General features: G+C 39.9%; 41 protein-coding genes. 8 read left to right on the top strand and 33 right to left on the bottom strand.

What is annotated here, in order from left to right; all coding sequences use genetic code 11:
• The first annotated feature begins 7 nt into the window (after positions 1-7).
• Positions 8-1,897, top strand: a complete 1,890-nt coding sequence (gene asnB, locus ACFWE9_RS11540) for an asparagine synthase (glutamine-hydrolyzing) (RefSeq protein ID WP_377356868.1) — start codon at positions 8-10, stop codon at positions 1,895-1,897.
• Positions 1,898-1,994: 97 nt separating this feature from the next.
• Here the strand turns inward: asnB and ACFWE9_RS11545 are convergent, their stop codons facing one another.
• From ACFWE9_RS11545 to ACFWE9_RS11560, 4 genes are all read right to left on the bottom strand, one after another.
• Positions 1,995-2,603: an SAM-dependent methyltransferase gene (locus ACFWE9_RS11545; RefSeq protein WP_230157909.1), complete on the bottom strand. Its 609-nt coding sequence runs from the start codon at positions 2,601-2,603 to the stop codon at positions 1,995-1,997.
• A 111-nt stretch (positions 2,604-2,714) separates the two neighbouring features.
• On the bottom strand, positions 2,715-3,524 hold the full coding sequence (locus ACFWE9_RS11550) for an SDR family NAD(P)-dependent oxidoreductase (protein WP_377356843.1): 810 nt from the start codon (positions 3,522-3,524) through the stop codon (positions 2,715-2,717).
• Between the two features lie 186 nt (positions 3,525-3,710).
• A complete protein-coding gene (locus ACFWE9_RS11555; protein WP_230157914.1) occupies positions 3,711-4,076 on the bottom strand; it encodes a PqqD family protein in 366 nt (121 codons plus the stop codon).
• Positions 4,066-5,958, bottom strand: a complete 1,893-nt coding sequence (locus ACFWE9_RS11560) for an OPT family oligopeptide transporter (RefSeq protein WP_230157917.1) — start codon at positions 5,956-5,958, stop codon at positions 4,066-4,068. Before ACFWE9_RS11560 ends, ACFWE9_RS11555 begins: the two co-directional genes overlap by 11 nt.
• Before the next feature lie 575 nt (positions 5,959-6,533).
• On the opposite strand from ACFWE9_RS11560, the gene ACFWE9_RS11565 reads away from it, so the two are divergent.
• Positions 6,534-6,683 carry a hypothetical protein gene (locus tag ACFWE9_RS11565; RefSeq protein WP_290370573.1) on the top strand — a complete coding sequence of 50 codons (150 nt, stop codon included), beginning with the start codon at positions 6,534-6,536 and terminating at the stop codon, positions 6,681-6,683.
• A 251-nt stretch (positions 6,684-6,934) separates the two neighbouring features.
• A complete protein-coding gene (locus ACFWE9_RS11570; RefSeq protein ID WP_230157919.1) occupies positions 6,935-7,183 on the top strand; it encodes a hypothetical protein in 249 nt (82 codons plus the stop codon).
• 112 nt (positions 7,184-7,295) lie between these two features.
• On the opposite strand, the gene ACFWE9_RS11575 is transcribed toward ACFWE9_RS11570, so the two are convergent.
• Positions 7,296-7,523 carry a hypothetical protein gene (locus ACFWE9_RS11575; protein WP_230157920.1) on the bottom strand — a complete coding sequence of 76 codons (228 nt, stop codon included), beginning with the start codon at positions 7,521-7,523 and terminating at the stop codon, positions 7,296-7,298.
• Between the two features lie 338 nt (positions 7,524-7,861).
• Here ACFWE9_RS11575 and ACFWE9_RS11580 point away from each other — a divergent pair, with 338 nt between their 5' ends.
• On the top strand, positions 7,862-8,197 hold the full coding sequence (locus tag ACFWE9_RS11580; RefSeq protein ID WP_377356847.1) for a hypothetical protein: 336 nt from the start codon (positions 7,862-7,864) through the stop codon (positions 8,195-8,197).
• Between the two features lie 6 nt (positions 8,198-8,203).
• On the top strand, positions 8,204-8,686 hold the full coding sequence (locus ACFWE9_RS11585) for a hypothetical protein (protein WP_230157924.1): 483 nt from the start codon (positions 8,204-8,206) through the stop codon (positions 8,684-8,686).
• Between the two features lie 984 nt (positions 8,687-9,670).
• On the opposite strand, the gene ACFWE9_RS11590 is transcribed toward ACFWE9_RS11585, so the two are convergent.
• The 7 genes from ACFWE9_RS11590 to miaB form a co-directional block, all read right to left on the bottom strand.
• A complete protein-coding gene (locus ACFWE9_RS11590; protein ID WP_230157926.1) occupies positions 9,671-10,354 on the bottom strand; it encodes an LbetaH domain-containing protein in 684 nt (227 codons plus the stop codon).
• Positions 10,355-10,945: 591 nt separating this feature from the next.
• The gene (locus ACFWE9_RS11595; RefSeq protein WP_230157928.1) at positions 10,946-11,326 is read right to left on the bottom strand and encodes a hypothetical protein; all 381 of its coding nucleotides are present in this window, start codon (positions 11,324-11,326) and stop codon (positions 10,946-10,948) included.
• Between the two features lie 438 nt (positions 11,327-11,764).
• The gene (gene mutL, locus ACFWE9_RS11600) at positions 11,765-13,705 is read right to left on the bottom strand and encodes a DNA mismatch repair endonuclease MutL (RefSeq protein WP_230157930.1); all 1,941 of its coding nucleotides are present in this window, start codon (positions 13,703-13,705) and stop codon (positions 11,765-11,767) included.
• A 23-nt stretch (positions 13,706-13,728) separates the two neighbouring features.
• Entirely contained in the window at positions 13,729-16,356 is a 2,628-nt protein-coding gene (mutS, locus tag ACFWE9_RS11605; RefSeq protein ID WP_377356850.1) for a DNA mismatch repair protein MutS, read from the bottom strand.
• Positions 16,357-16,621: 265 nt separating this feature from the next.
• Entirely contained in the window at positions 16,622-17,161 is a 540-nt protein-coding gene (locus tag ACFWE9_RS11610) for an outer spore coat protein CotE (RefSeq protein ID WP_230157935.1), read from the bottom strand.
• Positions 17,162-17,372: 211 nt separating this feature from the next.
• Positions 17,373-17,801 (bottom strand): YlbF/YmcA family competence regulator, encoded by a 429-nt coding sequence (locus ACFWE9_RS11615; RefSeq protein WP_230157937.1) that lies wholly within the window; start codon positions 17,799-17,801, stop codon positions 17,373-17,375.
• A 1-nt stretch (position 17,802) separates the two neighbouring features.
• Complete coding sequence (gene miaB / locus ACFWE9_RS11620; protein WP_230157938.1) at positions 17,803-19,347, bottom strand: tRNA (N6-isopentenyl adenosine(37)-C2)-methylthiotransferase MiaB; 1,545 nt, start codon at positions 19,345-19,347, stop codon at positions 17,803-17,805.
• Positions 19,348-19,652: 305 nt separating this feature from the next.
• Between miaB and ACFWE9_RS11625 the strand changes: the two genes are divergently transcribed.
• Positions 19,653-20,054: a hypothetical protein gene (locus tag ACFWE9_RS11625; protein ID WP_377356853.1), complete on the top strand. Its 402-nt coding sequence runs from the start codon at positions 19,653-19,655 to the stop codon at positions 20,052-20,054.
• Positions 19,948-20,358, top strand: a complete 411-nt coding sequence (locus tag ACFWE9_RS11630; RefSeq protein WP_377356855.1) for a hypothetical protein — start codon at positions 19,948-19,950, stop codon at positions 20,356-20,358. The genes ACFWE9_RS11625 and ACFWE9_RS11630 overlap by 107 nt, the downstream gene beginning before the upstream one ends.
• Here the strand turns inward: ACFWE9_RS11630 and tdh are convergent.
• Positions 20,314-21,354: an L-threonine 3-dehydrogenase gene (gene tdh / locus ACFWE9_RS11635; protein ID WP_230158255.1), complete on the bottom strand. Its 1,041-nt coding sequence runs from the start codon at positions 21,352-21,354 to the stop codon at positions 20,314-20,316. The two genes, ACFWE9_RS11630 and tdh, sit on opposite strands and share 45 nt — an antisense overlap.
• A gap of 330 nt (positions 21,355-21,684) precedes the next feature.
• Between tdh and ACFWE9_RS11640 the strand changes: the two genes are divergently transcribed.
• Positions 21,685-21,867 carry a hypothetical protein gene (locus ACFWE9_RS11640; RefSeq protein ID WP_377356857.1) on the top strand — a complete coding sequence of 61 codons (183 nt, stop codon included), beginning with the start codon at positions 21,685-21,687 and terminating at the stop codon, positions 21,865-21,867.
• A 76-nt stretch (positions 21,868-21,943) separates the two neighbouring features.
• On the opposite strand, the gene ACFWE9_RS11645 is transcribed toward ACFWE9_RS11640, so the two are convergent.
• The 20 genes from ACFWE9_RS11645 to ACFWE9_RS11740 form a co-directional block, all read right to left on the bottom strand.
• Positions 21,944-22,810, bottom strand: a complete 867-nt coding sequence (locus ACFWE9_RS11645; RefSeq protein WP_230157945.1) for a 2-oxoacid:ferredoxin oxidoreductase subunit beta — start codon at positions 22,808-22,810, stop codon at positions 21,944-21,946.
• Positions 22,797-24,554 carry a 2-oxoacid:acceptor oxidoreductase subunit alpha gene (locus tag ACFWE9_RS11650; RefSeq protein ID WP_230157947.1) on the bottom strand — a complete coding sequence of 586 codons (1,758 nt, stop codon included), beginning with the start codon at positions 24,552-24,554 and terminating at the stop codon, positions 22,797-22,799. The genes ACFWE9_RS11645 and ACFWE9_RS11650 overlap by 14 nt, the downstream gene beginning before the upstream one ends.
• Positions 24,555-24,771: 217 nt before the next feature.
• On the bottom strand, positions 24,772-25,707 hold the full coding sequence (locus ACFWE9_RS11655; RefSeq protein WP_377356860.1) for a dipeptidase: 936 nt from the start codon (positions 25,705-25,707) through the stop codon (positions 24,772-24,774).
• A 138-nt stretch (positions 25,708-25,845) separates the two neighbouring features.
• Positions 25,846-26,106, bottom strand: coding sequence for a stage V sporulation protein SpoVS (gene spoVS, locus ACFWE9_RS11660; RefSeq protein ID WP_029281188.1), 261 nt, complete (start codon positions 26,104-26,106; stop codon positions 25,846-25,848).
• A 179-nt stretch (positions 26,107-26,285) separates the two neighbouring features.
• Positions 26,286-27,083 carry a TIGR00282 family metallophosphoesterase gene (locus tag ACFWE9_RS11665; protein ID WP_230157949.1) on the bottom strand — a complete coding sequence of 266 codons (798 nt, stop codon included), beginning with the start codon at positions 27,081-27,083 and terminating at the stop codon, positions 26,286-26,288.
• A gap of 155 nt (positions 27,084-27,238) precedes the next feature.
• Positions 27,239-28,798, bottom strand: a complete 1,560-nt coding sequence (gene rny, locus ACFWE9_RS11670; protein ID WP_230157950.1) for a ribonuclease Y — start codon at positions 28,796-28,798, stop codon at positions 27,239-27,241.
• Positions 28,799-29,165: 367 nt separating this feature from the next.
• Entirely contained in the window at positions 29,166-30,209 is a 1,044-nt protein-coding gene (gene recA, locus ACFWE9_RS11675; protein WP_290370574.1) for a recombinase RecA, read from the bottom strand.
• A 345-nt stretch (positions 30,210-30,554) separates the two neighbouring features.
• Entirely contained in the window at positions 30,555-31,787 is a 1,233-nt protein-coding gene (locus ACFWE9_RS11680; protein WP_377356870.1) for a competence/damage-inducible protein A, read from the bottom strand.
• Positions 31,788-31,809: 22 nt separating this feature from the next.
• On the bottom strand, positions 31,810-32,394 hold the full coding sequence (gene pgsA, locus ACFWE9_RS11685) for a CDP-diacylglycerol--glycerol-3-phosphate 3-phosphatidyltransferase (protein ID WP_230157952.1): 585 nt from the start codon (positions 32,392-32,394) through the stop codon (positions 31,810-31,812).
• A 176-nt stretch (positions 32,395-32,570) separates the two neighbouring features.
• Positions 32,571-33,470, bottom strand: a complete 900-nt coding sequence (locus ACFWE9_RS11690; RefSeq protein ID WP_230157953.1) for a helix-turn-helix domain-containing protein — start codon at positions 33,468-33,470, stop codon at positions 32,571-32,573.
• Between the two features lie 18 nt (positions 33,471-33,488).
• A complete protein-coding gene (locus tag ACFWE9_RS11695; protein WP_230157954.1) occupies positions 33,489-34,280 on the bottom strand; it encodes a DUF3388 domain-containing protein in 792 nt (263 codons plus the stop codon).
• 238 nt (positions 34,281-34,518) lie between these two features.
• Positions 34,519-34,776, bottom strand: coding sequence for a DUF3243 domain-containing protein (locus ACFWE9_RS11700; RefSeq protein WP_230157955.1), 258 nt, complete (start codon positions 34,774-34,776; stop codon positions 34,519-34,521).
• A gap of 79 nt (positions 34,777-34,855) precedes the next feature.
• A complete protein-coding gene (ymfI, locus tag ACFWE9_RS11705; RefSeq protein ID WP_230157957.1) occupies positions 34,856-35,581 on the bottom strand; it encodes an elongation factor P 5-aminopentanone reductase in 726 nt (241 codons plus the stop codon).
• 21 nt (positions 35,582-35,602) lie between these two features.
• Positions 35,603-36,889, bottom strand: a complete 1,287-nt coding sequence (gene yfmH, locus ACFWE9_RS11710) for an EF-P 5-aminopentanol modification-associated protein YfmH (RefSeq protein ID WP_230157958.1) — start codon at positions 36,887-36,889, stop codon at positions 35,603-35,605.
• Entirely contained in the window at positions 36,889-38,169 is a 1,281-nt protein-coding gene (yfmF, locus tag ACFWE9_RS11715) for an EF-P 5-aminopentanol modification-associated protein YfmF (protein ID WP_230157959.1), read from the bottom strand. Before yfmF ends, yfmH begins: the two co-directional genes overlap by 1 nt.
• Before the next feature lie 221 nt (positions 38,170-38,390).
• The gene (locus ACFWE9_RS11720; protein WP_230157960.1) at positions 38,391-39,350 is read right to left on the bottom strand and encodes an ABC transporter permease; all 960 of its coding nucleotides are present in this window, start codon (positions 39,348-39,350) and stop codon (positions 38,391-38,393) included.
• Positions 39,351-40,394, bottom strand: coding sequence for an ABC transporter permease (locus ACFWE9_RS11725; RefSeq protein ID WP_230157961.1), 1,044 nt, complete (start codon positions 40,392-40,394; stop codon positions 39,351-39,353).
• On the bottom strand, positions 40,387-41,922 hold the full coding sequence (locus tag ACFWE9_RS11730; RefSeq protein WP_230157962.1) for an ABC transporter ATP-binding protein: 1,536 nt from the start codon (positions 41,920-41,922) through the stop codon (positions 40,387-40,389). The genes ACFWE9_RS11725 and ACFWE9_RS11730 overlap by 8 nt, the downstream gene beginning before the upstream one ends.
• Before the next feature lie 206 nt (positions 41,923-42,128).
• Complete coding sequence (locus ACFWE9_RS11735; RefSeq protein WP_230157964.1) at positions 42,129-43,220, bottom strand: BMP family lipoprotein; 1,092 nt, start codon at positions 43,218-43,220, stop codon at positions 42,129-42,131.
• Between the two features lie 148 nt (positions 43,221-43,368).
• Positions 43,369-44,094, bottom strand: a complete 726-nt coding sequence (locus ACFWE9_RS11740; RefSeq protein ID WP_230157972.1) for a GntR family transcriptional regulator — start codon at positions 44,092-44,094, stop codon at positions 43,369-43,371.
• Between the last annotated feature and the right edge of the window lie 75 nt (positions 44,095-44,169).

Below are 44,169 nucleotides of genomic sequence, written 5' to 3' on the forward strand. Positions count from 1 at the left end.
GAATTTTATGTGCGGTTTTGTTGGATGTATTCAAAAATATCCGAAAGCCATAAATTCAAAGATGAAAGACACGATCAAAAAAATGAACACCATCATTACCCATAGGGGTCCGGATGATGAAGGCTATTTTTTTGACAATTTTGTAAATTTTGGATTTAGGAGATTAAGTATAATTGATATAGATAATGGTAACCAACCTCTTTCATATGAAAACGAAAGATATTGGATCATATTTAATGGCGAAATCTATAATCATATTGAACTCAGAAAAGAGCTTATTGATAAGGGATATGAGTTCACGACTCATTCTGATACGGAAGTAATACTGGCACTCTATAGTAGCCAAAAAGAGCAAACCGTTCAAAAGCTGCGCGGCATGTTCGCTTTTGTCATTTGGGATAAAATTGAGAAAAAACTGTTTGGAGCAAGGGACCACTTTGGAATCAAGCCTTTTTTCTACTGTGAACAAGATGATGTTACTTATTTTGCTTCAGAGAAAAAGAGTATCTTGACGACAATGAATGAAGAGCTAGATGTGAATTCACTACAGCATTTTCTCAGTTTTCAATATGTTCCGGAACCCTCCACCCTGACCAAAAACATTCAAAAGCTATTACCTGGGCATTATTTCACTAAAGAACCAGGAAAGAAAATGGATATAATTAAGTTTTGGAAGCCTACCTTTCATCCTTCCAATATTGAAGATTCAAAAATCATAAAGGAAATACAGGAAACTTTAATAGACTCTGTGAACGTACATATGAGAAGTGATGTTCCGGTTGGTTCTTTTCTATCAGGAGGAATTGATTCATCATTTATCTGCTCCATCGCGAAGCAAATTAACCCTAAGATCAAAACTTTTTCTGTAGGGTTTGAAAGAGATGGATATAGTGAAATAAACGTTGCACAGGAAACCGCTGCCGCTTTAAATGTTGAAAATATAAGTTATATTATAAGCCCTGAAGAATTCTTGGCAGAACTCCCAAAGATTATATGGCATATGGATGACCCTTTAGCAGACCCCGCTGCCGTTCCACTATACTTTGTCGCACGGGAAGCTAAAAAGCACGTCAAAGTCGCCTTGTCCGGTGAAGGTGCAGATGAGTTATTCGGCGGATATAATATATATCGGGAGCCCCATTCCCTGCGCATGTTTTCCTATATACCAGCACCGGTGAACAATGTGCTGAAGGCCCTTTCCTCTGTTCTGCCAGAAGGGGTTAAAGGAAAGAGTTTCATAGAGCGGGGGGTTACATCTTTGGAAGATCGATATATCGGAAATGCAAATATTTTCGATGAGAAAGAGAAAAAAATATTACTAGTGAATTATCTAAACGGGTTGGAAAATGAAAAAGTGACCGGTCCCATCTATTCAAGTTCTTTAGGCTATGATCCGATAACCCAAATGCAAAACATTGATATTCAAACATGGTTAAAAGGTGATATTTTATTGAAAGCAGATAAAATGTCCATGGCGAATTCTTTAGAGGTGAGAGTTCCATTTCTGGACAAATGCGTATTCAATACAGCCTCAAAACTAAGTACGGATCAAAAGGTAAGAAATGGAACGACCAAATATATTCTTCGTAAAGCAGCCCGAGGGATAGTACCGGAACATGTATGGAGCAGAAAGAAGCTTGGCTTTCCCGTTCCTATACGCCATTGGTTAAAGGATGAATTATACGATTGGGCAGTAAAGTTAATCCAGGAGAGCCCCACTGATTATCTTTTTAACAAACCACAAATTATGAAATTGCTTGAAAACCATATAAATAATAAAATGGACAACAGCCGTAAGCTCTGGACCATTTTAACTTTTATGATTTGGCATCAAATTTATATAGAACAACAATATGAGCCTCAACCTCAAAAGATTTTACAATATGCTGTAAATTAGGCATCATTAAACGAGTGGCTTGTTTCCTCATTTGCACCCCGCAATCAATGAATATTGCGGGGTGCTTTTAATACTTAATTACTTGATTAGTATTCGTTTAATTCGGTAATTGATATATGACGAATTTCTCAAAAGGATTCGATTCAGTCAAGCCGGGTAACAACACTTCTTCTTTCAGCTCGAAGACTGTTTGATTTTCGAGAAAAAAAATATAATCCTGTGACCCATAATATAAAATCAGTTCGATCTGGCGCGGTTCTTTTTCAGTGGATACCAATATGTTATTGATGACCTTCATGAAGATCTGTACAGAAAACGGATTAAAGAAATAAAACCGATTGTCCTTCACATCAATATCATATTCCTCTGCCAAACAACAGTGAAATTCTATTTTGCCATTGTCAGTTTTCCTTTTCTTCCCATAGCTTTTCAGATTCTCTATCGCTTCTTTATAGAAATTTTCATTCATCTCCACTCCAACTGCAGATGATTGATATAGGTGATGGATAAAAAAATTCAATCGTCCTTTACCACATCCAAAATCGACTATGCGATCATTTCTTTTCAGTGGATATTTTTCGAATAAATACTCCAATGCATTATAGGGTGTAGGCTCGTATCGGTGATAATGCAAAGAATCATTGAATTTTTTTTGTTCACCTTCCGTTTTGATGTTCAGCATGTCATCATAATTCGTTACTTCCATTGTTATATGCACCTGCTTCATGGTTATTTCAATAAGACATTCCTAACGAAAAACCCCGAATAAGGTTGATCTTATCCAGGGTAAAGTTTTGTTTTATAAATGTCCAGACAATTAATTGGATTTTGCTTTAGTTAAATAATCATTAAAATCAGAGATGCTTGGATTGGCGATGTAATGACCGCCTTCCACTTGGATCGTCTGACCTGTAATGAATTTGGACTCATCAGAGGCAAGGAATAGAACGGTATATCCGATATCATCCGCTTCACCATGATATGGTAATGCATTAAATTTGGCAAAAATGTCGAGTACTGCCGGAGGCATATTTTTTTTCGCTGCAGGAGTTAAAATAAGGCCTGGTGCCACACCATTACAACGAATATGTTCTTTCCCATACTGTGCAGCGATATAGCGGGTCAAATTCACTACACCCGCTTTGGATGCACCATATGCAGACCGTACGGAGTCACCTGTAAATCCAGCCATGGAGGCCGTATTGATAATCGAGCCTCCTCCCGCTTTAATCATGTGGGGAATCGCAAACCTGCTTCCCAAGAGCACACTTTTTAAATTCACATCCATAAGTCTGTCCCATTCTTCCAAATCTACATTCAAAACATCCAGATCTTTATTTAAGTTAGTCAAACCTACATTATTAACGAGTACCGTAACCGTTCCATATTGTTCAATTGTAAAGTCGACTGCTGCCTGGATTGAATCTGCTTCTCCAGCATCCAAGAATACTCCAGCTGCTTCCCCACCTTGTTTTTTAATGTTTTCGGCCACTTCTTTTGCTCCTGATTCGTTAAAATCAGCAATCACTACTTTTGCGCCTTCTTTAGCCATTAGGGTGGAAATGGATAAGCCTATACCTGAAGCTCCACCTGTCACTAATGCTACTTTACCTTGTACTCTTCCCATAATAACCCACCTGTTCTACAAAATATGAATAATACTGCTTTATGAATCATGACTAACAGTATGTATAAAGATATTACATTTTTTTATACCCATAGTTCATTTATCCAAAAAGTACATGAATAGTAATTACCAATATCCAAAACAAAAAAACAAGCTGAAGCATCAAAAAGAGCTTCAGCTTGTTTTTCATTTTTCTTCTTCATCATCCCATATGATCCAATCGTGGACCTCAAGAATTTCCAAAAATTTCATCAACCTTGGTAAGGCTGGTTCTGCTTCCTCACCAAAATGTTCACTCATCGCTTCGGAAATTTGATTGACATTGCATTTGTACTCCATTTGTTTAATGGCAAATGCCCCAAACTTATCAAGCTTAATTTTACGAAAGGACGGCTGCTTGAAGAAACGGATCGTAATTCGTTCGACAAAATTGGTCCGTTGAATGATTAAAAAAGTTGCTTCCGAAGATTGTTGTTCCAAAGTGACGCGTCTTTCCAAAAGGGGAACCATAGTTAACAGGTTCCTCTTTTTTGATTGGCGTTTACGAAGCATCTTCTTTTTTCCCTTTGCTGGATACGTACCAAAGCAATCCAGCTAGAGCAAGGAACAGTAAGAATGGTAGCAAATTGCTGGCTAATTTAGCCGCAGCCGGAACTTGGACACCTGCTGCAATCAATATGGCAATAAGTACACCAATCAATGATTCACCTGCTATTAAACCAGATGCGAATAATACACCTCTATCAACACGAGCTTTAAGCGCTTCTTTCGTTTTCGCGAAGAATTCAACGAAGAAACGTATAAATCCACCAATCATGATTGGGGCACTAGTGTGAACAGGCAAGTAAATGCCGACTGCAACTACAAGTGAATTCAAACCGAAAAACTCTAATGTAATGGCAATGGCCGCACCGATAAAGATAAGGGTCCAAGGTAAATCTCCTCCAAGAACTCCTTCAGCAAGAATTTTCATTAGAGCCGCTTTAGGTGCTGGAAGTTCTGCAGATCCCATTGTATAAGCATTGTCCATTAGTATTAGGATAAAACCGATGACAGAAGCGGACGCGACGACACCAATCATCATGGCAACTTGCTGTTTCCATGGTGTTCCGCCCACGATATATCCTGTTTTTAGATCTTGAGATACATCACCTGAAACAGCAAGAGCTGTACAAATGATTGCGGCAACGGTTAAAGCCGCTACCATTCCAGTCGTTCCGGTAAAACCAGTAGCTTTATAGACAATCGCTACAATCAAAAGTGTGGCTATGGTCATTCCAGAAACAGGGGAAGAAGAACTTCCAACGATTCCAACAACCCTTGAAGCCACAGTCACGAATAAAAATCCAAAAATCGCAATCGCAATCGCACCGATGATTCCTACATCTGTTATAGGTGTGAAAGCGATGATTAAAATAACAATGATCGTTCCCAACCAAACGTATTTAGCCGGTATGTCTTTTTCAGTACGGATTGAACCTGACTTAAGTTGTCCTTTATTAGCTTTTACGCCTTTAAGAGTATCAATAACTGAACTGAAAAGGATAGGCAACGTTTTAATCAAGGTGATCAATCCGCCAGTTGCAACTGCACCGGCTCCAATATAACGTATATAATTATCCCAAATTCCCCATGCATCCAATTCACCAATCGGTACATCAGAAGGGAAAATGGCTGTTCCATTACTGCTGCCAAAGAAGCTGATCGCCGGTATAAGAACGACCCAGGCTAATAACCCTCCACCTAGCATTTGACCTGAAACACGCGGACCAATAATATACCCTACTCCCAAAAGGGAAGGAAAGGCATCAAGACCAACCACTGCGTTTTTAAAATTTGTGATTCCTGTTTCAACTTCTGTTTTGAAAAGCTTAAATCCATCACCAAGCGCTTTAACCACACCACCGATTACCAAACCGGCCCCGATTAGTTTGGCGCTTGTACCGCCTTTTTCTCCGGACTTTAGTACCTCGGCACATGCCGTACCTTCAGGGTAAGGCAATGTTTCATGTTCCCTAACAATTAATAGCTGTCGAAGGGGCACCATCATGAAGACACCTAAAAATCCCCCGGTTAAAACAATGAAAATGATCAATGCTTGACTCACTTCAATGTCCCACATGAATAATGCTGGGATGGTAAATACAGCACCGGCACCAATAGCCTCCCCTGCCGTGGTCATCGTTTGCACAATATTGTTTTCTAATATAGAATCCCTGCGAAAAATCCCTCTTAAAATAGCCATTGAAATTACCGCGGCGGGTATTGAAGCAGAGACAGTTAATCCAATAAGCAGGCCTAAGTATGCATTTGCTGCCCCGAAGACAATTGCAAGAATGATGCCTAGAATTATTGCAGTTACTGTTAATTCCGGTAAAGATTTAGATGCAGAGACGTACGGGACGAATTTACTCTCTTTCGAATTGTTCGACAATTTAGCCACTTCCTATGTTAAACTTTAAAATCACAGAAATCATTATATCACTGTAATTTCAAAACACGAAATGAGAAGACTCTGTATATTAAAAGTTTGATTATACAAAAAAATCAGATTAGCAGTTTCCGTTAAGAATGATACGTACCTGTATCTATCAACCTCCACCTAATCCACTGCATTATTATTATTAAAGGTAAGTGATCTAGAGGAAACAAAAGATTCCCACAAAATTATCAATATCCAGCACATGATTCGGACCTATAAAAATCCATTACAACTTGGATACAATTATTATACTAGGATTTATCTTATCCAGTTTTATATTCCACCGAGTTTCTTCAATAATATTAGAGCATCTCAAAACTCACACATAGCCCATTTTGGTATATAGTTAAGTTCCATTTTCATCCATTTTAAGTTTTTAGGTTTAGCCACAAGTTGTTCTCTAGTACCCTTATAAATCATTACCCTTACGTTTACCACTTAGGTCATTGTGCCATGGAAAATTCTTTTAATCCATTACCATTACCCGAATTATATGGGACTTCCTCTGCCCAAAACAGTTTGGTTGTATGGCAATCAGGTTAGGAAAGGAGGACATTCCTTATTATTTAGAAGCACATTTGACTGCAGCGGCTTTTTTATTCGCTACTCCTGTCTTCGATACAGCACCCGCTCCTTTTGTCCCTATTGCAGATGTGGCGACTGTTCCAAAGGCATAGAATATCCGGAAAAGGAAGAAACTAGAGAAAAGAAAACTAAAGAAGCGGCTGAATGAGCAGCACAACAACAAGTAAAACAGAAATCACAGGAATATAAAAAACAAACTCACTCCAATGATTTGAATGGTGATGGTTTTGTTTGTCAATATGAAGAACGAATATTGACAATGGCTAGATTCAGGCAATGATGATTGTGAAAGGGAATAAGATTACTTGATTTCAATAAATAAACTGAGAAGGTTAACAAAAGTATGTACATTACGATAAAGGTATACTTACATTCGAGGGAAACTAAATTTTTACAAACCGGAAGTTTCCCTGTCATACATTCAGACTTTAAGAAAGACCCAGATTGGACAGCTGCGGTTGCAGCTTACAAATGGATCCAGCAGATAAAAAGTAACTATGCAGCTAGTGAGGATTTTCGGATCGATCAAGTCGTATATAACGCTGATAACGATATTACGGAGTTAGTTAAAAATGTTAGACCCCCATTTTGATTCATTTTTATAAAACAATAATTAGCCCTCCATTTTTTAGAGTGGCTTTAAAATTTAGGGTAGCTTTACAATTTCATATTCACTCTTGTTCTTAGTCACTAAATCTCTTTTCTCAATAAGGGTAGTATGAATAAAATTCTTGATATGGGGCATATCCTGGATATACATATGCATCGAATCCATCGTATCCTTCGTATCCATAATACCCCCCATATCCACCATAAAAAGGTACAGAAAGCAATGCTCCCGCAGCAAGAGCCCCTAAAAAAGGAAACCCAAAACCAAATTGTCTCCTTAAATCATTTGAATGAAGATATTCATTTGTTAATAAATCATACATTTTTAGTGAGTCCTCCTCAAATCTTTATTTGATTTAGATTATGTCAAGATAAGGAGGATGTTCAGGTTCATTACCTAGGAGTATGTACATTCTGAGAACTTTTTTGCTTGTTGATACGAACGATTTTTTTCGCCATGATAATAACCCCTCTTCAATAAAGAGAAGAGCTTTTTTAATACACTACGATCACACCAATATCTCATCAAACTGAATATGCTCAAACATAAATTGCCCTTCTCGATCAGACAAGGCTTTTTATTTTTCTCCAAGGGCAGCGAAACAATATTGCATTCATCCAATTTGCATCATTATTAAGCATTAATTACGTGGTAAGTAAGATGAGATTTTTTAATTTTTATTCGAACAATTTTTTTGGATTGCATACATTATCTAAGAAAAATGCCATTAGTGTAGGGCAGACTAGCGTACAATCTTTAGTGACGATTACTCCACCGGAATTTTTGGATAAGGAACATAACTTGTTAATAAAATCATACAAAGATATTATAAATTGCTTAGAGGATTTATTATATATGATTGATAAGAATATTCTCAAAGTTTTGAGAGTAGAGGATATTGATAAGGTAATTTGCAAATTAAAAGGCATCGAACAAGCGCTGAATTTTACCACAATTAGCTTAATTAATAAAATCAAATTACAGCCAAGAAGGTGAGAAGTTATGAGAGTACCTGAAGAAGAGCATTTTTTAACTTCCTTACCTCCGCATATTGGGGATAAGATTGATTTATTTGGTTCGATGATTACTAACATAGGAAACCTCCTTACTATTCTAGGGATTGCAGCAGAAGCTCAAGAAGTAGAACAAGTTGAAGTAGAAGAGGTTTCAGCAAACTCGGATACTTCAGCATCAGGGTCGGAATCAAATTCAGGGTTTATATTATCTTTATTTGGTGCTATCTTAGGTGCACTTGGAGACTTAATTTCATCAAGTGGTACCGCCATTGCAATTGAAGAAACCATTATTTTAGATAAAAAAGCGGAACAAGAAACACAAGAACTAAATGATAAAATAAAGAAAATGGAAAATCAAATCGCCTTGTTACAGAAAGATCGGAATTCATTAATCACAGTTACAGAAGCCTTAAAGAGAGAAGTGATTTTCTTACAAAACGTTATCTATCCTAACCTTTATCAAAAATAATATAAGTTCACAACAAGTAGTTTAAATAATCAAACCTAGGCGGCAGGAGGCAAAATTAAATGGACAACAACTAAAATAATTGTTCTCAACTTGAAGAAGCAAAGAACATTTTAATCGGCAGAATACTCACATTGGGAGGCTTCTTCTCGGTTCATTTATCGCTGATGTTGTAGCCTATCAATCTAATGTTAACCCTTCAAAAGACTAAACATTCCAAAAACTCCGGAATATCGCAATTATTTATTTCATCATAAATTCTTATATAATGATGCTCCTTTTCAAAAGGAGTTTTTGCAATTACAGACTATGGTTCCTACAGTGGATACTACACCTAAATTCTCGCATTCCCCCCTTCTATACTTTAGTTAAATTCATCAAATACACACTTATACTAATTAATTGCGTTTATCAAAAAGGAATTATTATTTTCACCTCTTTAAAACAAGCGATTCCAATTTTTGATTCGAATTGCCCCTACCCATAAACCTGTGCATTTTCCGATAGGTATGTCCGGAAATCACAATCCACGTCCTCTTTAGCCATGCCCAACACTCGTGAATGTGTTTTTTTTATCGATCACTTTCATCATGGGATTACCGTAGTAAAACAACGTAATTTTTTGACCCTATACGATTTCAACTCTTTTAGGATACTACTGCGCAGGCATCCCTTCCCTTGATGAGATTAAGTGAATATCATGGTTATAATTAACAGCATATCTCCTAATCCCCCTTTATCTTATGTTCACCAGTAATAGGCAGTACGGCAAACAAATTTGCCGCAGAAACGGTTGAGGTGATTCCCACCTTTTCAATCATATTGCTTTTTACGTTTCCCATGTTTCACTTCCCCTTTTTAAAGAGGCTTTGATAAACATTAATGTAGTGAACAAATAAAAAAGAGACCACTTTATTTGGTCTCCTTAGTGCACCCTTCCGTATTTCTGTCCTCTGCGAAAAGGAATCCGTTGCATACATTCCCATTTTAATGTTGGTCATAGGCAAATCCGCAGGAGCAACGATTTTTCCCAAATAACAGGTGATACGATGCGGGGAATTCTTGATTGACTCGTTGAACTTCATGTGCAAATTCCTTACTATCCTTTGGTACTGGCGAAAGTGCATCCGCTTTTTCTTGAGAATCTATATTAGCTCCAGGTGGTACGAACCTTTTAGGTGGAATTCGAACGCCATTTGTAACCACGGCATTATAAGAAATAAATGCCCCTCTCCCTACAATTGCGGTATAAACAATGGCATTAAAACCAACAAATACTTTGTCTGCGATATAACAAGGACCATGAACAAGTGCTCCATGAGCAATGGTCACTTCATCTCCAATGAATATAGAATACCTTTTTGCTCCAGCTGAAATCTTTTTATTTAATAAACCATGTAAAATTACCCCGTCCTGGATATTTGTATTAGAACCTATATAAAAAGGGGTTCCTTCATCCGCACGTATACTTACATTAGGGGCTACATAAACATTGTTTCTAATGGTAACATCACCTATGACACTGGAAAACTGACTTACAAATGCTGTTTTATCAATTTTAGGAAAGCGTTGAACAGGATTAAATGAAGTTATAGGGTTGGGACTTATGAATGGTTCAAAACAATGAGAATGGTTATTAGAAACGGAGTTTGAGCCTTTTTTCTCTCCCAAGTAATCACCTCCTTCACAATCTATTGGCGCGTATAATCATATTATGCAAGAAGGTTGGGTGAGGAATGGGCTATCAAAAATTCAGTCCCAGTGTTCTTTGTTCATCCACTATCCTGCCCAGTATTTTCTATTAGAAAAGCGATCATTGTTATATTCGATTTATATAACGTTTAAAGAGTTTAAAAAAAGTCCACTAACTCTCTTCGTTAATTTTCTTTAGGGTTCGATTCTTAGATTTCCTGTTATGATGAGGCTTTGAAAAATCGTAAAAACCGTTCACTTGTTAATCATCCATAATATAGAAAAAAACTATAAAAGATATGGATTATTTTTGTGATCCATAAACAACTAACTCATCCGTTAGTTGTTTAGGTTAAGTAAAATCTTTTAAAAAAACAGTTAAACCACAATTATTATTCTTGGTCCTTTCCCAAACCAAAACTACCAGCAACTAGCTCAATAAGAAGGAAACATTCACTTACTTATTAACCAGCTAAATTGGCAAACAAAAATAGCGTTAACCCTTTTGGTTAACGCTCTAAAATCGGTGTACATGAACCCATTCGACTATTCCAGGCGTAAATTTCAATATCAATCCTCATTCTCTTCTTCTTCAAATAAATCGTGTTCACCAATATAAATAGGGCCGTTTGCATGATCAATTCTAATTGGCCATTCATACGGAACGGATAAACGGCTGGATATATCTCTCCAAAATTTACTCGAATCGGTTTCAAAATCTTGAAATTCTTTTAATAGTTCTTTATAAGACGCACCGTCAAATTGTATATTCATTTCCTGCAACCTCATGAAAGCCATATGTCTAATTTCTAACTCTGCTGCCTTTTCCATTTCTTCTTCTGTTGCCTCTCCGATAATGGTTCCTGGCGGGGGCAAGATAGCGTAGATATTTTCTACTTCTTCTCCCATTCCCTGTGAGGGAATCAATTTATTCCTGATCCGATTAATCATAAAGTCAACTCCTAATGGTTTTAATCTATTATATATAAGTCTACCGAGCTCCGTAAACTAAAAACCCTTCATGTTCCACTAAAGCAACTGAGAGCTTAAGTTGAAACCTTCACAAGTCGATATCTATCCTTGGAATTTAATACAACATAAAGGTTCTAGAATCATACCATTCTGGATGAATAATCCGACCTGTAATCCAATCTGCTTCATTACAAAAATGGCTAAATCAGCAACACATCAAATGACAATTGATGTCGATAATGAAACTTTCGTTAAACTAGTCATGTTACATAGAATATACAGGACTCCTCTGCAGAAAACTTTTCAAAATCTCTAGGAAAAAAGAGCATGGACCGATAAATGTGGTCATTTTGTGGTCAATTAACTGAAAAAGCAATGGAGAGCCCTATCAAATATAGGGTTCTCCATTGCTTTTAATTACATGACCCGCTTGAACATTTTCTCCATTTCATAAATGGAATAAGAGATGATGATCGGTCTTCCGTGAGGACATGTGAAGGGATCTGTTGTTCGTCTTAGTTCATCCAATAGTGCTTGTATTTCATCACTGCGCAGATGACGGTTTGCCTTTATGGAGGCTTTACAGCTCATCATGATGGCTGCTTCTTCGCGCAGTTTTTTGATATCGACCTTTTTCATCAATAATAATTGTTCTATCATTTCTTCAAGGATTTCCTGTTCAATCCCTTTAGGGAACCATTGTGGGTGTGATCGTACAATATAGGCATTATAGCCAAACTCCTCTAAATAGACGCCAACTTTTTCCAGCTCATGCTGATATTCATTTATCCGAATACATTGGTCTGTCGAAAATTCAAGCGTGATTGGAACCAGCATATCTTGTAGTTCGTTCTCGACTTGTCCGACTTTTTCTTTAAAATACTCGTATTTGATCCGTTCCTGTGCCGCATGTTGGTCGATTATATACAAGCCCTTTTCGTTTTGGGCGAAAATATACGTACCATGCATTTGCCCAATTGGGTACATCGGAGGGATTCGACTTTCCGATTCATTTCCCTCGATTTCTTCCTCTTGTTCGACCGTATAGGTTGTATACTTTTCTGCCGATTCGAAGTATGGTTTTCTTTCATCCTCTGGTAAAACCGGGATATAAGCATCTGTATTTTGATGCTGCTCTTCATTGCTGTAGATTAATTCCTTTGGTTCGAAATTAAAATCTTCGACATGATCCTCAGCATGCTTTTGTTCCTGCTTTTCCCGAATCAAGGTATCCTTCAATAGTGAAGCTTCCTTCTTGGCTTCTTCAAGGACTCGCTTCCCTCTTTCCACAACATGGTCCAAATCAAGCGTAGTTTGCTCACTTTTCACCTGTTCCGGCTTTGGTGCAGGTGTATATCCACTTGGAATGAGAGATAACTTATTAAACGCAGATTTGATTGTTTCTGATACGAGGCTGTACAATTCATGTTCCTTGCTGAGCCTAACCTCCATTTTGGATGGATGGACGTTGACATCGACAAGAATTGGATCCATTTCAATATTCAACAAAGCAATTGGAAACCGGCCAATCGGAAGAAGGGTATGGTACCCATCCAAAATCGCTTTCACTAGTGCATAGTTTTTAATGAAACGGCCGTTTATCATCGTTGATATATAATTCCTTGAAGCCCGGGTGACCTCAGGCATAACGATATAACCTGATAAAGTGAAGTCCAAAGAGCTTGCCTGAATGGGAATCATCTTTTTGGCGATATTCGTCCCATAGATTGCAGCTAGCACCTGCCTGACATCACCGTTACCATTCGTATGCAGGATACGCTTCTCATTGTGTGATAATCGTATAGAAACATCCGGGTGTGAAAGTGCGAGCCTGTTAGCGACATCTGTAATATTTCCAAGCTCGGTATGAACGGTTTTCATATATTTCAACCTTGCAGGTGTATTGTAAAATAAGTCGGTAACAAGGATATCCGTTCCTTTACGGCTGGATGAAGCCTCAAGTTCCTTCACCATCCCGCCTTCAAGAAGAATGCGCGTCCCTACGCCTTCACCTGTGCTGCTTTTCAATTCAAAACGGGAAACTGAGGCAATACTTGGCATAGCTTCCCCGCGGAAACCAAGTGTTCGAATTCGGAATAGATCGTTTTCATCTTTTATTTTACTTGTAGCATGTCGTTTAAATGCTTGCTCTATATCATCAGCCAAAATCCCATCGCCATTGTCCACGATTCGAATGGAACCAAGTCCAGCCTCCACCAATTCAATCTCAATGATGGTACTGTTTGCATCTATGGCGTTTTCCACAAGTTCCTTTACGACTGAGGCTGGGCGTTCAACAACTTCGCCAGCTGCGATTTTATTCGATAAAGCCTCGTCCAGCTGTATGATTTTTCCCATTTTTATCGCCTCGCTTTATTTACTCATTTAAGTTTCTTTTGCAATTTATAAAGGGTGTTCATCGCCTCGAGTGGCGTCATTTCAAGGATATCCAGCGATTTTATGTCATCCAGCACCTTTTTTTCCTTAGGAGAAGAATTCACTCTTCCTTTAGGTGCCTCTTCGCCAAAGAAGGACAGCTGTGCCTCATTGTCAGGTATTTCTGGAGCAGCTGCAGCAATCGGTGCTTTTATAGCATCAACTGGCTCTGCAGGTAGCGCCTTTGCTTGTCCATTTTCATTCTCTAAATGTGCTAAGATAGCTGCTGCCCGGTCAATCAACTGCGTTGGTAGATCAGCAAGTTTGGCCACATGAATTCCATAACTTTTATCTGCTGGTCCTTCTTTAATTTTATGAAGGAAAACGACGTTACCATTTTGCTCAATTGCACTGACATGAATATTTTTCAATTTGGGCAGTTCCGATGCTAATACCGTCAATTCGTGATAATGAGTGGAAAAAAGGGTCTTCGCACCAATTTCCTCATGGATATATTCAATTATGGCTTGGGCAAGTGCCATCCCATCGTATGTTGATGTTCCCCGCCCGATCTCATCAAATAAAATTAAACTGTTTTCCGTCGCATTCATGATGGCATTCCTTGCTTCAAGCATCTCAACCATGAAAGTACTTTGGCCAGAAATCAAATCATCGGCCGCGCCAATCCTAGTGAATACCTTATCAAAAATAGGCAATTCAGCTATACTTGCAGAAACGAAGCATCCAATTTGCGCTAGAATCGAGGTTAGCGCAATCTGACGCATATACGTACTTTTACCCGACATATTGGGCCCTGTGATCAAGAGTAACTCCCTGTCTCCGTCCATGAAGCAGTCATTGGGGACATACTCCTGTGATTGAAGGACTTTTTCGACTACTGGATGCCGCCCTTCCTTCAAGACGATTCTTCGATTATCAGTAAAGACAGGCTTCACATAATGGCGTTCTTCGCTAATCGTAGCAAAGCACTGCAGGACATCTAGTTCACTGACGCCCTTTGCTAAATCCTGTAAGCGTGGGATATAACTTTTAACCTCTTCACGCAGATTGAGGAACAGGTCATATTCCAAACCGATGCTTTTTTCTTCGGCTTGTAAAATCAAAGCTTCCTTTTCTTTCAATTCTGGTGTGATATAACGCTCGGCATTCGTTAACGTTTGCTTCCGTTCATAGCGCCCTTCTTCAAGCAGATGCAGATTGGCACGTGTGACTTCAATATAATAGCCAAACACACGATTATAACCGATTTTCAATGATCTGATCCCTGTCCGTTCCCGTTCTTCGCGTTCCAGCTGAGCAATCCAAGTTTTTCCGTTTCTGCTGGCATACCTGTATGTATCCAGCTCATCATGGAAACCGTCCTGAATGATATTTCCTTCCTTGACGGACAATGGTGGGTTTTCAACTAGCGCGGTTTCAAGCAAATCCGTGACTTCTTCACAAGGATCCAATTTATCGGCAAGAATTGAAATCTCCTGATTGGAAGCCATTGACTTCACGATTTCACGGATGATGGGAACCTGTTGCAACGAACGTTTCAACTGAATCAAGTCCCTGGCATTAACATTCCCAAAGGCGACCCTTCCGGCAAGCCGCTCCAAATCGTATACTTCCTTAAGGCGTTCGCGTAAGTCTTGCCGTTCGAAGTATTGATTTTTCAGGGTTTCAACAAGATTTTGCCTTCGCTCGATCTGTTTTTTACTTATGAGCGGTCTATCAATCCATTGCTTCAACATTCTTCCGCCCATGGCTGTTTTCGTTTCATCAAGCAGCCATAATAATGAGCCTTTTTTACCTTTGGAACGGATGGTTTCAGTCAACTCCAAATTGCGTTTGCTATAATAATCAATTTTCATATATTGTGACGTTTCATATGCAAGTACTGGCTGTAAATGATCCAGACTGCGCTTTTGTGTGCGGTATAGATAATTCAATAAACGTGTGGTGGTTGTCTTCTGCTTTTCGGCCTTTAAAAGATGCAATAAAGGAACGAACGACTCACTTTGTTCCAAATTATCTTCTAGGGATAGAGCTGCGGCGCCCCGTTCTTGCAGCCTTTTTTTCCATTCTTCATTGAAATCCTCAGAAATGACCACTTCACTCGCACCAAGGATAGCAAATTCATTGAGAACTTCTTCGAAACTCTCAATCAACGTGACCTTATTTTCCCCTGTAGATAAATCATTGTACCCAAAACCAAACTGACCATCATGAAAAGAAGTGATGGTGGTGATGTAATTATTTTCCTTTTCTCGAAGACCTTTACTATCCATTTTCGTACCCGGCGTAATCAGCTGGACAACTTCCCTGCGCACTACGCCTTTGGCTTGTTTGGGATCTTCCGTCTGTTCACAAATAGCTACTTTAAATCCTTTTTCTATTAATATATCAATATAATTAGCAGCCGAATGATACGGAATGCCGCACATCGGAATTCGATCTTCGCTTCCACCTTCTCGGCTCGTTAATGTAATTTCGAGCTCCTGTGATGCATTCAGTGCATCATCAAAAAACATTTCATAAAAATCGCCTAAACGAAAAAATAAAAAGGCATCCTGATACTCTGCCTTAATTTTTAAATATTGCTGTATCATCGGAGTATATCCAGCCATTCCTTCAAAACCTTTCCAAACTAAAATCTATTATTCATTTATGTCCTACATTATAACATACGGGAATGCTACATTGCCTGCATTCGGATATTCATCGTAAATCAATTTTTTCCTATGAAGGGACTGTATATTGCTAGAAATCCGTACAATCATACAAAACATTATTTACCCATTCCCTAAAAACTGCAAAGGACCTATCCCGTTTCAAAATAAATAAAACCGGATGAAGGGAATGTCATCCGGTAGTTACTTTCCATATTCTATTCTATTCGTCTTCGAATTCATCAAGGAAATCCGGATCTAAATCTTCAAATTCCTCATCATCGAAATCAGAGCCCCAGTCATCCTCACAGCGGCCATCTGGATTAACAGCGACACAAATTTTCGTTTCGCCGACGACTTCCACAAAGAATTCTCTTTCCACATGGACGATGATTTTTTGCCCACATGGGGAGATGCAAGCTTCTAAACAATTCGGCTGTTGGACAGATTTTGCAACGATTTCATGGTCATCAAGACAATCGGGATCACGGTATTTCAACGAAATCACGTCGGTATATTGCACTTTTTCAGTAACAACTTCCGTTTTTGAATTATGGTTATAAGAATACCAAACGTTGATTTCGTAGCTGCCGTGGATTTCTACCTTTTTGCCGACTTTCTTTGCATCGTATTTATGGTTGATGATCCAACAACCTAGAATGCTAGAAGGATGATGAGCCGGGCAAATGGTGTGAGAGGACTTTGTAAATTTACGTCCTTTTGCCACCACCGCTTTAGTAATTATCTCTCTATATTGTGACATGCTAGCGAACCCTCCTCATACAGTTTCCATTCATCCTATGCGTGGTAAAAGTCTAGTGTGCGTAGAATTTTTTTTATTTGAAAACTGCTGTAATGTTTTAAACCTAGGTTATTTTATGCGCATGTTTTGGGATATGTGTCACGAATGGGCGCCGTATAAGGATTTCCGAATATAAAAAAGCCCTTCTGAAATCAGAAGGGCTTTTTTATATTCATGAACAGCTTCCGCCGCCAGCTTGTACCTGTGAACCTGTCTCGCCGCGAAGGACATCGCCTTGGGTTGATTCAATAATCAGGTCAGTCACCTTATTCGATACTTGTGATGAGACCATTTGTAAAAGATCATTTACGTCAACTTGGGATTGTTTGAATTCTTGGACGATCGGTAGTTCGTCCAATTGTTTTTCCAATGCATCAATTTTCTCCTGAACTTGGCTGTATGCTTTCTCTTTGCCGTAATGCTGGAAGTTGACCGCCTGTTTTTGCAAACTTTTGATACTTGCAATCATTTCCCGGATTTTTTGGTTTTCATTGATGTGAGCTTCAGCCCTTTTAAAGAAATCGACTTCTTCCGTGCTGGCAATCATCTCAGCGAGCTCGGCTGCTTTTGTCAGAATGTCATCTTTAGTATATTTCGTCATATTACTCCACCTCAATCGCCGTTGCTTCTTCAACCATATCCCCATTTAATGACCATGTTTTCGTTCCAGTGATTTTCACTTTTACGATTTGGCCAATGGCAGATTTTGGTCCTTTGAAGTTGACGAGCTTATTTTTGGTTGTATAGCCTGCTAATACTTCCGCATTCTTCTTGCTTTCACCTTCTACAAGCACTTCAACAATCTGTCCATCATACTCTTTCATTTTCAACGCACACGTATCATTTACAAGTGCATTCAAGCGCTGAAGACGTTCCTTTTTCACTTCCATCGGTACATTATCCTGCATTTTCGCAGCAGGAGTTCCCTCACGTGGTGAATAAATGTAAGTATATGCTGCATCAAAACCAACTTCGCGGTATAAAGACATCGTTTCTTCAAAGTGCTCTTCCGTTTCATTCGGATAGCCGACAATGATGTCAGTCGTTAGTGATGCACTTGGGATAGCTTCCTTAATCTTTTTTACTAACTCTAAATATTGTTCACGTGTATATTTACGAGCCATGATTTTAAGAGTGTCCGTACTTCCCGATTGAACAGGAAGATGGATATGGTCAACAAGATTGCCGCCTTTAGCCAGAACTTCAATCAAGTGATCATCAAAGTCACGGGGGTGACTTGTCGTAAATCGAATACGAGGAATATCGATTTTGCGGATTTCATCCATCAAATCACCGAAACGATATTCAATATCCGTAAAATCTTTACCATAAGCATTAACATTCTGTCCAAGAAGGGTTATTTCTTTGTAGCCCTGGGCAGCCAAATGACGCACTTCTTGTATAATATCTTCAGGTCTGCGACTTCTTTCTTTTCCCCTTGTATATGGTACGATGCAGTATGTACAAAACTTATCGCAGCCATACATGATATTAACCCATGCTTTCGTTTTGCCTTTACGCACTTTCGGAAGGTTCTCGATTACATCACCTTCTTTTGACCAAACCTCAATGACCATTTCCTTTGAAAGATAAGCTTCATTAAGAATTTGGGGCAAACGGTGGATATTATGCGTTCCGAAAATCATGTCAACAAAATGGTGCTTCTCAAGAATTCGCTTTACAACTGACTCTTCTTGGGACATGCAGCCGCAAACCCCAAGCAATAAATCCGGCTTTTCCAATTTCAATGATTTTAAATGACCCAATTCACCAAACACTTTATTCTCAGCGTTTTCCCGAATCGCACATGTGTTAAGTAAAATGACGTTCGCATCATCAACCGTGTTTGTAGGCTGATAACCAAGTGCCGTAAAAATACCCGCCATTACCTCTGTGTCATGTTCATTCATTTGACAGCCATATGTACGAATGTAAAACTTTTTGCCTTCTCCCATACCACGGAAACCTTCAGGAATCGCAAAATCATCATGATATTCTACTTCTTCTTTTCCTCGCTTTTTCGCATCTTTTAAGGAAGGCGGAATATAAACGGCTTGAAAGTACTTACTGTAGTCCTTATCGGATTTTTTGTCCGCTGGATTCTCAGCCTGTACTTGTTGTGATTCTAATCGTTGTTTCTCGTTCATAGTTAATCTCCTTTCAAAATAGTTAGTTTATTTCTTTCACCAACTATTCCAAGACCTATCTAGTTTCTAATGTTTTTATACGTCATTCCTTTTAAAAATCACCAGTAAATATTAGCTTTTAAGTGTGATATATCCACATTAACATAGTATAAAGCTTTTAACAGCAAGAAACAATCATTCTGTCGTGCCTTCTTCAATTGTAAGAAATTATTCACAGATACGGTAATTGAGAACATTAAAGAAGGGGCCTGATTCGCATATTCTAACGAACTTAGCCCCTTCTTATTAAATGATAGGATGATAGGATGATACTATTCCTTCACAGCTATTTCAAATGCAGACCATGCAATTTACTCGTAAGTTTGGTCGATTTACTCGTGAATTTGGGCGTTTTACTCGTGAGTTTGACCGCTTTACTCGTGAGTTCGAGCGCTTTACTCGTGAATTTGCGCTTTACTCGTGAATTCGAGCGCTTTACTCGTGAATTTAGGCGCTTTACTCGTGAGTTTGGGCGCTTTACTCGTGAGTTTGACCGCTTTACTCGTGAATTTGCGCTTTACGTGAATTTCGGCACTTTACTCGTGAGTTTGACCGCTTTACGTGAATTTCGGCACTTTACTCGTGAGTTTGACCGCTTTACTCGTGAATTCGAGCGCTTTACTCGTGAGTTTGGACGCTTTACTCGTGAATTTGCGCTTTACTCGTGAGTTTGCGCTTTACGTGAATTTCGGCACTTTACTCGTGAGTTTGACCGCTTTACTCGTGAGTTTGGACGCTTTACTCGTGAATTTCGGCACTTTACTCGTGAGTTTGACCGCTTTACTCGTGAATTTCGGCACTTTACTCGTGAATTTGCGCTTTACTCGTGAATTTCGGCACTTTACTCGTGAGTTTGACCGCTTTACTCGTGAATTTCGGCACTTTACTCGTGAGTTTGACCGCTTTACTCGTGAACCTTATCACTCTTTAAGGTATCAGGAGTACCTTACCACACTGACCTTTGATCATTAGATCAAATCCTTTCTCAAAATCGCTTAGCGAAAAACGGTGCGTAATCATTGGTTTTACATCAACCTTCCCACTTCCAAGCAGACTTGAAACTTGTTGCCAGGTTGAAAACATTTTCCTTCCGGTTATCCCTTGTACAGTAAGTCCCTTGAAAACGATATCCTCCGTTATATTCAGTGTGACGGGCTGAGCCGGCAGACTCAGGATTGATATCCTTCCACCATTTGTCGCCATCTTAAACCCTTGTTCGATAGCAGCAGGATTTCCGCTCATTTCACAAACTACATCCACCCCATCCGTATCTGTGAGGCCTTTCGTGATTTCCAGTGGATTTTGTTTAAGTGAATGGATTAGGTGTGTAGCCCCCATCTTTTTTGCAAGCTGAAGTCGATAATCATTAATATCAAGAGCGATTACTTTATCAGCACCTGCAGCCTTTGCAACAGCCACTGCCATAAGTCCAATTGGTCCACAGCCAATGATTGCCACCGTTTTACCAAGCACATCGCCTGCAAGGACAGAATGGACGGCATTACCCATCGGTTCTTGGATGGTAGCTATATCGGGCGGCATGTCAATTGGATTTATCCATAGATTCTTGGCGGGCAGAGCTACATACTCAGCAAAGCACCCCTGTATATCGAGACCAACAATACTCGTATTTTTACAAATATGAAACTGTCCCGTTAAACACTGACGGCATGCACCGCAAACGATATGTGTTTCGGCAGATACATAATCCCCAACTGAAACATTATTCACTATTGCTCCTATCTCCACTACTTCCCCTGCGAACTCGTGCCCAAATACGTATGGTGGATTCACTCTTCCCTGTGACCATTTATCCCAAGTGAAAATATGAATATCAGTTCCGCAAATCGAGGTCATGTTGACTCGAATCAATACCTCGTCCTCTCGAATATCCGGAATATCGACAACCTGCATTTGTGCTCCATAACCTCGGTGATGTTTGACAACTGCTTTCATTTTCCCTCTCAACATGTACACTCCCCCTGAAATAGGGCTGCTCATTCATCTACCTTAATATGTAAAGATATGAAAAACTAATCTAAAAAATACCATAATCGCTTTTGTACCGGCCTCTTCACATTAATAATGATGATTTTTAGTGCATTCGTACATTTTTATTAAATGGGTCATGTTTCTATAGCATCTCGTCCGCTCTCGAATAAGATATCTTGTACAATAAAATAATTGAAGGAGTGACTTATATGTCATGTAACAATAATCACCATCATCATAATAACAACAACGATAACGACAGAATTGCAGACGATTTTTGTCGTGCTGTGAGAGGCTGTCAAAGACGTGACCGTGACCGTGACCATGATCGGGATCGGGATCGGGATCGGGATCGCGACCGCGATCGGGACCGCGATCGGGACCGCCATCACCATTGTTGTTGCAGAAGGAATCGTTGCAATTTCTTCTCATTCGGCTGTAACCGTGGATGCAATAACGGTTGGTGGTAAGCTAATCCAAAGAGTTTAGTAATTCTCTCCACTTGAGATTTCCAATTAATCTCAAAAAAGGTTCACCCCATTTTAAGGGGTGAACCTTTTAACTTTTACATAAATTCAGCAACAAGCTTATCAAAATGTGCTTGATCAAGTGTCAGATCTGATTTATTTAACCCTGCTTCAGCATACCCTGGTATTAATTCCTGGTACGAAGGGCGTGAAGAGTCTTGATAAATAATCCCTGTCACAAGGCTGTCATGTTTCATCAAAGTCTGCATGGCCTGTTCTTTATTTGAAGAATCATAGCCTTCAATCGTGTTCAATTTAGTTAAGTTTTGTTTAAACCAATCATACGTATTGATCTTATTATAAGTTACGCAAGGAGAGAAAACATTGATGAATGAGAACCCTTTATGATTAATCCCTGCTTCAATGATTGCTGTAAGGTCTTTCAAGTCAGTGGAAAAGCTTTGGGCGACAAAGGTAGCGCCAGCTGATAATGCTAATTCCATAGGTGAAACAGCCTGTTCAATCGATCCTTCTGGAGTGGATTTTGTTTTAAATCCAGCAGCTGACCGTGGAGAAGTCTGGCCTTTTGTCAACCCATAAATTTGATTATCCATGACGATATACGTAATGTCGATATTACGACGGATCGCATGAATCGTATGTCCCATCCCGATTGCAAAACCATCACCGTCTCCGCCTGAAGCTATTACGGTCAATTCACGGTTGGCCATTTTCACTCCTTGAGCAATTGGCAGTGAGCGGCCATGGATTCCATGAAAACCATATGACTTGATGTAACCGGATATACGGCCTGAGCAGCCGATACCGGAAACAACAGCCAAGTTCTCCGGCTCCAATCCTACATTGGCTGCTGCACGCTGCATGGCAGCCTGAACGGAGAAATCTCCGCAGCCAGGACACCAGTTAGGTTTTACATCATTACGAAACTCTTTAAACGTTGCCATATTCGAACATCTCCTTGCATTGTGTGTGAATTTCATGCGGGAGGAATGGGTTGCCATCATATTTTAGGATGCTTTTAATTTTATTAACATGTCCGACATTCATCTTGATAATATTAGCCAATTGTCCAGTCGCATTATTTTCGATAACTACTACTTTCTTAGCCGCTTGCACTAATGAAAGGACTTCATCAGCAGGGAAAGGATGAATCAAACGGATTTGCGCATGATTCACTTTCATTCCATCCGTTTCTAACCGGCCAATCGCTTCATCAATCGTCCCGCGTGTCGAGTTAAAACCAAGTATTAATAAATCCGCTTCTTCATGCGGGGTATTTTTGTATACTGGTGTTTGGAATGTGTTAGTTAAATTATTCAACTTCCGCATCCGTTTATCCATTTGGGCTTTACGATTTAATGCAGTCTCAGAAGGTCTGCCCGTTTCATCATGTTCAACACCTGTAACATGGTGAATTCCATTTTTCATACCAGGTACAACTCGAGGTGAGACCCCGTCTTCCGTTACTTCATAACGCTTGAAGTATGAATTGTTTTCAGCCTCTTCAATTTCAAAGTCCACCAATTTACCGCGTCTTACCTCCACTTTGCTGTAATCAAGCGGCTGAACCGTTTGTTTACCTAAAGAAAGCTGTAAGTCGGATAAAATGATAACTGGACATTGATATTCTTCCGCAAGGTTGAATGCTTCAGCCGTATCATAAAAAGCTTCCTCAACAGTACTTGGAGCCATGACGATTTTAGGAATTTCACCGTGTGTACCATAAATCATTGCCATTAAGTCCGATTGCTCTTGCTTAGTTGGAAGTCCCGTAGATGGACCACCACGTTGTGTATCGACTATGACAATTGGTGTCTCGGTAATGCCCGCTAAACCAATCGCTTCCATTTTCAAGGAAAGTCCAGGTCCAGCTGAAGCCGTGATGGCACGGACACCACCATAGTTCGCACCGATCGCCATTGTAGCAGCGGCGATTTCATCTTCAGTCTGAATGACCGTCCCGCCCAATTGAGGAAGTTTTTTAATTAGGTATTCCATAATTTCCGATGCTGGGGTAATTGGGTAAGCTGCCATAAAACGACAGCCGCCTGCAACTGCGCCTAAAGCGATGGCATCATTTCCGATCATGAACAATCGTTTTTGACCGTCTGCCTTCTCCAGCTCCATTGCACCTAGTTTTTCACCAAGCATCACTTCCATTGCCTTGTATCCTGCAGTAATGGCATCCATATTCTTCTTAACGATTTCTTCTCCTTTACGGCCGAAGATTTCATCAACTACATCGTTGAATACGGAGATTTCCATTCCTAGAACAGCACATGTCGCACCGATAGCGACCATGTTTTTCATTAATGACGTTCCTAATTCTGCTGCTATTTCTGTAAATGGAACAATATATAATTCTGCCTTTGTATCTTCTGGAGAGACAGGTTTGAATTTTGCATCTGCGATTATGATGCCACCCTCATGTAATTCTTTATAATTGACGTCAATTGTTTCTTGGTCAAAAGCAACTAAGATGTCTAAATCATCAGAGATAGCACGTGTTTCCGTAGTACTTACACGAATTTTGTTATTCGTGTGTCCACCCTTGATTCGGGATGAGAAATGACGGTAGCCATACAAGTAGTAACCTAAGCGATTGAGGGCAATACAGAATATTTCTCCTGTACTTTCAATACCTTCACCTTGTTGTCCGCCAACTTTCCATGAAAGTTGATTGATCATGTCTTACACTCCTTTAGAACGTTCGTATATAAATGCATTTAACCGCACCTCTCTTCAGAACATTCGACTATGTATAATTAATCGTCCTTAGTTAGAAAAGGTGTACTAAACGCTTTCAATTCTATCGGTTAAACCATCAAATTGCAACCTTTTTGCTTCTATTTTTTATATTTTCAGAATATTTATTCATATCTATATAGTGAGAATTGAAACACTCTTAAGATCTTTCCTTTTTAACAGGGAAATTACGAGTGAAATTCCCAAAAAGAAGTCCGTTTACAAACTCACTCGAATAAAGTCTGTTCAGCTCATTGATAAAGTTGTGATAATCCTTATATGATGTTAAATTCTCTACCATATGTTCGATTCCATCGAAGTCAGACCCTAATCCAATTTGCCTCTCACCACCCAAACTACAGATATGATCTATATGTTTCAAGATATCCTTTATCGAAGATGAATCACGCTTAGAAAGAAATTGAGGGACAAAGGTTACTCCGATCACCCCATTTTTCTGCAAAAGGACCTTTATCTGGCTGTCCTTTAAATTTCGCGGATGCGGACAAAGATGATGGGCATTCGAATGGGAAGCAATGGGAAATTCCGCCCTTTTTAAGGTGTCCCAAAATCCAGCTTCAGATAAATGCGATAAATCACACCAAATTGACTTCTCATTTAATAGGTTCACCACCTCGATTCCAAATTCTGTCAACCCACCCCCTCTTGATTCTAATGCCCCATCAGCTACCAAGTTGGCGTAATTCCATGTTAGTCCTACAGAGGACACTCCAAGATGAAGAAGGGTTTTCAGTTTCAACAAATCATTGCCGATGCAATCGCACCCCTCCAAAGTTAACAACGCACCTATTTCTCTTTCTTTTAGGGAATCGATGTCTGCCTTGGTCTTTATAAATTTCATTTCCGGCTCTGACAAAATCTTTTCATGAAAAATATCAACCATTGCCAAAGCCGCCTGAAATCTCATATCAGGGTGGACCTTTTCAGGAATATATATTGCAAAACACTGTACTTTTCCCCCTTCCTCCAATAGTCCCCGCTTTGTTATATGTAATTTATCACTATCCAAAAAAGAAATATCCGGATCGATGAACATCTTCATTAACACATCACAATGTGCGTCAAAAATATTCAATGTAATCCCCCTTCCTGTTCCTTACCTTTTTAAAAATCATATATTTCATTATAAAGAGACCCGTGTTTTTCGTCATTTAGTTTTTTCACAAAAAAGAGCCTGCTCGCCGTCAGACAAACAGGACACCCACTCATGAAATTATCTTGGTTCAATAATTAACTTTATAGCCGTTCTCTCTTCGCCATCAATAAGTATATCTGTAAAGGCAGGAATACAAATCAAGTCAACTCCACTAGGTGCGACAAACCCTCTTGCGATTGCTACTGCCTTGACGGCTTGATTTAACGCACCTGCACCGATTGCTTGAATCTCGGCTGCTCCTCTTTCTCTGAGCACTCCCGCTAGTGCGCCTGCTACAGAATTAGGATTAGATTTTGCTGAAACCTTTAATATTTCCATTCCTAGTCCTCCTTGTCTTCCCTGCCGATTATAATCTTTGGCTCAATAGTTATAACACTTTCCACTGCTACTATATTCATCAAGTAAAACTTGTATGACAAAGAAAACCAGGATTGTCCACCAAAGGTTTTATTAATGAAAAAATGGATGGACAGCTTTTGACTGTCCATCCATTCAAATCAATGATAAAAGGGATGATCTTCGTTAATGAGTATTCTTTCTATTTTTTTAGCCTTGCCAGTCTTATCGTCAATTTCCAGTATAATCCCACTTAATAGGGTCCGTCCCTCTTTAGGCACTTCAAAACGTACAGGCAGACTTGTAAGGAACCGATGGATGACCGCCCCTCTTTCCATGCCAAGGATCCCATCATACGGTCCTGTCATGCCTACATCTGATATATAAGCGGTGCCCGCAGGTAAGATACGGTTATCAGCTGTCTGGACGTGTGTGTGTGTACCCACAACGGCTGTAACCTTTCCATCCAGGAACCACCCCATTGCTTGTTTTTCACTTGTAGCCTCACCATGAAAATCGACAAAGATGATTGGTGTTCTTTTTTGTGCCTTTGCCACGAGTTCTTCCGCCTTTTTGAATGGACAATCCAAGTCCGGCATGAATGTTCTGGCTTGCAAATTGATGACCGCAATTTCCTGCTGATTCAATTTTAAAAACTTCATTCCTTCTCCAGGTGCACCGTCTGGAAAGTTTGCTGGGCGGATGAGATATTTCGCATCATCAATAAAATTGAAAATATCTCGATTATCCCATGTATGGTTTCCCATGGTCACCGCCTGCGCTCCCCACTCTAAAAAACTCCTGTAAATCTTTTCTGTAATTCCCCTGCCGCTGGCAGCATTTTCTCCATTGATGACCGTGATATGCGGCCGATACTTTTCTTTTAACTTTGGAAGGTATTCTTGAATCATATCACGACCTGGAGACCCTACGACATCTCCAATAAATAGCAATTTCATTGTAAAACCCTTTCTATATTCACATTTCTAATGATAAGAATATTCAAGTATGTATTGTAACATAATATGAGGTAATCATAGGAATCACGCTTAACGATAAATAGTAGAAAAATAAAAACGAAGTGGTTTGCACCACTTCGTTTTTATTTAACAATTTATTTGGCGTATTCGACTGCCCTTGTTTCACGGATGACCGTGACTTTTATATGACCTGGATAATCGAGCTCTTCTTCAATCCTTTTCCGGATATCACGTGCGAGTCGATGGGCCGAAAGATCATCTATTTGCTCTGGTTTCACTAGAATCCGCACTTCTCGTCCGGCTTGAATCGCAAATGACTTTTCCACTCCATCATAGGATTCGGAAATCTCTTCGAGTTTTTCAAGTCTTCTAATGTAATTTTCAAGCGTTTCACTTCTAGCACCTGGTCTTGCAGCAGATAATGCATCAGCGGCTGCTACAAGCACTGAAATTATGGAAGTTGGTTCCGTATCGCCATGATGTGAAGCGATGCTGTTAATGACAGTTGGATGCTCTTTATACTTGGTGGCTAATTCGACGCCAATTTCAACGTGACTGCCTTCCACTTCATGATCAATTGCTTTCCCAATATCATGCAATAAACCTGCACGGCGGGCAAGAACTTCATCCTCACCAACCTCTGCGGCCAGTAAACCTGAAAGCTGGGCCACTTCAATTGAATGCTTAAGCACGTTTTGCCCATAACTGGTACGGAACTTCAAACGGCCAAGTATTTTGATTAGGTCTGGATGGAGACCGTGAACTCCAACATCAAAAGTTGTTTGTTCACCAATTTCACGAATATGTTCATCTACCTCACGTCTTGCTTTGTCAACCATTTCTTCGATTCGAGCCGGATGAATCCGTCCGTCCTGAACAAGTTTTTCAAGAGCCAAGCGTGCCGTTTCCCGTCTAATTGGATCAAATCCAGATAAAATGACAGCTTCAGGAGTATCATCAATAATAAGGTCAATACCTGTTAGCGTTTCTAATGTCCGGATATTTCGTCCTTCACGTCCGATTATCCGTCCTTTCATTTCATCATTTGGAAGATTTACTACAGAAACGGTGGTTTCTGCAACATGATCAGCCGCACAACGCTGAATGGCAAGAGAAAGAATTTCTTTTGCTTTTTTATCAGCTTCTTCTTTGGCACGGGTATCACTTTCTTTAATCATAAGCGCTACATCGTGAGCCAGTTCGTTTTCCATTCGGTCTATAATGATTGCTTTTGCTTCTTCACGAGTTAAACCGGAAACACGTTCAAGCTCTGTTTGCTGCTTACGAACCGTCTCGTCCACTTTGCTTTCCATCACTTCAATATGCTGTTGTCTTTGGTTTAGAGAATCTTCTTTTTTCTCCATAAGGCTTTCACGTTTGTCTAACGTTTCATCCTTACGGTCCAAATTCTCTTCTCTTTGCAATAACCGATTTTCTTGTTTTTGTAATTCGTTCCTTCTTTCACGGGATTCCCGATCAGAATCAGAACGAACTTTATGAATTTCATCTTTTGCTTCCAACAAGGCTTCTTTCTTAAGAGCATCCGCTTCACGTTTTGCATCCTCAAGGATTTGTTCTGCAGAGCCCTTTGCCCCTGTTATTTTACTCTCAAACTTTGATTTGTGAATAAAATAACCAACAACTGCACCGACGATTAGGCCAAGCAAAGTGAAGATGATTGTCATGGGTTCCATCGTTTCACCTCCCCTTGCTATGAACTTTTTACATAAAATGTTGAACTGTCGGCAAGTACATTGCACATAAATTCAATATACAGCACTTAATTTTCAAAATTTTAGTTTGAAAAATTGTAAAATATACATATTAATTGTATAGTTGAGAATTTTTATTGTCAAGCGTTTGTCCCTTATGTATCAATGATTATTCAAGTTTTCTTAATACCAACCGACATTACGTGCAACATTCATTATGGAAGTAGACTGTAAATCTGTATTCCCCAGCCACTTAATTCGCTGAAAATTGCGCACTTTTTCAATTTCACTCTAATTCATAATATATAGAAAGAGGCCTAAGCGAACAAGCTTAGGCCTTTTCCTTCTGTTAATCAAGCAATTCAAAATGTTCTTCTTCTTTTTCTTCTGGTGGTAATTCATGCTCTCCATCAAGATTATAGTGATCTCTGATTTTCTGAGAAATCTCCTGGGCGATATCCTGGTTTTCTTTCAAGAACATCTTCGCATTTTCCCGTCCTTGTCCGACACGCTCTTCATTGTAAGAGTACCACGAGCCGCTTTTAAGGACGATATCCAAATCTGCACCCATATCGATGATTTCACCTTCCTGGGAAATCCCTTGACCATACATGATGTCAACTTCTGCTTGACGGAATGGGGGAGCAACCTTGTTTTTTACAACTTTGATTTTCGTTTTATTACCGACGATTTCATTACCTTGTTTTAATTGTTCCGCACGACGCACTTCCAGACGAACAGTTGAATAGAACTTCAATGCCCGGCCTCCTGGAGTGGTTTCTGGATTTCCAAACATAACACCGATTTTTTCACGGACTTGGTTAATGAAAATGGCAATGGTATTTGATTTATTAATGGCACCAGACAGTTTTCTAAGTGCCTGAGACATCATCCGGGCTTGAAGACCCATATGGGAATCTCCCATTTCTCCTTCGATTTCAGCTTTAGGAACAAGGGCTGCCACCGAGTCAATGACAATGATATCTACCGCTCCGCTACGCACTAATGCTTCAGCGATTTCCAGGGCTTGTTCACCCGTATCAGGCTGTGAAAGCAATAACTCATCGATATTCACACCAAGTTTTTCTGAATATGCTGGATCTAAAGCATGCTCTGCATCAATGAACGCAGCCGTGCCACCAGTCTTTTGTACTTCTGCAATGGCATGTAATGCAACAGTCGTTTTACCGGAGCTTTCAGGTCCATATATCTCAATGACCCGGCCTCTTGGATATCCGCCCACTCCCAATGCTACGTCCAATGCTAAAGAACCGCTTGAAATGGTTGAAATCCTTCGATCACTCTGTTCTCCAAGTTTCATAATAGAACCTTTACCAAATTGTTTTTCTATTTGTTTTAACGCCATATCTAAAGCCGCTTGACGATCACTCACTCAATTTCCTCCTCTATATTCAAATAATCGGCTGTCCGATTAAAGGTGTTCTTACGTTAGCAATTATTTGAGATCAATGTTTATATCTTGTCTCAAAACCTATCTTTACTATATACTCTTTTTACTATTTTGCCAAGCAAAAAGTCGAACATTCATTCGTTTTTTTCTTTCGGGATATTCTTTGTAAAAAAGCGTTTTATCATAAGGAATCCCTCATTTTCTTTCAATTACTAACTTAAAAAAGCATCTTCATGGAATTAACTTTTTTCTTTTTTTTCTTTTTTTTACAGAAACAAACTTCTCAAACAAATAAAAACAGGGCTTTAAAAAGCCCTGCTTTGACGTTTATAAATCCCTTAATAGGTAATGACAGCCGTACTTCACACTTCGAATCCGGTTCTGCGCCCTGCTTCCGGAAAGATTTAGCTCTTTGAAATGAGTGTTCCCATCCCGATATGAAATACCAATAAATACTGTACCGACAGGTTTGCCTTCTTGTTCATCAGGCCCTGCGACACCTGTAAAGCTGATGCCTACATCCGCATCGAGCTTTTTCCGGACATTAGAGGCCATTTCCATTGCACACTCACCGCTGACCACACCATGCTCAGAGATGGTACCCTCGCTGACGTCTAGAGCATTCGACTTAGCATCATTCGTATAACTGACAATACCACCTTTGAAGACTTTACCGGCGCCCGGGATGGTTGTCAGCTGCTCTTGGAACATCCCTCCGGTCAAGCTTTCCGCTGCCGCAATCGAAAGTTTGCGGACCGTTAATTCTTTTACAAGCTCCTTTATGAGCGAAGTATTATCACTTCCATAATAGAACTTTCCAACCCGGCTAAGAATTTCTTTTTCCGCTTCTAAAATAAGCTCTTCGCATTTGTCTTTAGATGAGTCTTTAGCGGTAATCCTTAACGTCACTTCCCCTTCGGAAGCAAGGGGAGCAATTGTCGGATTGGTTTGATTGACAAGAAGATCTTCAATCACCGTTTCCAGTTCAGCTTCACCTATCCCGTAGAACCGAAGAACCTTCGAATCGATCCGTTCATGCTTGTCCAGTTTATTCATGATCGCTTCATACCCGTAACTTAAAAACATCGGTTCCATTTCACTTGGGGGACCTGGGAGAAGCATGTATGTAATCCCAGATTTGGATAAGAACATTCCCGGGGCCATCCCATGATCGTTTGCCAACACTTCACAGCCTTCCAGAACAAGCGCTTGCTTTTTGTTGTTTTCCGTCATCGGCCGTTCCCGTTTTTGAAAGTAAGCTTCAATGGATTGCAAAGCTTCGTCATTAAAAACGAGCTTTTTCCCTATATGGCGAGCAATCGTTTCCTTCGTTAAATCATCTTTGGTAGGACCGAGTCCACCGGTAAAGACAATCAAGTTCGCCCTTGATTCAGCGATTTCTATAGCTTGTTGTAAACGACGGTCGTTATCCCCTACCACAGTATGGTAAAAAACATTGATACCCATTTCCGCGAATTGTTGTGATAGGAATCTTCCATTAGTGTTATTTATTTGTCCTAAAAGAAGCTCAGAGCCCACTGCAATGATTTCTGCATCCATCTTTTCAAAACCACCATTCGTTTTACTTTGAATTAACAAATACATCTCTGTTTTTTATAAAATAATCCAAACCTGACCAGATTGTAAAGATTAATGCAATCCATAATGTGATATTAGCAAACGGAAGTGAAATGAGGGCGAATGGAAGGTTATGCAGCAATAATGCCGAAATAGCAACAATTTGCGCCCATGTTTTAATTTTACCAAGCTGGTTAGCTGCAACCACTTCCCCTGTCCCTGCTAGCACTAAACGCAATCCGGTTACGGCAAATTCACGACTTATGATCACGATCGCAATCCACGACTGACCGTACATTAAATCTAGGTCAACCAAAACAATTAGGGCAGCTGAAACCAGAAGTTTATCAGCCAATGGGTCTAAAAATTTCCCTAAATCCGTAATTAAATTATATTTTCTGGCAAAATGGCCATCGATCCAATCCGTGGTAGAAGCGATAATGAAGAGGATCGCTCCAGCTAAGTGCGCAACTGGCAAGCTGTATTCTCCCCAAGTAAGTGTGCCCCATGAAAAAGGTGCGAGCATGATGATTAAAAAAACTGGAATTAAACAGATTCTTGCTACTGTAATCTTATTAGGCAGATTCAAAACTTTTACCTCCAAAATTTACGCCGGCCGTTTGGCAAAGCGTTATAGATCTAAAATAATTATGGCGCTTGGCCAACTCATGCTTATATGTATAATTTAACTCAAAATCCAATCTTATATGCCGGGTAAACCAATCCCGCATTAATATAGAGAAAAAATAGTCATCTATAAGATGACTATTCGGCTTTCGTAAATTGTATCGTTACCAATTGCGTATTCACTTCAGTCGGTGAAATGGAATACTCCAGCTTCTCATCGTTCACAAAAATATCCGTTTCATACGCTCTGCCTACATTGATGACAGCTTCTTTTTCATTGGTGAAATCAATTTCCTCGCTATCGTCCTTGCTGATAGTCCCTTGGAATAGTAATTTACCTTCACCATTTTTAATGCCAACCCATGGTGAGCCTTTTGAAGTCACTTTTAACTTAAATGTATCCGTATTTTTCAATTCATACGTACTATTTTTACCGTTTGTACTGCTAACGGTAAGTTTTTGCTTGGTCTTTTCATCTACAGCGTCATCTGCATCATCTTTCTTGTCAGATGTATCTTCGTTTTTTACCTCTTGCTTTTTATCCGCTTTCTCTTGTTCCTTTTTGTTTAATTCATCACTTTTGTTGTATCCGACCACTTCGTTCTGTTTTTCACTCTTTTTATCAGCAGTATCTGGCTTGCTCATATAATTGGATACTAACACCCAAATTAATATAGCAACACCAATAACTAAAACTGAAACTAGGATTTTAGGCAACATTTCTACAACCTTGGAGTCCCCAGCCGGAATCGTTTTCCGGGATTGGACCCTTGAAAGTTGTTCAGGCAATTCCTCACTATAGACTGAAGGCACTTCACTCTTATATTGTTCAAAAATCTCTTCGGAATCCAGCCCGACCGCTTCACAATATTGCTTTATGAAAGCCCGTACATAGAACTTTCCAGGCATCATACTGTAATTTCCCTCTTCAATGCCAATGAGGTAGCGCTTTTGAATCTTCGTTAATTCCTGTAAGTCTTCGAGGCTAAGGCCTTTTGCTTCCCTAGCTTCCTTTAATCGATTACCTAACTCAGTCAAATAAAAACACCTGCCATTTTAAAAGTCAAAGGAACCAAAATCAGATCCAGAAAACTGGTCTTTTTGGTCGACAACTTCATATGTTATTTCTTCATCTGGATTGTTTCGCAATTCAATAATATAATCAAAGTCTTCGAGAGTATACTCGGTATTTTGGACAAAAACATCCGGATGCTCGATGACTTTGACCGCATCAAGCCTCATGATTTCGCGAATCAACTGCCAATGTCGCTCATTTGCACGGCGAGTCGAAACAATTCCATCTAAAATGAATAAATTATCATTGTTATATTCATCCTCAATAAGCTGACTGCGGATAGTCTGCTTTAAAAGGGTTGATGACACAAACAACCATCTTTTATTAGCACATACACTCGAGGCTACGATAGATTCCGTTTTCCCTACACGTGGCATGCCTCGGATGCCGATTAATTTATGACCTTCCTGTTTAAATAGCTCGGCCAGGAAATCGACAAGCAAGCCAAGTTCATCACGGACAAACCTAAAGGTGTTTTTCTCATCAGCATCGCGCTGAATATAACGTCCATGCCTGACAGCAAGACGATCACGCAATTTAGGTTCCCTAAGCTTAATGACCTTTATCGTATCCATCGTACGGAGGATTGATTCGAATCTTTCTATATTACGGCTATCTTTCGCCAACAAAAGTAAGCCACGCCTGCCTTGATCAACCCCGTTAATAGTGATGATATTGATCGACAGCATACCCAGCAGGGATGAAATATCCCCTAATAAACCTGGGCGGTTGACTTGAATTTCATATTCAAAATACCATTCTTTATTCTCCACGATAACACTCCTTAAGCCTAAAAGCATTTACCCAACATCCGGGCAAAACTTAACCATCGTTATTTTCAAGGCCTGTACCCATTAATTATTATTGTCTAGATTCTATAATATAGCATTTCCTGTTAAGTTAAAAGGAAAAACCCTATAAAAGTCTTCATTTTTATCGAAGAGGATAAATAGTTGTCAACTTCAAGCCAAAGGCCCTGTTAATTAATAACAGGGCCTTTGGCTTGATAGTTTACTTTGATCCATTGTTCTCGACTAACTTGACCATAACGCTTGCCATTGCATGTTTTTCATCATCGCTTGCGACCGACCAAAGATCAGCAAGAACTTTCTCTTGATCATTCTGGGGCTCAACCTGCTTAGCAAGGTAATCGCCGATTTCAAAAGCCAAGTTGGTAACAGCCCCTCCTGATAAACCTTGTTGTTCACCTTGATTTAATCTGTCGCCTAAGAAATTTTTCCATTGATCCCAATTGTCTAGTACAGACATGAATGGTCACCCTTTCCTTCAAAATAGTACATAGATATTTTGTGAAGGAACCGAGGAAATTATACATGTCATACAAAAATCATGTGTACCATCCACCATTTACGCCTAAGATTTGTCCGGTGATATATGATGACTTGTCAGAAAGCAGAAAGAAAACGGCCTCGGCGACTTCTTTCGAATTGCCCATCCTGCCCATCGGGATATCGCCTTTGATGATTTCCAAATCTTCAGCACTGAAGGTTTCGAGCATCGACGTTGAAATCGCACCGGGGGCAACGGCATTCACTCGGATCCCATTCAGCGATACTTCTTTGCTCAGTGCCTTGATAAATGCATTTTGGCTGCCCTTGACCATTGAATATAGGACCTCACAAGATGCACCCGTCTGTCCCCAAATCGATGTGACTGCAACAATTGCAGTCTGTTCCTGGTACATCAACTTGGGAAGCAGTTCCTTTGTTAATTGGAAAGGGCTCGTTACATGTAACTGGACCATTTCATTCACGATTTTCTCATCCATATCGGAGATGAGCCCATAATAGCTATTACCGCTATTAAGGACGATGGCATGAAGGGCAAAAATATTATCCGCCAATTTCTTGTATCCGTCCGGTGTAGCTAAATCAGCTTGAACCGGAATAAGTTCAACTTGATGAGGTTTCAGTTCCTCAATTAATTCCAGGATTGCTTCTTCGTTGTTGTTATAATGTAAGTAAAGTGAATAATTCTCTTCGGCGAGCTTTATAGCGATTTCCCTGCCGATTCCTCCACTGGCACCAGTAATAAGGGCAAAACGTTTCCCCACATTCCCGCCTCCTTTTTTATTTTATTTAGGAAGTACCTGACAGACGGTCATCCGTTCATCGGATATTAAGTCCTTGGCGATGTTCCTGATATCTTCAATCGTTAGTTTTTCTAATACCGATACCACATCAAACAAGTTCATATCGTTGAATGCATATCGGGTGAATTGATTCGCGATATATTCCGGGGAATTCAGAGAACGAAGGAAAGAACCGATTCTTTTCTTGATCGTCCTTTGCAGGCTTTCTTCATTCAACCCGGTTCCTGCTTTGGATTTTTGCAATATCCCGAATAAAGCCTCTGTCAATTCTTCAGGTTTTGAACTGTCCCCGCCAATTAACGCAAAGCCAAAACCCTGCTCCTGTGTATAATCATAGGAGAAGCTTTGATCGATCAGCCCTTTCTCGTACAGTTCCTCATGCAAAGGTGAACTCTTGCCAAACAGCATTTCCAAATAAATATTGGTCGCCAATTCCCTTTTCAAAAGCTGTGAACCTGATTGATGAACATTGGTGGCCTTGATCCCCAGCATCACTTTCGGTGTCTGGACATTCATCTTCAAGATTTCCCTATCCTTTGCAACGGTTTCCGGCTCTTCAGCGAATTTACGTTCCACCTCGGCCTGTTCTTTGTACCCTTTATTGTTTTGATTATCCCTGATCAACTTCATTGTACTCTCGACATCTACCGGTCCTACAACGAATAACAGCATGTTACTAGGATGATAAAACGTATTATAGCATTCGTAAAGCATATCTTTCGTAATATCGGCAATGGATTCCACAGTACCGGCAATATCAATTTTCACCGGATGTTGATGATACATGTTGGCTATCGTACCGAAGTATAACCGCCAGTCTGAATTATCATCATACATATTAATTTCCTGGCCAATGATTCCTTTTTCCTTCTCTACCGTTTTTTCCGAAAAGTAAGGATCCTGGACAAAGTCGATTAAGGTCGTTAGATTTCTATTGAAATCGGACGTGCTTGAAAATAAGTAGGCTGTACGGGTAAAAGAAGTAAAAGCATTTGCAGATGCTCCCTGCTTTGAGAATTGCTGAAAAACATCACCATCTTCCTTTTCAAAAAGCTTATGTTCAAGAAAATGGGCAATTCCATCAGGCACTTTAGAGAATTCCTTTTGATTCAATGGTTTAAAATGGTTATCGATTGAACCATATTTTGTCGTAAACGTCGCAAATGATTTATTGAACCCTTTTTTCGGAAGAATATATACTTCTAGGCCATTCTCCATTTTTTCATGGAAAAGTTCTTCTTTTAATTGAGTGAATGCTATTTTCTCCATTACCCTTGCACCTCCGCTTCTGTTAGGAAATAAATCGTATCAAGCTGAATCTTTTGACCAATGGCAACGATTTCTTCCTTTGTCGTCCGCTCTGTTTTTGCAAACCAGTCGTCTAGTGTAATATCCAAGCCGGAAATCACATTATGATATAAAATTTCCACTAGTCCTCTCGACACGTCAATGGTTTCCAGGAGCTGGTTCTTTACGACCGCTTTCGTTTGGTCCAGTTCTTCTTCGGAAAAGTTCCCTTGCTTCATTTCATTCATTTGTGCGTGAATGATCTCCAGTGCCTGCTTGTAGTTTGCATTTTCAATGCCCGCCATGACCATTAACAGACCTTTATGACTTTCGAGCCTCGAAGCTGCGTAATAAGCAAGACTGGCTTTCTCCCTAACATTAATGAAAAGTTTTGAATGTGAAAAACCACCAAAGATCCCATTAAAGAGCTGAAGTGCATAATATTCCTGGTCACCATATGCAACATTGGTTCGATAACCAATATTCAATTTCCCTTGTTTCACATCTGAATTTTCAATGATTTCTTTTTCCTTATCCACGTCTTTATCCGTATTCCTTGGCGGGCTCACCGGCACCCGTTCTTTTAGTGACACATACTTGTCAGCTAGAGCTTCCACTTCTTTTTCATCGATGTCGCCGATCACATATAAATCGATTTCATCTTCATTCAGCATTTTTTTATAATAGGTGAAAAGTGACTCGGGCGTTATCGTTTCCAAGTCTTGCAGATTACCGCTCGCCTCAAGAGCATATGGTTCGTTTTTGCACATTTCCTCGACAAGCCTTGTAGCTGAATATCTCATTTTATCATCGGAAATGGATTGTATCCGCTGCCTTAATGAACGGATTTCATTGGAAACCGTCTTAGCGTCAAAAGCTTCTCCATTCTTCTTCGGGTGAAAGATTACCTCGGATAATAATCCAAAAGCCTTTTCGAGAAGGGGGGTTGAATCACTAAGGAACTTTTCATTGACGATATCGATTGTAAAACTTATGATTTGATATTCACCTTTTTTAGCTACATCGACATAAAACCCTGCCCCATACAAATCATCTAGATAAGATCGAAGCTCGGGTGTTGTAGGGTATTTACTTGTATTGCTTTGTAATACATATGGCAGCAATGCACGATATGTAACGTCCTCTTTTGTCAACGGTGCTTTCATCTTCAGAACGAGAGTATTCGTTTTATATTTATCCGTACGGACCACATGAAGCTTGTAGCCGCTTTTTTCCGTAATAGTATCGGAAGCAATTGACATGAATAATCCTCCTCATTATATAAATAACCTTTATTTGCTTATTGTTTGTAGATCGGAACCCTTTTAAACATCTACTTAAAATATACATGTGAAAGGAAAAATCATGCAAGTTACAGCTACTTTTTTTGGGTTTTCACAAGGACTTCTCAATTGTGGCCCCAATCTTAAGCTTTCACATAAGGAAAAACCGGTCAGCACAATTTGCTGACCGGTCAAATTACTTATCTTTTCCCTTTGATGTAAGGCTGTCCAGATGCTTTTGGAGCATCTGCACGTCCAATGAAACCAGTTAGTGCAATGATCGTCAGAACATAAGGAGCGATCAAGAGGTAAACAGATGGAATATCCTTGAAGAAAGGAAGGCTCGAGCCAACGATGCTTAAACTTTGAGCCAAACCAAAGAATAGTGCTGCACCCATTGCCCCAATTGGGTGCCATTTACCAAAAATCATAGCGGCAATGGCCATGAACCCTTGACCATTGATCGTCGCATGATTGAATTCATTCGAAAAGATGGTCGCATAAATCGCTCCGCCGATACCGCCAAAAGCACCTGATAATAAAACGGCGGCATATCTGATTTTCGTAACATTGACACCCATCGTGTCAGCAGCCATCGGATGCTCCCCCACTGCACGGATCCTTAATCCAAATGGTGTTTTATAAAGTACATACCAAACGACAAACGATATTAGGATCGCTATATAGACGATATAATACCCATTTGCGAAAAAGATAGGTCCTATAAATGGAATATCACTTAGTAGCGGAACATCAATCCTTGGGAATGTTTCTGTAATCCTATCAGTTTGACCTTTGTCATAAATCAGCTTCACCAAAAACATGGTTAGACCAACTGCCAACAAGTTGATGGCGACCCCACTAACCGTTTGGTCTGCCCTGAACGTAATGCATGCGACAGCGTGTAGAATGGAAAACAGCAATCCGGCAATCATTGCCGCTAAGACGGCCAGCCACGGAGTCCATGCGCCAAAGACATCAGCAAACATTAAGTTAAAAACGATCCCTGTAAAGGCACCAATGACCATCAATCCTTCTAAACCGATGTTTATGACACCTGCCCGTTCAGAAAACACCCCTCCGAGTGAAGTAAAAATAAGTGGAGCAGCTAGAGCAATCATGGATGGAATAATTATTTGCAGTACTTGGTAAAAATCCACTTATTTCACCCCTTTCTTAAATCGAGCGGCAATCCAACGAATAAAATAACTGGATGCGACGAAGAAAATTATCAATGCTATGACAATATCTACAATTTCACTTGGTATGCCGGTTTCTAGCGGCATATTTAAGGCACCTGCTTTCAGTCCCCCAAATAATAAGGCGGCCAGAACGACACCAATAGCCGTATTCGCCCCTAGTAAGGCTACTGCAATCCCGTCAAAGCCCATACCTGTGAACCCGCCTTTGACCGCAGCATAACCGAAAGTTCCAAGGCCTTCCATCGCACCCGCAAGCCCTGCAAAAGCACCAGAAATAACCATGGAAAGGATGATGTTCTTATTTACACTCATCCCTGCATATTCGGACGCGTGCTGATTGAAACCTACCGCTTTCAGTTCAAAGCCCGTTTTTGTTCTTTCAAGAATGAACCACATGATGATTACGCATATAATTGCTACGACTATTCCCCAATGCATCCGGGAAAAATCCGTAATGCTTTCAAAAAAAGGAGAACGCAGTGATGCTGTATCTGCAATTCTTTCTGTTTTATCCAGCTTGTCAGTCATTACATTCCGAATTAAATAATTCGTTACATATAAAGCTGTATAATTCAACATGATAGAAACGATTACTTCATGTACACGAAACTTCGCTTTTAAATATCCAGGGATAAATGCCCACAAGGCGCCCGCAGCTGCACCAGCTAAGATCGCCAACGGCAAATGGATGATCCTTGGAAGCTCAAAAGCGATTCCGACCCAAACCGCCGCCAGCCAGCCAACTATTAATTGCCCTTCTACCCCGATATTGAATAGGCCCGTACGAAAAGCAAAAGCCACTGCTAAACCAGCAAGGATATAAGGGATGATTGTCCTGACGGATTCCCCTACATAATAAGAATCCCCAATAATTCCATTTACCATGGAGCCATAGCCGGCAACTGGGTCATAGCCGCTTACCAACATGATTATGGCCCCAACGACTAAGCCGAGGATAACTGCTATTAACGGACTCGTTAATTTAGATAAATACTTAGACATGTTGTTTTCCACCTGCTTCCGTCCGTTTACTGCCGGCCATAAGAAGGCCAAGCTCCTGTTCAGTCGTTTCTTTCGGATCGACGATTGCGACGATTTCCCCTTCGTATATAACGGCAATTTTATCGCTCACATTCATGATTTCTTCCAATTCAAATGATATGAGGAGTACCGCTTTTCCTGCATCCCGCTGTTCAATCAGGCGTTTATGGATAAACTCAATCGCACCCACATCAAGCCCGCGTGTAGGCTGTGCGGCAATCAATAAATCCGGGTTCCTATCAACTTCACGGCCGATGATTGCCTTTTGCTGATTTCCGCCAGAAAGCGCCCTTGCCGGGGTATATTCACTCGGAGTACGAACATCGTAACTTTTGATCAATGAACGGGCTTTTTCAAATATTTTCTTTGAGTTCAAGATACCAGCTTTCGAGAAAGGCTGTTGATAGTAGGTTTGCAAGACAATATTTTCCCCAATGCTGTAATCAAGAACCAAACCATGCTTATGTCTGTCTTCTGGAATATGACCAACGCCCGCTTCCGTGATTTTACGCGGCTTCAGATTACTGATTTCTTTTCCATTTAACTTTATGGAACCTGCTGTTGTCTTCCTTAGACCAGCTAATGCTTCAATTAATTCGGATTGACCATTTCCATCCACTCCAGCGATTCCGACAATTTCTCCTGCACGGACAGTTAAATCCAAGTTCCGAACAGCTGAAACGCCACGGGGATCCTTGACTTCCAGTTCCCGAACCTCGAGAACGACATCAGAAGGAGCAGCTGCCGTTTTTTCCGTCTTAAATAAAACTTCCCTACCGACCATTAAGCTGGCCAATTCGTTAGGGTTCGTTTCGCTGACATTCACAGTTCCGATTCCTTGCCCTTTGCGTATTACCGTTACCCTGTCACAAACCTCCATGATTTCTTTAAGTTTGTGTGTAATTAAAATGATAGATTTCCCCTCTTTGATAAGAGCTTTCATTATAAAAATCAGTTCCTTGATTTCTTGAGGAGTCAGAACAGCGGTTGGTTCATCAAAAATCAATATCTCCGCACCACGGTAGAGTGTCTTTAGGATTTCAACACGTTGCTGCATCCCAATTGAAATATCGGCTATCTTTGCATAGGGGTCGACACGAAGCTGATATTGTTCTGATAGTTTCCTAACTTCCTCACTCGCTTCTTTTAAATCGATCTTACCAGCCTTTGATGGTTCTTTTCCTAATATGATATTTTCTGTTACAGTAAAAGGGTCAACGAGCATAAAATGCTGATGGACCATTCCAATCCCTAAATCATTGGCAATGTTTGGACTGGTAATCTTGACTGGCTCACCATTCACACGAATTTCTCCCTGCTCTGGCTGGTATAAGCCGAATAAAACATTCATCAAAGTGGATTTTCCCGCGCCGTTCTCACCTAATAATGCGTGAATTTCCCCTTTTTTAACCTGAAGGGTAACGTTATCATTTGCGATGATGCCTGGGAATTCCTTACGGATATTGAGCATCTCAATTACATATTCCACGTATTATCAACTCCTAAAATGAGTGTAAATATTCTTAATTATTAAATTGATGATCTTACCTTATTGATTTTTTTGAAAAAAACCAAATGAAAAACTACGAATCTATCATAGTTTTTCATTCGATATTTTACAGTACCTAGAGCGTTTTTTAGGAAAAGAAAGAATAGAGGGCAATTCTGCCTCCCTATTCTCTCTTCTATTACAGCTTATAAATCAAGTTTTTTGAATTCTTCATCCGTACCTGGAACTACGAAATCACCAGATTTAATTTTTTCAGTCCACTCTTCGACCGCTTTTAAAGATTCTTCTGTTACGTTATCTTTTGTATCAGAAATGCCTACACCATTTTCTTCGATACCATACTCAATTACTTTTCCACCTGGGAAGTTTCCTTCTTTCGCTTTCACAGAAAGGTCTTTAACTGCTACGTCAACACGTTTTAGCATGGAAGTCAGTGTAATGTTGTCGTCAGTTCCTGGGACTGCTCCTAATTTAGCTTGGTCGCTATCTACACCGATAACATAGATTTCTCTCTTAGGATCTTTTTGTTTTTGCTCGACAGCTTCTGTAAATACACCTTTTCCAGTTCCGCCAGCAGCATGATAAATGATATCGATACCTGAAGCATACATGGAACCTGCAGTGGATTTACCGATGTCTGCTTTATTGAAATCTCCGGCATATTTAACTTCCACTTTCGCATCCGGATTTACAGATAAAACCCCAGCCTTAAAGCCAATTTCGAATTTCTTGATTAATTCAGATTCAACTCCGCCGATAAAACCGACCTTGTTTGTTTTCGTTTGCAATCCGGCAATTACACCTACAAGGAATGATCCTTGTTGCTCTTTAAAATTAATGCTGGCAACATTCTTTTTATCTACAACTGTATCCACGATGGCAAAGTTAGAATCAGGACGTTGGTCAGCCACTTCACCAACGGCTTCAGCTAAAAGAAAACCAATACCGTAAATAAGTTTGTAATCTTCACGTACAAGTGTATTCAGGTTTTTAGCATAGTCAGCATCAGATTTAGATTGCAGGTAGTTAAAGCCATCTTTACCTTTTTCCAAACCATTGTCCTTACCGAATTCCTGAATACCTTTCCAAGCCGATTGGTTGAACGACTCGTCATCCACTCCGCCAGTATCCGTTACCATGGCAACTGTGAAGTTATCTTTGTTGCCTTTACCATTTGAGGATTCTTTATCGTCATTCTCTGAATTACCACATGCTCCCAATAGCGTACCGGCTGCAAGAACAAGTGAAAGAGCTAGACCTAATTTGCGCTTTTTCAAATTTTTCCCCCCTAAAATGCATAGTTTTTTGAGCAGGAATGTTCTGAAAAGTCATTTATGTTTGCGTTTTCACTTCTCGTTAATTTTTTTTACATACGTATGAATTTGGAACAAACGCTTGCATTCACCCGTATGCAAGAGTTAAGGATTACACTCGTTTGCGGAGAACATGGAAACTGAACATATTGGCTTTAAAGTAGTTAACAGAATACAGGATAGGCTGGTCCCAATCATCCAGATGCATCTGCTTTAGAACGAGTAGTGCGGCTTCCGGTGAACATTTAAGGATAGGAGAAACTTTTTCATGATATCCAATAGGTTCAATCTCTGCTACGGCATGCGTAATTTTCCGATGTGCATCTCTTTCCAAAATATCAAAAAGAGACTCATCATTACGGTCAAAATTTTCTGATAGTATTGATTCAGGAATTTTGTCGACACAGTAGACAACCGGCTCGCCATTCGCTGTCCTTACACGTTCGATAATGACGATGCGTTCTTCTGGTGAACAGGTAAACCTGCGTAAATCCTCATCTGTTGGTTCTTGAGCCGTCGAGCTTAAGAAAATCGTACCCGGCTTCATCCCTGCCTCTTCAATCATGTTCGTGACACTTTTTAATTGCTCGATACCTGATGAGAACCGAGGTTTTGGATTGACAAAAGTCCCAACTCCATGGCGGCGAATGATGATGTTTTCTTCCTCTAAAATTCGCAGCGCTTCTCGAAGTGTTGCCCTACTCACTCCCAGTTTTTTTGCAAGATCGAATTCAGAAGGGAATTTTTCATTTTCCTGATAGACCCCTGCTTCAATATCCTGCTTCAGGTAATCAATGACCTGCAAATATAAATGTCGACTATCTGATTTTATTGACATACAGTTTCCCCCAGCTAGTTTCTTAAGACATCAGACCTCTGATGTTGAATCATTCCTACTAATCGAAAATAATAT

This window comes from Peribacillus sp. NPDC060253 (assembly GCF_042727425.1).
Classification (GTDB): domain Bacteria; phylum Bacillota; class Bacilli; order Bacillales; family DSM-1321; genus Peribacillus.

Coding starts and splice junctions, on each gene's coding strand:
- asnB (WP_377356868.1), top strand. CDS start 8: ATGTGCGGTTTTGTTGGATGTATTCAAAAATATCCGAAAGCCATAAAT.
- ACFWE9_RS11545 (WP_230157909.1), bottom strand. CDS start 2,603: ATGGAAGTAACGAATTATGATGACATGCTGAACATCAAAACGGAAGGT.
- ACFWE9_RS11550 (WP_377356843.1), bottom strand. CDS start 3,524: ATGGGAAGAGTACAAGGTAAAGTAGCATTAGTGACAGGTGGAGCTTCA.
- ACFWE9_RS11555 (WP_230157914.1), bottom strand. CDS start 4,076: ATGCTTCGTAAACGCCAATCAAAAAAGAGGAACCTGTTAACTATGGTT.
- ACFWE9_RS11565 (WP_290370573.1), top strand. CDS start 6,534: ATGGCAATCAGGTTAGGAAAGGAGGACATTCCTTATTATTTAGAAGCA.
- ACFWE9_RS11570 (WP_230157919.1), top strand. CDS start 6,935: ATGTACATTACGATAAAGGTATACTTACATTCGAGGGAAACTAAATTT.
- ACFWE9_RS11575 (WP_230157920.1), bottom strand. CDS start 7,523: ATGTATGATTTATTAACAAATGAATATCTTCATTCAAATGATTTAAGG.
- ACFWE9_RS11580 (WP_377356847.1), top strand. CDS start 7,862: ATGAGATTTTTTAATTTTTATTCGAACAATTTTTTTGGATTGCATACA.
- ACFWE9_RS11585 (WP_230157924.1), top strand. CDS start 8,204: ATGAGAGTACCTGAAGAAGAGCATTTTTTAACTTCCTTACCTCCGCAT.
- ACFWE9_RS11595 (WP_230157928.1), bottom strand. CDS start 11,326: ATGATTAATCGGATCAGGAATAAATTGATTCCCTCACAGGGAATGGGA.
- mutL (WP_230157930.1), bottom strand. CDS start 13,705: ATGGGAAAAATCATACAGCTGGACGAGGCTTTATCGAATAAAATCGCA.
- mutS (WP_377356850.1), bottom strand. CDS start 16,356: ATGGCTGGATATACTCCGATGATACAGCAATATTTAAAAATTAAGGCA.
- ACFWE9_RS11610 (WP_230157935.1), bottom strand. CDS start 17,161: ATGTCACAATATAGAGAGATAATTACTAAAGCGGTGGTGGCAAAAGGA.
- ACFWE9_RS11615 (WP_230157937.1), bottom strand. CDS start 17,801: ATGACGAAATATACTAAAGATGACATTCTGACAAAAGCAGCCGAGCTC.
- miaB (WP_230157938.1), bottom strand. CDS start 19,347: ATGAACGAGAAACAACGATTAGAATCACAACAAGTACAGGCTGAGAAT.
- ACFWE9_RS11625 (WP_377356853.1), top strand. CDS start 19,653: ATGATACTATTCCTTCACAGCTATTTCAAATGCAGACCATGCAATTTA.
- ACFWE9_RS11645 (WP_230157945.1), bottom strand. CDS start 22,810: ATGGCAACGTTTAAAGAGTTTCGTAATGATGTAAAACCTAACTGGTGT.
- ACFWE9_RS11650 (WP_230157947.1), bottom strand. CDS start 24,554: ATGATCAATCAACTTTCATGGAAAGTTGGCGGACAACAAGGTGAAGGT.
- spoVS (WP_029281188.1), bottom strand. CDS start 26,106: ATGGAAATATTAAAGGTTTCAGCAAAATCTAATCCTAATTCTGTAGCA.
- ACFWE9_RS11665 (WP_230157949.1), bottom strand. CDS start 27,083: ATGAAATTGCTATTTATTGGAGATGTCGTAGGGTCTCCAGGTCGTGAT.
- rny (WP_230157950.1), bottom strand. CDS start 28,798: ATGGAACCCATGACAATCATCTTCACTTTGCTTGGCCTAATCGTCGGT.
- ACFWE9_RS11680 (WP_377356870.1), bottom strand. CDS start 31,787: ATGGATGCAGAAATCATTGCAGTGGGCTCTGAGCTTCTTTTAGGACAA.
- ACFWE9_RS11700 (WP_230157955.1), bottom strand. CDS start 34,776: ATGTCTGTACTAGACAATTGGGATCAATGGAAAAATTTCTTAGGCGAC.
- yfmH (WP_230157958.1), bottom strand. CDS start 36,889: ATGGAGAAAATAGCATTCACTCAATTAAAAGAAGAACTTTTCCATGAA.
- yfmF (WP_230157959.1), bottom strand. CDS start 38,169: ATGTCAATTGCTTCCGATACTATTACGGAAAAAAGCGGCTACAAGCTT.
- ACFWE9_RS11725 (WP_230157961.1), bottom strand. CDS start 40,394: ATGTCTAAGTATTTATCTAAATTAACGAGTCCGTTAATAGCAGTTATC.
- ACFWE9_RS11740 (WP_230157972.1), bottom strand. CDS start 44,094: ATGTCAATAAAATCAGATAGTCGACATTTATATTTGCAGGTCATTGAT.